This is a genomic window from Streptomyces sp. NPDC048636 (genome assembly GCF_040650655.1).
GTDB lineage: Bacteria > Actinomycetota > Actinomycetes > Streptomycetales > Streptomycetaceae > Streptomyces.
On sequence record NZ_JBEZHR010000006.1, the window covers coordinates 283686 to 341356 of the forward strand.

Here is a 57671-nt window from a genome sequence, read left to right on the forward strand (position 1 = left end):
CGTCAACTACGGCGACTACGCCACCGCCGTCGCCCGCTCCGCGGAAGCCGAGGGACATCTGCTCACCGGCAGCGCGCCCAGCGTCGTCTCCGGCCGGGTGGCGTACACCCTCGGCCTGGAGGGCCCGGCCATCACGGTGGACACCGCCTGCTCCTCCTCCCTGGTCGCCCTGCATCTGGCGGCCCGCGCGCTGCGCGCCGGGGACTGCGCCCTCGCTCTGGTCGGCGGTGTCACGGTGATGTCCACCCCCGGCGCCCTGGTCAGTTTCTCCCGACAGCGTGGACTGGCCCCCGACGGCCGGTGCAAGGCGTTCGCCGACGCCGCCGACGGCATGGGGATGAGCGAGGGCGCGGGCGTACTGCTGGTCGAACGGCTCGCGGACGCGCACCGCAACGGACACCCGGTCCTCGCCGTACTGCGCGGCTCCGCCGTCAACCAGGACGGCGCCAGCAACGGCCTCTCCGCCCCCAACGGGCCGAGCCAGCAGAGGGTGATCCGTGCCGCCCTCGCGGACGCGGGGCTCGCCACGGTGGACATCGACGTCGTCGAGGCCCACGGCACCGGCACCACCCTCGGCGATCCCATCGAGGCCCAGGCCCTCCTGGCCACCTACGGACGGAACCGGCCGGACGACCGGCCCGTGCTGGTCGGTTCGCTGAAGTCCAACATCGGCCATACCCAGGCCCTTTCGGGACTTGCCGGGGTGATGAAAACCGTGCTGGCCCTGAGCCGTGCCACCGTTCCCGCCACCCTCCATGTCGATCGGCCGACCACCCATGTCGACTGGGCGCCGGGCGGTATGGCCCTGGCCACCGACACCACACCCTGGCCGGAAGGGGACCAGCCGCGCCGCGCGGCCGTGTCCTCGTTCGGGCTGAGCGGCACCAACGCCCACGTCATCCTGGAACAGGCTCCGGAGCCACCCATGGACCAGGTTCCGCAGGAGCCGCCCGCGACGATCGAAGACCCTCCCGGTGCCCGTCCCGTGCTGCCCTGGATGCTCTCGGCCCGGTCCGCCGAAGCACTGCGCGCCCAGGCCGGGCGCCTGCACGAACACCTCATCCGCACCGAGGCGTTCGCGGTGGCCGATCTGAGCCTGTCGCTCGCGGCCCGCACCGCACATGACCACCGCGCCGTCCTCGTCGGCGACCGGGACCGGCTGCTGTCCGCCCTCGCGGAGATGGCCGCCGGAGCCCTTCCCCCGGTGAGCGGCATCGCACGCACCGGTGGACCCATCGCCTGGGTGTTCCCCGGGCAGGGCGCGCAATGGGCCGGAATGGCACGGGACCTGCTCGCCGAATCCCCTGCCTTCGCCGACCGCATGCGCGACTGCGCGGCCGCCCTCGCCCCGCATGTGGAGTGGTCGCTGCTGGACGTCGTGTGCTCCGGCACCGGACTCAACCGTGTGGATGTGGTGCAACCCGTCCTGTTCGCCGTGATGGTGTCCCTCGCCGCGCAGTGGCGCGCGTACGGGCTTGCGCCGGACGCCGTCGTCGGCCACAGCCAGGGCGAGATCGCGGCCGCGGTGGTGGCCGGAGCGCTGTCCCTGGCGGACGGTGCGAAGGTCGTGGCCCTGCGCAGCCGCGCCATCGCCTCCCTGGAGGGCGGCGGCGGAATGGCGTCACTCGCGCTGTCCCAGACGGACACCCGGCGCCGTATCTCCGCATGGGGCGACCGTCTCGCGGTGGCCGCCGTCAACGGCCCGGCCTCGGTCGTGGTCTCCGGCGACACCGGCGCACTGGAAGAACTGCTCATCCGGTGTGAGAAGGACGGGGTCCGCGCCCGCCGGATCGATGTGGACTACGCCTCCCACTGCGCGCATATGGAAGCCCTCGACACCATGCTCGTGGCCGCGCTGAACGGTATCGAGCCCAGGACCGGCGACGTCCCGTTGTACTCCACCGTGACCGGCGCCCGGCTGGACACCTCCGCCATGGATGCCCGCTACTGGTACCGCAATCTGCGCGGAGCGGTGGGCTTCGCCACCGCGATCCAGGCCCTGGCCGACGCCGGATTCCACACCTTCGTCGAGATCAGTCCGCACCCCGTGCTGACCACGGCTGTCCAGGAGACCCTGGAGGCGGCGGACACCGACGCGGTCGTCCTGGAAACCCTCCGCCGTGACGAGGGCGGCATGGAGCGCATGCTGACCGCTCTGGGCACGGCATGGGCGCACGGACTGCCCGTGGACTGGTCGCCGCTGTTCACCCGGTACGCGGCCACACGTGTGGACCTGCCGACATACGCCTTCCAGCACCGGTCGTACTGGGCCCTGCCGGACCCGGCGGCAGCGGGCGCCGATGTCACGGCCGCCGGTCTCGGCGCCCTCGGCCACCCCCTCCTGGGCGCGGCCACCGAGCTCGCGGGCAGCGGTGAACTGCTGCTCAGCGGCCGGATCTCAGCGCATTCCCACCCCTGGACCGCCGACCACGCCGTGGCGGACACCGTTCTGCTCCCCGGGGCCGCATACGTGGAACTCGCGATGCGCGCCGGTGACCAGGCAGGCTGCCCCGTCCTGGAGGAACTGACCCTCCAGGCGCCCCTGGTGCTGCCCCCGGCGGGCGGAGTGGCGCTCCAACTGCGCGTCGGTACCCCGGACGACACCGGCCGCAGGACACTGGATGTCTTCTCCCGTCCGGAGGACACACCCGACGCTCCCTGGACCCTCCATGCGACCGGCGCCCTCGCCGAGGGCCCGGCGGACCAGCCCCCCGAGCCCCTGACCGCCTGGCCACCGGCCGGAGCCGAACCGGTCGATGTCGAGGACCTTTACGAGCGGTTCGCCGCGTCCGGCTACGGCTACGGTCCGGCCTTCCGCGGACTGCGTGCCGCATGGCGCCGTGGCGGCGAACTCTTCACCGACGTACGGCTCGACCCGGAACAGCAGCCGCACGCCGCCGCCTTCGGTATCCACCCCGCGCTGCTGGACGCGGCACTCCAGGGGCTGTGGCTCGGGGCGCCGGACGGCAGGGACGGCCCGGACTTCGAACCGGGCACCGCCCGCCTGCCGTTCGCGTGGACCGGTGTGACCCTGCACGCCTCCGGCGCCACCGATCTGCGGGTCCGCCTGGTGTACGACCGCGAGGGGCAGGTGTCGCTCCGTGCGACCGACCCCACCGGCCGACCCGTCGTCACCATCGGCGGACTGACCGTCCGGCCGGTCGACACCGCGACCCTGCGCACCCCCACGACCCCGGCACACGACTCCCTGTTCCGCGTCGAGTGGACCGCCGTGCCCGTGGCCGCCACGGACCGCGAGGACACTTCCCGTTGGGCCGCGCTGGCGCCCACGGGATATCTCCCCGACAGCCATCCCGACCTCGCCGGACTCATCGCCGCCATCCAGCGCGGTGGCCCCGTGCCCGATGTGGTCCTGGTGCCGTGTGTCCCCGACGGGGACGACGCCGAGACCGTCCGGTCCACCGTCCACACGACCAGTGAACTCCTCCAGGGCTGGCTGGCCGACGACCGGCTCACCGACACCCGCCTGGTGTTCATCACCCACGGCGCCGTACGCGCCACCCCGGACGAGCACATCACCGCTCCCGCCGCCTCCGCGGCCCGCGGACTGGTGCGCTCGGCCCAGTCCGAACACCCCGACCGGTTCGTCCTGGCCGACACGGACGACCGCGGGGCCCTGCTCGCCCTGCTGCCGGGCGCCCTCGACCTCGGGGAGCCCCAACTCGCCGTCAGGGCAGGCAGGGTGCTCACCGCCCGTCTGGCCCGTGTTGCGGCGCCGGAGGACGAGCGGCCTCATCCGTTCGACCCCGAGGGCACCGTACTCATCACCGGCGCCACCGGGACCCTCGGCGGCCTCGTGGCCCGCCATCTCGCGGCCCGGCACGGTGTCCGCCATCTGCTCCTGGTGGGCAGGCGCGGTGCCGAGGCACCCGGGGCCGCGGCCCTCCTCGCCGACCTGGAAACCCACGGCGCCCAGGCCCGATTCGTCGCCTGCGACGTCGCCGACCGGGCCGCCGTCATGGCACTGATGGCGGCCGTGCCCGAGCCACACCCCCTGACCGCCGTCGTCCACGCCGCCGGTGTCCTCGACGACGGTCTGGTCACCTCGCTCACCCCCGAGCGGATCGATCGCGTCCTGCGCCCCAAGGTCGACGCGGCGCTGCATCTGCACGAGGCCACCCGCGACCACCCGCTGTCCGCCTTCGTCCTCTTCTCGTCCGCGTCGGGCGTCATCGGCAACCCGGGCCAGGGCAACTACGCGGCGGCCAACGCCTTCCTGGACGCCCTCGCCCAACACCGCCACTCCCTGGGCCTGCCCGCCCAGTCACTGGCCTGGGGCCTGTGGGAACGCCGTGGTGAGATGACCGGCACACTCGGCGCCACCGGTCTGCGGCGGATGACACACGGCGGGGTGGCCGCGCTCAGCGACGACCAGGGCCTCGCGCTCCTCGACGCCGCCCTGCGGCTCGACGAACCGCTCCTGGTCCCCGTACGCATCGACGCCGCCCGGCTGCGGGCCGCGACACCGGCCACCCCCGTACCGCCCCTGCTGCGCGGACTCGTCCCGGCCCGCCACCGGCCGACCGCCTCCGGCGGTGGCGCGGTGGACACCGCGTCGCTGCGCGCCCGGCTGGCGGCGCTGTCCACCGAAGAACGCCTCGAGCACACCGTGGAGTTGGTGCGGACGCACGTGGCCGAAGTCCTGGGTCATGGCGGCACCGAGGCGATCGACCCGGACCGGGCGTTCAAGGACCTCGGGTTCGACTCACTGACCGCCGTCGACCTGCGCAACCGGCTGAAGGCCACCACCGGTCTGCGCCTGCCCGCCACCCTCGTCTTCGACCATCCCACACCGGCCGCCGTCGCGGAGCAGCTCGTCGAACGGCTCGTGCCCGCGGCTCCTCCCACACCACCGGTCGGCCAGGACGACGGCCGTGACCTTCGGCGACGGCTGGCCCCCGCAGGCGACAGCGACGACCCGGGCGCCATCCGGGCCCTGGACGTGGACGGACTGGTCCGGCTGGCGCTGGGCGGTGGCGAGCGTGGCTGAACCGGTGGGAAACGAAAGGACGAACATGACCACGGACCAGGTGGTCGAGGCCCTGCGCGCCTCGCTCCTCGACAACCAGCGGCTGCGCCGGGAGAACCGCAGGCTCGCCGAGGAGCCCCGGGAACCGGTGGCCGTCGTCGGGATGAGCTGCCGCTTCCCGGGCGGGGTACGCACCCCGGAGGAGCTGTGGGAGCTCCTGGTCAAGGAGCGGGACGCGGTCACCGGTTTCCCGGCCGACCGTGGCTGGGATCTCGACGGTGTCTATGACACCGACCCCGACGCACCGGGCACCTCGTACACCCGCGAAGGCGGATTCCTCCATGACGCCTGTGCGTTCGACGCCGCGTTCTTCGGGATCTCGCCCCGCGAGGCCCTCGCCATGGACCCCCAGCAGCGGCTGCTCCTGGAGACCTGCTGGGAGGCGGTCGAACGGGCCGGAATCGACCCGCTGACCCTCAAAGGAAGCCGAACGGGTGTCTACGCGGGCGTCATCTACAGCGAATACGGCTCCCGCCTCACCCGTGTCCCCGATGAACTCGAAGGCTTCCTGGGGACCGGCAGCATCTCCAGCGTCGTCTCCGGACGTGTCGCCTACGCACTGGGCCTGGAGGGGCCCGCGATCACCCTGGACACCGCCTGTTCCTCGTCCCTCGTCGCCATCCACCTGGCCTGCCAGGCGCTCCGCGCGGGCGACACCGATCTGGCGCTGGCCGGTGGCGTGACCGTGATGGCCACCCCGGGCCTGTACGTGGGCTTCAGCCGGCAGCGCGGTCTCGCACCGGACGGGCGCAGCAAGTCCTTCTCCGCCGCCGCCGACGGCGCGGGCTTCGGCGAGGGCGTCGGCATGCTGCTGCTGGAGCGACTGTCCGACGCGCGGCGCCACGGCCATCCCGTCCTCGCGGTGGCCCGGGGCTCGGCCGTCAACCAGGACGGTGCGAGCAACGGTCTGACGGCTCCCAACGGCCCCGCACAGCAACGGGTCATCCGCCAGGCCCTGGACAGCGCCCAGCTGTCGCCCGCCGAGATCGACGCCGTCGAGGCGCACGGGACCGGCACCGTGCTCGGCGATCCGATCGAGGCCCAGGCGCTCCTCGCCACCTACGGCGCGGACCGGTCCGCGGACCATCCGCTGCTGGTGGGCTCGCTCAAGTCCAACCTCACCCACACCCAGGCCGCCGCGGGTGTCGGCGGTGTTATCAAGATGGTCCTGGCGATGCGCCACGGACTGCTGCCCCGCACCCTGCACATCGACCGGCCCACACCACAGGTGGACTGGGACGAGGGCGCCGTACGGCTGCTCACCGGCGCCACACCGTGGCCCGACACCGGCAGACCGCGCCGCGCCGGAGTGTCCTCCTTCGGGGCCAGCGGCACCAATGCCCACCTCGTCCTGGAGGCCGCCCCGGACCAGGAGTCCGAGGACGACATGCCGTCCGAGGAGCACCACGGGCCAGTCGTCTGGCCGTTGTGCGCAAGGGGCCCGGAGGCGCTGCGCGCCCAGGCCGCCGCACTGCACGCACATGTGGCCGCGGACCCGCGGCCCCGCCCCGTCGACATCGGGCTGTCCTTGGTCACCGGCCGGTCCGGGTTCGCCGACCGCGCCGTGGTGGTGGGCACCTCCCAGGCCGAACTGCTCGACGCCCTGGCCGCGGTGGCGAACGGTGAGACACCCGCGGACGGCGCGTGCGGCACCGCCCCGCGCGGCGGCCGCAAAGCGGTGTTCGTCTTTCCCGGGCAGGGATCGCAGTGGGCGGGGATGGCGGTGGAACTGCTGGACTCCGCACCGGTGTTCGCTGCGCGGATGGCGGAGTGCGAGCGTGCGCTGTCGCCTCATGTGGACTGGTCGCCGGTGGCTGTGTTGCGCGGTGTCGAGGGGGCGCCGTCGCTGGACCGGGTGGATGTGGTGCAGCCGGTGCTGTTCGCGGTGATGGTGTCGCTGGCGGAGCTGTGGCGTTCCTACGGTGTCGAGCCGGATGCGGTGGTGGGCCATTCCCAAGGGGAGATCGCGGCGGCGTGTGTGGCCGGGGCACTCACTCTGGCGGACGCGGCGATGGTGGTGGCCCGACGGAGCGGTGCACTGGCCGTGCTCACCGGGCGTGGCGGGATGGCGTCGGTCCAGTTGTCGGCCGCTGAACTGGGTCCGCATCTGGAGCCGTGGGGTGACCGGTTGTCGGTGGCCGCGGTCAACGGGCCGTCGGCCACGGTGCTCGCGGGGGACGCCGAGGCCATCGAAGGCATCGTGCGGCGACTGGCCGGCGAGGAAGTGGCGGCTCGTGTGATGCCCGTCGACTACGCCTCGCACTCCGCGCAGGTCGAGGAGGTCCGGGAGACCCTGCTGACCTCACTGGCGGGTGTCATCCCGGTCCGGTCCGCGGTGCCGTACTTCTCGACCGTCGACGCCACCTGGTGTGACACCAGCACACTGGACGCCGCCTACTGGTACCGCAATCTGCGCGAACCCGTCCGCCTGCACACGGCCGTACGGCGTCTCCTCGACGCGGGCCACCGCACCTTTCTCGAGGTCAGCCCGCATCCCACCCTCACCTGGGGGATCGCCGACACCGCCGCTGAGGCGGGGGCCGAGGACACCGTGGTGATCGGCACCCTGCGCCGTGACCACGGAGGTCCGCGGCGGATGCTGCTGTCCCTCGCCGAGGCGTACACCGCCGGGCTGCCCGTCGACTGGCGACCCGCCTTCGGGAGGAGCGGCGCCCGTCGAGTCGCGCTGCCCACGTACGCCTTCCAGCGGCAGCGGTACTGGCTCGACGCGGATCCGCGGGGCGGCGACCCCGCCGCCACCGGGCAGTTCGCGACCGGACACCCCCTGCTCGGAGCGGCGGTCGAGCTGCCGGACGACGGCGGCACCGTCTTCACCGGCAGGATCTCGGCCACCACCCATCCCTGGCTCGCCGACCACACCGTCCTGGGAGCGGTGCTGCTCCCCGGTGTGGCCTTCGTCGAGATGGCGGCTCACGTGGGACACCGCCTGGACTGCGCGCGGATCGAGGAACTCACCCTCGCCGCACCGCTGGTCCTCCCCGACGACACCACGGAAGACGGTGTCCACCTGCGGCTCACCGTCTCCGTGGCCGACGCGGCCGGCCGCCGTGGCCTGTCCTTCCACTCACGCCCGGTGTCCGCCGCGGTGGGAGACCCCTGGACACCCCACGCGACCGGCCACCTCGTCCCCGGCCACCCAAAGTCGCCCGCGCCGGACACCGTATGGCCCCCGGCCGGGGCCACCGCGCTGAGCGTCGAGGACCTGTACACGGCCCTGGACTCCCAGGGCATCGAGTACGGCCCGGCCTTCCAGGGCCTGCGCTCCGCCTGGCGCAGAGGGGAGGAGATCTTCGCCGAGGCCGCCCTGCCCGACTCCGTAACCGACGCGCGGACGGCCGGGTTCGCCGTCCATCCCGCACTGCTGGACGCCGCACTGCAAGCGGTAGGTCTCCGCACCGCGGCTCCCGGCCAGCGGGCCGAGCACCCTCCGCTGCCGTTCTCCTGGCAGGATGTGGACCTGGCCGCCACGCCCGGTCGCACTCTGCGGGTGACACTGCGCCCCGACGCGGCGGACGCGGTGGCCGTCAGCGTCACCGACGAGGATGGTCAACCCGTCGCGCGTATCGGGTCGTTGACGACGCGTACGGCCTCCTTCGCGGGGACACCGTCCACCGACCGCTTCCTCTACCGGCTGACCTGGTCCCCGATCGCCCCACCCACCGCGGCTTCGCGCCGCTGGATGCTACTCGGGGACCCTGACACACGGCTGCTGCCCGACGGCTTCGCCGCACCCGCCCCGGACAGTACCGATGAGAGGCCCACCGGTTCCGTCGCCGCGCTGCTGCCCTGCCCGCCGACCGGGATGGACGGTCCCGAAGCCGTCCACACCACCGCCGCCGCCGTCCTGGAACGGATCCGGGGCTGGCTCTCGGACACCGTCACCGCCACGGTGCCGCTCGTTGTGCTCACTCGTGGCGCCACCGGCTCCCACCAGGACGAACCGGTGGACCTCGCGGGTGCCGCCGTATGGGGTCTGCTGCGCTCCGCCCAGCTCGAACACCCCGGCCGGTTCGTCCTGCTCGACACGGACGACCCGACGGCGACGGCCGCCGTCCTGCCGGGTGCGCTCGCCACCGGAGAACCCCAACTCGCCCTGCGGAAGGGCATCCTGTCCGCCCCGCGCCTCACCCGGCGACAGCCAGGACCTCCCGCCACCACCACGGAACCAAGAACCACACGGTTCGACCCGGAGGGCACCGTACTGATCACCGGTGCGGGTGGTGTCCTGGCCGGGGCCACCGCCCGGCATCTGGTCGCCCGGCACGGCGTACGCCATCTGCTGCTCATCAGCCGCCGTGGCACCGACGCACCGGCCACCGGCGAGCTGATGGCGGAACTCACCGCGGCGGGTGCCCGCGTCACCGCCACCGCCTGCGATGTGGCGGACCGCCACGCCCTGGCGGCGGTTCTGGCGGACATCCCCGCCCGGCATCCACTGCGCGCCGTCATCCACACCGCGGGCGTCCTCGACGACGGACTGCTGGAGTCCCGGACACCCGAGCGGATGAGCGCCGTACTGCGGCCGAAGACCGACGGAGCCTGGCATCTGCACGAGCTGACCCGCCGGTCGGAGCTGACGGCGTTCGTCGTCTACTCCTCGGCCGCGGGCGTCCTCGGCAGTGCCGGGCAGGCCAGCTATGCCGCCGCCAACGCCTCCCTCGACGCCCTCATGACGGCCCGCCACCGCCAGGGGCTGCCCGCCACCTCCCTGGCCTGGGGTCTGTGGGAGCGGCGCGGCGGACTCACCGCCGAGCTCTCCGGCACCGATCTGCGCCGGATGGCCCGCAGCGGTGTGCACGGCCTGTCCGACGAGGAGGGTCTCGCGCTGTTCGACGCCGCACTCACCACCGACGAGCCCGTCCTGGTACCCGTCCACCTCGATCTCGCCGCCTACCGCGGCAGCGAGGTGCCCCCGCTGCTGCGTTCCCTGGTCCGGACGCCGAGCCGAACCAGGGCGGCGGCGGACACCGGTGCGCTGCGACAGCGGCTCGCGGTGTGCGCGGCGGAGGAACACCCGCGGATCCTTCGCGAACTCGTCCTCACGGAGGCGGCCGAGGTGCTCGGGCACACCGGAGCGGACGCCCTGGACGGCGATGCCGCGTTCCTCTCGATCGGCTTCGACTCGCTGACCGCCGTGGAACTGCGCAACCGGCTCGCCGCCCGCACCGGACTGCGGCTGCGGCCGACGAGTGTCCTCGACAGCGGCACCCCGGCCCGGCTCGCCGCACTGCTGCACACCCAGCTGGCCGCGGACGGCACACCCGGCGACGCGGAGCCCGCTCGGCGGACCGCGGAATCCGTGGCGACGGGGCCGGTGGCCACCCTGTTCCGGCAGGCGTGCGAACTGGGCCGGACCGACGACGGTCTCGCACTGCTCAAGAACGCCTCGGCCCTGCGCCCCGACATCCGCAGCGGAGCCGAGTTGCTGACCGCACGGGCCCGCCCCCGGCTGTTGCGGCTGTGTCCGCACGACACCGCCCCGCAGGTGGTGTGCCTCGGCTCCGTGGTGGCGCTCGGCGGCGCCCACCAGTACGCGCGCTTCGCCTCGCACTTCCGCGACCACTTCGGCGTCAGCGCCCTGGCGGCCCCCGGATTCCTGCCGGGTGAGCCGGTGCCCGCGGATATGGCGGCGCTGCTGGACTTCCAGGCCCGGACCCTGCTGGAGGCGGTGGGGGACCGGCCGCTGGTCCTGACCGGTTCCTCCTCGGGAGGCACGCTGGCACACGGTGTGGCCGCCCGGCTCGAGGAACTCGGCGCCGGACCGGCCGCGGTGGTCCTCATCGACACCTATCTGTCCCACAACGAAGGGATCACCCAGTTCAACGATGTACTGATCGGCGGCATGTTCGCGCGCGAGGACCGGGCCGCGCCCATGGACGACACCCGGCTCACCGCCATGGGCCGCTACTTCCGGATCCTGGACGACTGGACACTTCCCGTCGTCCAGGCACCCACCCTGCTGGTCCGCGCGACCGAACCACTGGGCTGCCCGGACCCCGGAGCGGGGGAGTGGCGCGCGTCCTGGCCCACCGCCCACGCCGTCGTGGATGTGCCCGGCGACCACTTCAGCCTGATGGAACAGCATGTCGCCACCACCGCACGGGCCATCCACGACTGGCTCACCACCGTTCTCGGTCGGCCTGCCGACACCACGGCCCGCGGCTGACCACACCCCGGCCACCACACCGCACCAACCCAGGAGAGGCGCATGACAGCAGAGCCAGCCCCTGAAGCCCATCCGCCGCACGCCCAGCGGATCGCCGTGCTCGGCGCCGGAGTGATGGGAGTGGGCATCACCGCCCTCGCCCTCGGCCACGGACTGCCGGTGCTGCTCATCGAGACCGACCGGGCCAAGCTCGACCGGGCGGGCGACGCCATCGACCACGAACTGCGCATCGCCCAGCTGATGGACACCCTGCCGCCGGACACTCCCACCGGTGGCCTGGAGACCGCGACCGGGACCGCTGCCGTCGCCGGGGTCACCGCCGTCATCGAGGCCATCACCGAGGACACCGCCCTCAAGGCAAAGGCCCTCGCCGAGGTCTCGGCCCGCGTCCGCCCCGGCACCCCGCTGATCTCCAACACCTCGTCGATCCCCATCGACGAGCTCGCGGGCTACGCGGAACGCCCCGAGGACGTCATCGGCACCCACTTCATGAACCCCCCGTACCTCATCCCGACCGTGGAGGTCATCCAGGGGGCCAGGACCAGTACGGCCACCATGGTGGCGGCCGGTGCGCTGCTCAGCGCGCTCGACCGGCGACAGGTGGTCGTCCGGGACGCACCCGGCTTCGTCACCAGCCGTGTGCTGCACCCGATGATCAATGACGCGGCCAGGGTGGTACAGGAGGGCACCGCCACCGCCGAAGCCGTGGACGCGCTCATGGAGGGCTGTCTCGGCCACCCCACCGGCCCGCTGCGCACCGCCGACCTGATCGGCATCGACAACCTCGTCGACTCGCTCCGCGTACTGCACCAGCGCACCGGAGACGACGGATGCCGCCCCTGCGACCTGCTGCTCGGCAAGGTCCGGGACGGGGAACTCGGCCGCAAGTCCGGCCGTGGCTTCTACGACTACCAGGAGGAGAACTGATGGACACCAACACCCAGGGGCATACCACCACCGGGACCACTTCGGCCGTGGACAAGGATGTGCAGAAGGACATCCTGCGCTTCCTGCACACGCGCACCAAGCGCACCTGGAAGCCCGAGACGGACCTCTTCGCCTCGGGTGGCCAGTCCTCCCTGTTCGCCATGGAACTCGTGGTGCACCTGGAGAAGTCCTTCGGCGTCGCGATCCGCGGAAAGGACCTGCGGCTCGACAACTTCCGCACGGTGGTGTCGATGACCGAGCTGGTCCACCGTCTCCAGGCGGGGGCCGGAGGAACCGGTGACTGATCCGCTCTCCTTCGCCACCACCGAAGTCACCGGGCTGATCGCGGACGACGCCGAGGAATGGGACCGCACCGGACTGTTGCCGGTGGACCTGTTGCGCAAGCTGGGCTCCGACGGGCGGCTGTGCGCACAGGTCCCGGTCGGCTACGGGGGGTGGGGGCTCAACAGCGCGTCCAACGGCGCGTACACCGCACATGTCGGAGGTCTGTGCAGCTCCCTGCGGAGCGTGATGACCTCCCAGGGCATGGCCGCCTGGACCGTCGAGCGCTTCGGCACCGCCGAACAGCGCTCCGTCTTCCTGCCGTTGCTGACCGGTGGTGAACTGGCGGCCGTCGGGTTCAGCGAACGCGGCGCCGGAAGTGACCTGGCCGCCATGTCCACCCGGGTCCGGCGCGAGGGCGACACGGTGGTCCTCGACGGCCACAAGGTCTGGGTGACCGCCGCCCACTACGCCGATCTGCTGGTGCTGTTCGGCATGTTCGAGGAGGAGGGGGATCCTGAGGGGCAGGAGGGCGGGGCCGTGGCCGTCGTCGTCCCCTCCGCCACTCGTGGGGTCGGCGTCGAACGTGTCCCCGAACCACTCGGCTGCCGGGCGGCGGGCCACGCCCACATCAGCCTCGACGAGGTGCGGGTGCCGCTGACCCATGTGCTCGGCGGTACGGCACTTCCCCTACCGCTGCTGGTCACCACCGCCCTCGCCTACGGGCGGATGTCGGTGGCCTGGGGGAGTGTGGGCATCCTGCGCGGCTGTCTCACCGCCGCCGCCCGGCATGCCGCCGCGCGCGAGCAGTTCGGTGTTCCGCTCGGGGAGCACCAGCTCGTCGCCCGCCACCTCGCCGAACTCCTCGTCGCAGAACAGACCGCCACCCGCGTCTGCGAGCACGCCGCACGCTGCTGGGACGAGGGGTCACCGGACCAGGTCATGGCCACCGTGCTGGCCAAACACATCAGCGCGGGCAACGCCGCCCGTGGCGCGGCCACCGCCGTGCAGGTCCTCGCCTCCGCCGGAGCCGCCGACTCCCACCTCGTGGCCCGCGCGTACCGGGACGCCAAGCTGATGGAAATCATCGAAGGCAGCAATGAGATCTGCCAGCTCATGCTGGCGCGGCACGTACTCGGCAGCGCCGCGTGAAGGGAACCGGAGTGAACCGCACCCCCGATCCCACTACCGTGGTCAAGTGCCTGGTGTGGGACCTGGACAACACCCTGTGGCAGGGCACCCTCCTCGAGGACGGTGAGGTGGTCCTGCCCGACGCGGTACGGGAGATCATCGCCGAACTCGACGCGCGCGGCGTCCTCCAGTCGATCGCCAGCAAGAACGACCACGACATGGCCTGGGCACGGCTGGAGAAACTAGGGGTCGCCGAGTACTTCGTACTGCCGGAGATCGGCTGGGGCCCCAAGTCGGAGGCCGTCCGGCGGATCGCCGACACCCTGAACTTCGCGCTCACCACCGTCGCCTTCATCGACGACCAGCCCGCCGAGCGCGCCGAAGTCACCCACCACCTGCCCGAGGTGCGCTGCTATCCGGCGGAGTCGGTGGCGGAGTTGCCGGGGCTGCCGGAGTTCAGCCCCGCCCTGCGGACGGTGGACTCCCGGCGGCGGCGCGAGATGTACCGGGCGGGCTTTCGGCGCGAGGCGGCGCGCGCCGAGGCCACCGGCCCGGACGAGGACTTCCTGCGGACACTCGCACTCGATCTGCGCATCGGCCGCGCCACCGACGAGGAGCTGTCCCGCGTCGAAGAACTCACCCTGCGCACCAGCCAGATGAACGCCACCGGAGTGCACTACGGGGACGCGGATCTACGGCGGCTGCTCACCGACGACGCCCACGAGGTGCTGGTGGTCACGCTCACCGACCGCTTCGGACCTCATGGCGCCGTCGGTGTGCTGCTCCTCGAACGCCATCCCGCTGTCTGGCACCTCAAACTCCTCGCCACCTCCTGCCGGGTGGTGTCCTTCGGTGTCGGGGCCACCGTGCTGAACTGGCTCACCGACCAGGCGGCCGGCGCGGACGTCCATCTGGTGGCCGACTTCAAGCCCACCGATCGCAACAGGATGATGGAGATCGCCTACCGGTTCGCCGGGTTCGAGGAGGATCCGTGCGGATGCGCGGACGCCCTCTCGCACACGGCCACCCCCACCGACCTCCAGCGGCTCCATCTGCGCCCCGAGCCACGCCCGGCCTCCGCGACCATACGTGTCACCGCCGTGGCCCTGGCGGCGGGAAGGGGGGAAGCCGTCCCCGGCCGGGTCTGAGCCAGCCGGGAGCCCGGTACGCCTCCGGCCGCGTACCGGGCTCCCGGCCTGTCCGTCCCCGCCCGGAATTCAGCGTTTACGGGCGAGGGTGATGCCGTCGGCCATCGTCAGGAGAGAAAGGTCCACCCGCTCGTCGCCGGAGAGTCTGCCGTTGAGTTCCCGTACGGCCGCGGTATCCGGGTCGTCCGCCCGAGGATCGGCGACCCGGCCGAAGAAGAGCGTATTGTCGATCACCAGCAGCCCGCCGGAGCGGGTCAGTTCGAGCGCCTTCTCGTAGTACACCGGATAGCCGGCCTTGTCGGCGTCGATGAACACGAAGTCGAATGTCCGGGAGCCGCGTTCGGCCAGGAGCGCGTCCAGGGTGTCCACCGCGTCCCCGACCCGTAGGTCGATCCGCCCCGCCACCCCGTCCCGCTTCCAGTACTCGGCCCCGACCGCCGGCCACCGGTCCGTGATGTCGCAGGTCACCACCTGTCCATCGGCGGGTACGGCGCGCGCCATGCACAGCGTGCTGTACCCGGTGAACGTCCCGATCTCCAGCACCCGCCGGGCACCGGTCAGCCGCACCAGGAGGGCGAGCAACTGCCCTTCCTCCGCCATGACTTGCATCGCCGTGCCGCCGGGGAGCTGTGCGGTCTCCTCCCGCAGCTCTCTCAGCACGTCGTCGTCCCGCAGGGACACGTCCCTGACATAGGAAAGAAGCTCCTCCGTCGCGTCTGTCTGCTGAGCCATGGCGACGCAACTCCCTCTCGTTTCGCCGGAATTCGATGACATGCTCCGAGGGTCATTTTATGGTCGGCACACCGGAGTACGGGTGGGAAGAGGTTCCCGGAGGAGTGGCTGCACTGATGTCCGAAACCATCAGGACATCCTTCGACCGCGCGTGGCGGCAGGTCACCCGGCCAGTTTTTTGTGCATCACCACACAAGGGCGGCCGTGCTGGTTGTCGGTGCGACGGTCGATCTCCTGCCAGCCAAGAGACTCCCAGAAGGTGAGGGCCCATGTGGTGTTCTCCAGAACGGCGAGCCGGACGCCGTTGTGGCGCCGCTGCCGGAAGCGGTCTTCCACGATGGCGGCGAGCTGCCGGCCCACGCCCCGGCGGTGCAGTCGGCCGTGCACCATCAGCAGGCCGATCCACGGGAGACCGTCGACGGGGTGGCGATCGAGCAGACAGAGGAGACCGATGAGCTCCCCGTGGGCGTCGCGTGCCAACAGCACCTCGCAGCCGTCGGTGGCGGCTTCCTGGCGCAGGTCGTCCTCGAGCCGGTCGACGGGAACACACTCGGGGTCGTACTCACCCGCGGCCCGGCAGTACTCCGGATTGCTCGCATAGAGGTCGGCCACCTCGGTCATCTCGCTCGGGGAGAACCGGAGCGGGACGAGGGACGGCATCGGTGTGCGGGTCAGGGTGATCAGCTCCCGGATCGCAGGGTCGTCGGCACATCGGTCACCTTCGCCATGAACGCGGCGACGTTCGCCACCATTCGCTCGATCTTCTCCTCCAGGGTGAGCGATTCCTGCGGCCGCGAACCGACGCCCGCGTCCTTCTTCCCCCGCACATACAGCGAGCACGCGAGGTCGCCGCATATGTAGGTGCCGACCGAGTGGCCCTGCTGTCTGGCCTTTCCCGCCTTTGGCGCGACCATCAAGGAGACACCGCCGGTGTGGGAGGTCAGGCACATCGAGCACATGCCGCGCCGCCGCTGCGAAGGCGCGGTGCCGGGGGAGCGCAGCGCGACGGCCCGGGGACGGTCGTCCACCACGGTGACCAGGTAGGCGCGGTCGGGGGCCTGAGGGTCACGCCAGCCGAGGAAGTCCAGATCGTCCCACTGCCGGTCCGCCAGGTCACGCGGCACGGACAGCCGCTTCGCCTCGCCCTTCGTGCAGTTCACGAACGCGGCACGGATCTCTTGCTCAGTCAGGGGTTCCATAACGGCAGGCTATTTTGCCTAAAACCCTTAGGCAACTGCATAATCGGTTCTGTCAGGGCGGAAGGAGCGACATGGCATACGCGGGGCTGAACGCGGAACGGCTGACCCGGGCCGGTGCGGAGCTGGCCGACGAGGTCGGCTTCGACCAGGTGACCGTCTCCGAGCTGGCCAGACGGTTCGACGTCAAGGTCGCGAGCCTCTACTCACATGTGAAGAACTCCCAGGACCTCAAGACCAGGATCGCCCTGCTCGCCCTGGAGGAACTCGCCGACCGGGCCGCCGACGCCCTGGCCGGACGGGCCGCCAAGGACGCCCTGATCGCCCTGGCGAACGTCTACCGCGACTACGCCCGCGAGCACCCCGGCCGCTACGCCGCGGCCCAGCTCAGGCTGGACCCGGAAGCGGCCGCCGCCAGCGCCGGTGGCAGACACGCACAGATGACCCGCGCGATCCTGCGCGGCTATCACCTGACCGAACCGGACCAGACCCATGCGGTCCGGTTGCTGGGCAGTGTCTTCCACGGGTACGTCAGCCTGGAGATGGGCGGAGGGTTCAGCCACAGCGCCCCCGACACCCAGGAAACCTGGACACGGATCCTGGACGCGCTCGACGCACTGCTGCGGAACTGGCCCGAACGGTGACCACGCGGCGTATCGCGGCGCGACGGCGTACCCCGAACCCACGGAACGGCAGGCTGGGATGACGCACACCTCCGAGCACGACTGGATCAGCACACCCATCACCGCGGACATCCTGCGCGGGGCCCTCGACCTGGAACACACCGCGCACGGAGTACTGCCGCACCGGCTGCCCGCCAGGGCCCGCGCCCAGTGCGACGACGCCCAACTCGCCATGGCGGAGGCCCAGCCCGCCGGCGTACGACTGGCCTTCCGGACCCGGGCCACCGCCGTCGAACTGGACACATTGCCCACCAAGCGCGTGTACACGGGCGCCCCGCCACGCCCCGACGGGGTGTACGACCTGCTTGTCGACGGCCGTCTGACCGACCAGGCGAGCGTGACCGGCGGCAACACCCTGACCCTCGACATGGCCTCGGGAGCGGCCACCCGCCGGTCCGGCCCACCCGGCACCCTCCGCTTCACCGGCCTTCCCGACGGTGTGAAAGATGTCGAGATCTGGCTGCCGCACAACGAGACCACCGAACTCGTCGCCCTGCGCACCGACGCCCCCATCGAGCCCACACCCTCCCGGGGGCGCGAAGTGTGGCTGCACCACGGAAGTTCGATCAGCCACGGCTCCGACGCCGCGAGCCCCACCACCACCTGGCCCGCGCTCGCCGCCACCCTCGGCGGTGTGGAACTCATCAATCTGGGCCTGGGCGGCAGCGCCCTGCTCGACCCGTTCACCGCCCGCGCCCTGCGCGACACCCCCGCCGATCTGATCAGCCTCAAGATCGGCATCAATCTGGTCAACACCGACCTGATGCGTCTGCGCGCCTTCACCCCCGCCGTCCATGGCTTCCTCGACACCATCCGTGAGGGCCACCCCACCACCCCGTTGCTGGTGATCTCGCCCATCCTGTGCCCCATCCACGAGGACACCCCGGGCCCCAGCGTCCCCGACCCCGGCGCGCTCAGCACCGGAGAGCTCCGATTCCGGGCCGCGGGTGATCCGGCGGAGCGAGCGAACGGAAAACTGACCCTCGGGGTCATCCGGGACGAGCTGGCCCGGATCGTGAAACAGCGCCGGGCGGAGGAGCCCGGTCTCCACTACCTGGACGGTCGTGAGCTCTACGGCCAGGCGGACTTCGGCGAACTGCCACTGCCCGACCAACTCCACCCCGACGCCACCACCCACCGCCGCATCGGCGAACGCTTCGCCGACCTGGCCTTCGGTACGGGCGGGGCCTTCACCGACCGGGGCACCGGTCACCCCACATGAGCGCCTCCCGCCGTCTGGGACTCGTCGTCCGGATGCGCGAACACCGCGAGGAGACTGGGGTCAGACCCCGCCGCGTGTGGTCCCGCGGGCGCTCGCGACCAGGCCGCAGACGAGCAGAGAGAACGCGACGGTCGAGGTGGCCGCGCGGACGATGTTCCAGCGCACCCACCGTGCCTCGAACTTATCGCGCACCGTCGCCAGGTCGGCGATCCGGTCGGGGTGACCGGCGTCGGCGAGCGCGTCGTTCAGAGGCACGTTGACCCGGAAGGTGATGACCAGCATCACCAGATACAGCACGACCGCGCCAACGATCCACAACAGGGCAGGCCGTCCGTCGCCCCGCAGATGCAGTGCCCCGGCCAGGACGCACAGCAACATTGCCCCGGCGAAGATCAGGGCGAACCAGCCGTTGAGGATGGCCACATTGATGCGCTGCATCGCGTCGATGAAGGTGCGGTCCTCCGCCTGTGCCAGGCCGGGCATCACGGAGCAGGCGTATCCGTAGAACAGGCCCGCGCTCAGCCCGGTGGCGATGGTGGCGGCGATCAGTACGGGGGTCTGGAGGGTGTGGTGGTTCATCATGCCTCCAGCCAAGCGCGGTGCGGCGAGACGAGCCATGGCTGACAAGCTCACCCGCATACGTGAGCGTCCAGGCACACGCCTCCACCGAATATCCCGTCATCATTCACAGGTCTGTCGTGAGACGTGAACGCCCGCTGGTAAATGGCGCCTTGCTCATGATTTCCCGCGAGGCGGAGAGATGTGTCGCACGTGCTTGCATATGGAAACTGCAACAGTTGATTCCGGTATCCCTCGACAACGTGAGTTCGGGCATACCCCTATGTTTCCTGACGCATCATCCTGTCGACACTCCACCGACACGAGGTCGGGTCGGTGGATAACCGACATCATCCCCCATAGCTGTCCACGGACGGGTGTCAGGGGGAACGAGCGCAGTCGAGCGGTGTTTCATCCATTGATTCCCGCTGATTGGTGATTAACCCAGGTCCTGCGCGCCTCGCCGGTTCGGACGGTTTTCCGGGCAGAGCGACGCTGCCGGAGTTCCTGGAGGACATTGGATATCCGCAAAGACTTGCGGCAATAGATGTCTTGCACCAATTATTTGATTCATGAAGTTGTTCAGCCGCAGTTCGTCACCCCGCCGTGCGCTGGCCCACGCCGCTACCGCGACTCAGGCCGGTCCCACGGCCCACGATCCCGTCGTCCGGCCGGACCCCGCCCTCGCGGGTCTGACCGGGGAGTGGATCATCGATCCCGCGCACAGCAGGATCGGGTTCTCCGTCCGGCACGCCATGGTGACCACGGTGCGCGGCTCCTTCGCGGAGTTCGAGAGCCGTCTGTACTTCGACGGCAGCGATCCTGCCCGCTCGCAGGCCGAGGTCGTGATGTCCACCGCCAGCGTCCAGACCGGTGTGGAGCAGCGCGACGCCCACTTGATGGGCCGTGACTTCCTGGACGCCGCCGCCTACCCGCGGATGAGTTTCAGGAGCACCGCGGTACAACTCATCGGCAAGGACGTCTACCGCATGACCGGGGATCTCACCATCAGGGCCACCACCCGTCCCGTGGTCCTGGATCTCACCTACATCGGACAGGTCACCGACCCGTTCGGGTATCAGCGAGTCGGCTTCGACGGCACCACCACGATCAACCGTTCCGAGTGGGGGCTGACCTATAGCGCCCGACTGGCCGAGGGCGGTGCCATGGTGAGCGAGAAGGTCCGCCTCCAGTTCGACATCGCCGCGATCCGCACGCCCCCCGACGAGGCGTGACGGTGCCGGTCTCCGGAAGTACTTCCCGGAGACCGGCACCCGCCGCCGACTCGCTCGGGGCGCGGCTTCAGCGGATCACACGTAGGTGAACCCGCCCGGGACGTTCACCGATCCGCTCGGGGTCGTGACCTGGACGACCTTGTTGCCCAGGGTGCCGGCCGGGGTGATGCCGACCAGCAGGGTCCCGGTGGGGTCGACGGACACCCCGGTCGCCGGGAGGCCACCGATGGTCACCGAGCCACCGGTCAGGCCGGTGCCGATGATCACGAACGCGGTGCCGCCGGCCGTCGTGCCGGAGGCAGGTGTGATGCTGGCCGCGGTCGGGGGCGGCGCGGTGTACGTGAAGCCGCCCGGGACGTTGGCGGCACCGGACGGGGTCACCACGGTGACCGTGGCGTTGCCGGCGACACCCGGCGGGGTGACACCGGTCAGCGAGGTACCCGACGGGTTGACGGTCACGCCGGTGGCGGGCACACCGTTGAACAGGACCACCGCGTTGGCCAGGTTGGTCCCGGTCAGGGTGAACGCGGTGCCACCGGTGACCAGGCCGCTGGTCGGAGCGATCGACGTGGCGGTCGGCGGGGGCGGCGCCACACCGTAGGTGTAGTTCACCGCGTTGCTGGTGCCGTTGGGGGTGGTGACGGTCACCGACACGGTGCCCGCCGCGTGGGGCGGCGCGGTGACCACCAGGGCACGGCCGAAGGGGTCGCGAATCAGGATGGTCGCCGGGGTGCCGCCGAAGGAGACACCGGTGGCGTTGTTCAGCCCCTGGCCCACGATCAGGACGGTGTTGCCCCCTGTCGTCGGACCGGACGTGGGCGTGACCGAGAGCAGCCACGGGGAAGACGGCGGCCAGCCCGGGCCCGGATCACCCGGACCGGGCCACCCCGGGCCGGGCCACCCCGGGCCCGGGTCACCCGGACCGGGCCAGCCACCGGGGCCGGCCTGGCCGGCGCGGCCGCCATCGTTGGCGAGCATCTGCTGGGACATGGATGTCCTCCTGTCGAACTGTCCAGGGTGACGGCGCAGGCCGTTGTGTGCGGCCGAGTACGCGGGCGCGTCGGCTGCCCGTACCGGCGCCGCCACCTGGAGCAGGGGCGATGGGGCCCGGGGTCCGCTGTCGGGTGGGACGGGGAGTTGTCCTTCGCCCCGAGAGGTGAGGTGGTTACTCCTCGCCGAGAACGGAGTCGGGCCGGAGGTGGGGCACGGCCCCTTCCAGGGGGGAACTCGCCGCGGGGCAGGGACCGTCGCCGCTGCACGCCTGCGTGAGGCACAACGGGTGGGTCGACTACCGAGCTCCCCGGGAAGGGATGGGCGACCCACCGGTTGGATGCGTTCAGTAACCCATAGGGGCGAAGGGGCGGCAAGAAGGTTGACGAACAGTCACCCGGTCGGCGTAGCGCGACCCCGGAGAGGGCTGGGCCCCACCGGGGTGGGGTGGTGCCTCCGGTATGGGCGATACGGCCCATTTCGCGAAGAATGCTGACGCTCTGCGCGCAGGCTTGAGATGAGTCAGTGGAAGAGCCACTGACCCACCTCTTTACTGGCTGGTAGTCATGCTCCACTCTGTCGGTGTGCGGCCCGCCCGGCGGACTTGACCGGGTGCGTCCGTATGCCCGTGCGTCGCCTGTGCACGCTCCGATGTGTGTCCGTGGTCCGCCGTGAATCCGTCGTGAAACCGACACCCGTCCCAGAGTGCGACGTGGCCCCGACCCGGGCCGCCCGCTCATCGAGGAAGGCAGGGAGCCCCATGTCCGGTTCGACTCGCATACGTTCCACGCGTACACGTTCCACGCGCATCCGCAGATCAGCCATCTCTCTCGCGATCGCCGCGGGGGTGTGCGCCACCACCCTCACCCCCGCGGCCGCCTCGGCTGCCACCTCCGCCGGTGACCGGACCGCGACCGCCACCGCCACAGCATCCCGGACACTCGGCCCGTTCGCCGAACCCGCCTTCGCCACCACCTGCGAGTGGCACCGCTTCGGCGAGGGCGAGATCCCGCCATGGCGACTGATGTTCCGTGACCCGCTGTGCGTCGAGTACAGCAAACGCGACATCACCTTCGACAACGGCGGCGCCCTGCGCTTCCTGGTCGCCGAACCCTCCCGTTTCGCCCTCGCGATGGTCACCTGCCGCTACTACCAGCAGGACCACTGGAGCGTGCAGACCACCACCGGCTCAACCCCCTGGGTGACCTGGGACGGCCAGTACTGGTGGGACAAGACCAGACAGCGGGCCGGCGCCCGGCTGACTCACTTCCGCATCCACGGCACCAGCGTCGGTATCGGCGACGCCGTCGCCGCGCTGCGCCCCGTCCATCCCGAACTGGCCGACGTCCTCGAGGCATACGGCAGCGAAGCCGGAGAGACGGGCCTGACCACCGACCTCCCGTACGACCTGCGCTGCTCACTGGCCGGATGACCCCATGCCCCCGCACCGCGACCCCTCGAGCGCCCTCTCTCCGCCCACCCGTAGGGCGATCCTCACCGCACTCACCACCACCGCCGCACTCCTGACGGCAGGTCAATTCCCCGCCATCGCTTCCCAGGCGACCGCCGCCGAGGCCATGTCGGCGGGATGGACGGTTCAGACGATGGAGGCGTTCGCCGACACCCTGATCCCCGGTGAACGCCGCTCCGCCGATGACCGGGCCATCGCCGGGGCCGTCACCGGCCCCGGCGCCGTCCAGGCCGGTGTCGTCCAGACGCTCACCTCACCCGAATTGCCCCTGGCCCCTCTGCTGCCGGAGATCGCGGTCCTGCTCAACGCCCGAGCGATCGCCTACGCCACCCTCCACCTGATCCTGCTGCCGCCCACCGCCCCCGCCTTCGTCGGCCTGCCCTTCCGCCACCGCACCACACTGCTGCGCACACTCTTCGACGCCGACGAGCCCGACCGCGCCATCTGGCAGGTGCTCGGCCTGCTGACCGGTCTCGCCTTCGACACCGCCGCCCACCTGGACACCCGCCACGCCTTGGACACCCACCATCCAGGACTGACCTGGCTGGACTTCCCCCGGCCCGACGCGGACGGGCTGTGGCGCTTCCCCCACTACTCCTACGGCACGGCCCTGGCCGCCGAGCACCCGGCCACCACCCCCTCGGGGAGCCCCGCATGAGCACACAGACCACGGATGTACTCGTCGTCGGCAGCGGATTCGGCGGTGCGATCCCCGCCTACTACCTCGCCGCCGGAGGCGCCCGCGTCACCATCCTGGAACGCGGCCCCCGCCTCGCCGCGGCCGACTTCACCCACTCCCTGCGCCTGGGCAGCTACAACCGCATCGTCGATGTCGTACGCGGCCAGGGCATCGCCGTGGTCACCGGCAACTGCGTCGGCGGCGGCAGCGTCGTCTACTTCGCCGCCTCCCTGCGCGCACCCGCGTTCGTCTTCGAACGCCACGGCAGCCTCGGCCGCCGCATCTGGCCCGCCGCCCTCACCCGCGCCACACTCGACCCCTGGTACGACCGCGTCGAACAAGCCCTGCCCGTCACCCGCACCGACTGGCATGACGTCTCCTACGCGGGCGGCGTCCTGGCCGCCGCCTGCCGCCGCACCGGCCACACCTGCAACCCGGTGCCCGTCGCCGTCGACACCGGCCGCTGTACCAACTGCAACTGGATGCTCTCCGGCTGCCGCTTCGACGCCAAACGCTCCATGCTCCTCAACTACCTGCCCGCGGCCGAGGCACACGGCGCCACCATCCACCCCCTGCACGAAGTCCAGACCATCAGCCCCTCACCCCGCTCCGGCTACCGCTACGCCGTCACCTACACCGTCCTCGATCCCGACGACTACACCTGCACCCTCACCACGGGCACCGTCCACGCCAAAGTGGTCGTCCTCGCCGCCGGAGCCGTCGGCACCCCCGTCATCCTCCAGCGCTCCGCCCTCCTCCTCGGCGGTATCCCCGCCGCCGTGGGGCGCTACTTCTCCGGCAACGGCGACCGCGTCAGCGTCGCCGACGTGGACGAGAACAAGGTGCGCACACTGCTCGGCCTGTCCCGCCCGGATGGCGTCCCCTACGAGGGACTGCCGATCGGCCGTCCCATCACCGCGGCCACCTACGACTACCTGGACGCCGAAGCCCCCGAATACAGCCGCTTCACACTCCAGCAGATCTACTTCCCGTCCCTCACCAATGTGCTGGCCCAGGCCGCCGACCCGCCCCACTGGTTCGGCGTCCCGGCCCGTGCCCTGCGTGCCCGCTGGAAGTCGTGGCTCACCCTGCTCGCGATGACCGAAGACGACAACGAGGGCACTTTCTCCGCCGTGCCCCCGCTCACCGGCAGCTTCACCCGGCTGGCCCCCGGCCTCGGCCTTGGCACCATGACGTACCGCCCCACCACCCGGACCCGCGACGGCTGGTCCCGAGCGGACCAGGCGCTGCACGGAATCCTCGGGAAGGACGGGCTGGCCCAGGTGCGGCCCTGGAGCGAAGACGTGGCCGGCACCGTGACCGCACACCCCCTCAGCTCGGTGCGGATGGGCGACGCCCCCGCCACCAGCGCACTCACCGACACCGGTGAACTACGCGGCCATCAGGGCCTGTTCGTCACCGACGGTGCGGCCGTCCCCACCTCCCTGACCGTCAACCCCTCCCTCACCATCGCCGCCCTCGCCGAACGCGCCACCCCCACCATCACCGAGCGGGCGGCCCGGACAGGTGTCACGGTCCGCTACGGAGCGCCCCTGCCCACTCCGTGAAGCCACGTCCTCCGTTAGCGTGCCCACCGTGATGGTGGGCACCGAAGCAACCCGGCTGGTGGTGCTGCGCGGCAACAGCGCCACCGGCAAGTCGTCCGTCGCGGCCGGAATCCGCGAGAAGTTCGGCCGTGGCCTGCCCTGGTGGGCCAGGACAACCTGCGCCGCACTGTGCTGCGCGAGCGCGACCGCCCGGGAGCCGTGAACCTACCTCCATGTGCCCTTCGCCGAGACGCTGGCCCGGCACGCCACCAAACCCCAGGCGGACGAGTACGGCGAGACGGAGATGCGCGACTGGTACCGCGCCCTCGACCTGCTGCCCGGCGGCGCCGAAACCGTCATCGGCGCCCACAGCGCCCTGTCCGAAACCATCGACCGCATCATGCGCGACACCGGTCTGGCCCACCTCCCGGCGCCGGAGCGCTGATTCTCCCCTCACCCCACACCGCCTTGGACACCGAGGGGACACATCCGCGCCACCGCTCCGCAATTCACCGGACGCCGCCACGCAGCACGGTTCTTCGTGGTCCTCCTTCTACGGGCCGCCATGACTCGGTACAGTCCGTGATCCGCGCCGGAACGTCTTCCCCATACAACGGTCCGGCGGCACACACCGCACCAACGCCCAGGAGACCCCATGCCCCGTACGCAGGCTCTCAGGCCGGCGATGACGTGTCTGGTACTCGCCCTCGCCGCCACCCTCAGCACCCCGGTGGCCGCCACCGCCCATGACACCCCGAAGCACCGTACGCCGCGTGCCGAGTGTCCGCAGCTGAGCAAGGACCTGCCGTGGTACGGCGATAACCGCGCCCGACTCCAGCACATGATCGACGAACGCGGAACATGCGGCCAGGACTCCCATCCCGGATCCCCGAAACCCGTGGCGGCGTTCGACTGGGACAACACCATCGTCAAGAACGACATCTCCGACGCCACACTCGCGTGGATGCTCAAGCACGACAAGATCCTCCAGCCCACCAGCTGGCGTGCGACCAACAAGTGGCTGACCGACGCCGCCCACCGGGCGCTCACCCGCGCCTGCGGCACCTCCGTACCCGTGGGCCGGCCACTGCCGACCTCGACGGACACCGACTGCACCGACGAGATCCTCGACGTCTACGCGGACGAGGAGACATCGACCGGGAAGCCCGCCTTCAGCGGGGTGTGGAACCACCGGCGGACCGTCCCCTCATACGCCTGGATCACCCAGCTCTTCGCCGGGCACACCCCCGAGCAGCTCACCGCCTACGCCCGCAAGGCGCGCGCCCAGAACCTCGCCGCGCCCATCGGCACCGAGCAGAAGGTCGGCACCCACAGCTGGGCCGGATATGTGCGCTACTACGAGCAGCAGCTCGACCTCATCCGGACCCTCCGGAAGGCCGGATTCGATGTCTGGGTCGTGTCCGCCTCCGCCGAGCCGATCGTCCGGGCCTGGGCCCCGGGCGCGGGATTCCCGCAGGACCGCGTCGTGGGCATCCGCAACGTCGTCAAGAACGGCCGGCTCACCACCGGTGTGGAGGGGTGCGGCGATGTCGGGAACAACACCGGCGGTGAGGTCCTGACGTACATGGACGGCAAGCGCTGTTGGGTCAACAAGGCCATCTACGGCATCAAGGGTGCCGAGGCCTGGCGGAAGCAGGACCCCGCACACCGCATCGCGTTCGGCGCGGGCGACGCGGAGACCGATGTCACCTTCGTCAATGACGCCACGGCCGGACACCTGGCCATCAACCGCAACAAGACCGAGCTGATGTGCCGGGCCTATGACAACGCCGACCACCGGTGGGTCATCAACCCCATGTTCATCGAGCCGAATCCGCGTCAGGAGACACCGTACCCCTGCGCCACCAAGGGGCATATGAACACCGATGGTGTCGAGGCTCCGCTCCGGCGCCCCGACGGATCCGTCGTCCCGGACCAGCAGGACCGGGTGTTCCCGCACGCCTGATGTGCCGCGCCGTTCGCCCGGCCGGGGACGACCGTGGCAGGGCGAACGGCGTTGTGGGGCGGGCCCGGTCACCGGGCCCGCCCACCTCCCGTTCGGAGGACCGAGCCGGGGCACCCCAGCGGGCACGGGCCGGCCTGGGGCGTCGGAGCGGACCGGGCCCGCCGTCCTCGTACCCTGTTCCCCGTGCCCGCCTCCCGCCTCCACCGCGTCGCCGTTCTCGTGCTCGAGGGCGCGAAGCCGCTCGATGTCGGCATTCCCGCCCAGGTGTTCACCACCCGCGCGAGCATGCCGTACGAGGTGCGGGTCTGCGGCGCCGCGCCCGGCCTCGTCACCGGTGGTGACGGACTGTCGTACCACGTGGCCCACGGCCTCGACGCACTCGAGTGGGCCGACATCGTGTTCGTGCCCGGCTACCGGCACCCGGATCGCGACGATCCGCCACGGGCCGTCGTGAACGGCCTGATCGCCGCCCATGAGCGCGGCGCACGGCTCGCCGCCATCTCGACGGGCGCCTTCGCCCTCGCCGCCACGGGTCTGCTCGACGGCAAGCGCGCCACGACCCACTGGCACTACGCGCGGGCACTCGCCGAGAAGCATCCGCTCACCACCGTCGACGAGAACGTCCTGTTCGTCGACGAGGGCAGTGTCCTCACCTCGGCCGGTGCCGCCTCGGGGATCGACCTGTGCCTGCACATCCTCCGCGCCGACCTCGGGGTGGCCGCGTCGAACCACGCCGCGCGGCGTCTGGTCGCGGCCCCGTACCGCAGCGGAGGGCAGGCACAGTACGTCCCGCGCAGCGTGCCCGAAGCGCTCGGCGAGCGCTTCGCCGCCACCCGCGAGTGGGCGCTGCAACGCCTCGGGGAGCCCCTCACCCTCAGGGCACTCGCCCGGCACGCGGCGGTGTCGCCGCGCACGCTGTCGCGGCGCTTCGTCGATGACACCGGGTACACACCGATGCAGTGGGTCATGCGCGCCCGTATCGACGTGGCCCGTGAACTGCTCGAGCGTTCCGAGCGGAGCGTCGAGCAGATCGCCACCGATGTCGGGCTGGGCACCGGTGCCAATCTGCGGCTGCACTTCCAGCACATCCTGGGCACCACCCCGAGCGAGTACCGGCGCACCTTCACCCAGGGTGAGTAGCCCACCGGCACCTGGCGCGATCCTTTCGAACCGTGGCGCTCACGCCGATGCCACCGGCGGTTACCGCGCGCGACGCTGGTGGCGAACCGAAGGGATCCACTCATGACTCGCATCGCCATCAACGGTTTCGGCCGCATCGGACGCAATGTGCTGCGCGCACTGCTCGAACGCGACAGTGACCTCGAGGTCGTCGCCGTCAACGACCTCACGGAGCCCGCCACCCTCGCCCGGCTGCTCGCCTTCGACACGACGGCCGGCCGGCTCGGCCGCCCGGTGACCGCCGACGGGGACACCCTCGTCGTCGACGGCCGTCGTATCGCGGTGCTCGCCGAGCGGGAACCGGCGAACCTGCCGTGGGCCGAACTCGGTGTGGACCTCGTGCTCGAGGCGACCGGCCGCTTCACCTCGGCCAAGGCCGCCCGCGCGCACCTCGACGCGGGCGCGAAGCGGGTCCTCGTCGGCGCGCCGTCGGACGGCGCCGATGTCACGCTCGCGTACGGGGTCAACAGCGACGCGTACGACCCTGACGTGCACACCATCGTCTCGAACGCCTCGTGCACGACCAACGCGCTCGCGCCGCTGGCCGCCGTCCTCGACGAACTGGCCGGTATCGAGCACGGCTTCATGACGACGGTGCACGCCTACACACAGGAGCAGAACCTCCAGGACGGTCCGCATCGCGACGCCCGCCGCGCCCGCGCCGCCGGCGTCAACATCGTGCCGACCACGACCGGCGCCGCCAAGGCGATCGGCCTGGTGCTGCCGAACCTCGACGGCAAGCTGTCCGGTGACTCGATCCGCGTACCGGTCCCGGTGGGCTCGATCGTCGAGCTCAACACGACCGTCGCCCGCGATGTCACCCGCGAGGATGTGCTGGCCGCGTACCGCGCCGCGGCGGAGGGGCCGCTCGCCGGCATCCTGGAGTACTCGGACGACCCGCTCGTATCGTCCGACATCACGGGCAACCCGGCCTCGTCGATCTTCGACTCGGCCCTCACCCGCGTCGACGGACGCCACATCAAGGTGGTCGCCTGGTACGACAACGAGTGGGGCTTCTCGAACCGTGTGATCGACTCGCTCGAGCTCCTCGCCGCCCGCTGACCGACGTCACGGGCGGAGGCCAGACCTGCGCCACCCCGGTAGGGCACTGCCGGGGTGCGCAAGGCGAGGCGGACGTTGCGCATGTGCGCTAATTGGCCGCAAGGGGGGATCCGGGACGGCTGATGCCTGCGAGGCTGTCTGAATGAGGACCCTTTACAGAAGACTGCTCCGTATGCTTCCCCGGCTCGGGGTACATGTACTCGATCTTGGCGCCGGTACGGCCGTGCTGTCCCGGCGGGCCGAACACGCACGGGTCCCGGTGGGCCGGGAGGCCGATCTGGTGACCCGCGGCGGCGGCCGGTACACGGTCGCGCGGATGCGGAGGGGCATGTGGGTGGTGGCCCGCGGGCGTGGCGATCCGCCCGGGACGTGGCAGAGCGTTCCGCTCGGTGACACCGGTGCCCAGCTCCTCCTCGACCGGGGTGGTTCGGCCGATGAACGCGCGATCCAGCTGGCGGCGGCCACGTATCTGTGCACCCACCATGTGGCTGGGCTGCTGGAGAAGTACGGCGTGAACTGCGTTTTCGACGTCGGGGCCAATGCCGGGCAGTACGCGAAGCGGCTGCGTGGGCTCGGCTACACCGGCAGGATCGTTTCTTTCGAGCCCACCAAGGACGCGTTCGCGAAGCTGCGACAGGCCGCGGAATCCGATCCCGACTGGTGGGTGTACCCCTTCGGCCTCGGACGCGAGGACGCCACCCAGTCCATCCACGTGGACTGGAACACCATGAATTCGCTGCTCCCGCCCAGCGACTACGGCAAGGGCCGCTACCGGCGGTTCGCCAAGACGCGCACCGAGGAGATCGAGATCCGCAGACTGGACGGTGTGCTGGACAAGGCGCTGGCCGGTCTGACCGAGCCCCGGCCCTATCTGAAGATGGACACCCAGGGGTACGACCTGGAGGTGTTCGCGGGTGCCGGGGACCGGATCGGCGACTTCGTGGGGATGCAGTCGGAGGTGGCGGCGCTGCCGCTGTACGAGGGGAGCCCCCGGATGGCCGAAGCCATCGCCGTGTACGAGAACAGCGGGTTCGAGATCACGGGCATGTATCCGGTGACGCGCGAGGCGACCACGGGGCGGGTGGTGGAGTTCGACTGCGTCCTGATGCGCGCGGCCGCCGCCCCGCGCTAGGGATGCGGCGTGGGGGCGGGTAGCCCCGCTCCTGCCAGGTGTTGATGGTCGCGGGCGGCGCGGGCGGGATCACCGGCAGGTGGTGAACGGCGTGTTGTGGCGGTTGCGGACCGGGGCGCCCTGGCGGGCCTGCCCGAGCGTTATGGCCCGTGGCAGACGGCCTATGAACGCTTCGCACGCTGGGAATGGGACGGAACCTGGGCAAGGCTGCTGGAGCATGTTCAGGTCCGCGACGACGCGGTGGCGCGGTGGCGCGGTGGAGTGGACGATCTCGATCGACTCCACCATCAACCGCGGTCACCAGCATGCCGCCGGAGCCCGAAAGGGGGGGCACCGGCGGCGGACGAACTGGAAGATCCGCCACATCAGGCGCCTGGTCAGGCGCTCGGCCGGTCCCGCGGCGGGCTGAGCACCAAGGTCCACCTGGCTGCGGACGGCGGTGCGCGACCATTGGCCTTCACCGTCACCGCAGGCCAGAGCGGTGACGCACCGGCCACACGAACCGACAAGCTCGCCATCGCCTACCAGGCCGCACTCCACCTCGCCGGCATCCTCATCTGGACCCGACGCTGGCCAAAGTTCCGGATGCTGGTGCATCACGGCCGCGGGACGAAGGGCTGTCGGGAGAAGGACTTCGCTGCCTTGCTGGATGCAGCCCATCAGCAGCTGGGCAGGCCCCGTCGTGCTGGTGTGGGACGACTGCACCCACGACGTCGATGCCGCGATGCGCGAACTGAGCGCGACCCGGCAGTGGCTGACCACCTTTCGATTCCCTCCTGCACGCCCGACCGCAACCCCGGCCGACGGCGTGTGGGCCCATCTGAAGAACAGCCTGGGCAGCCTCGCACCGTGCAGCATCGACGAGCTTGCCGCGCCGGCCCGCACTCGCCTCAGACGCATGCAGTACCAGCCCCGCCTTCTCGACAGCTTCATCACCGAGACCGGACTCTCCCAGTTCCGACATGGCGTCAGCCCGCCCGGAAACCTCAGTATCCCTGGCGTGCCTCCCTGGGCGGCGGTGCCCTTTAGCTCTTTTGGTGTGCGATAGGTGAGGCGGCTTTCATGTGTTGGTATGAATAGCCGCAAAGCGGTCATCACAGTCGCGGCGAGCGGCTGCCGCGCGCCATGAAAGAGGTGTCCGATGGGCATCAGCTGTCGGTCGGGGCCGAAGAACAGGCCCGCGAAGGTTGTGCCGCCGTATCGCGATGGCCCTGGCCTGACGCCGGTGCCCGCGCTGGTGGCGGCCAGTCAAACGTTCCCGCGTGGGCGCTCATGGTGGCGGCGGCTCGTTGTGGCGGTGCTGACGCCGCTGCTGGCGTTCACGGCCACTGCCGCACACGCTCAGGGCGTCTGGTTGACCTTGCCGTCGATGCCGACCGCCCGCTTTAGCCCGGCAGGGGCGGCGGCGCCCTGCCCGGCGGGAATGACTAACACCTGTGTGTACGTCATCGGTGGGAGCCTTCGCCTCTTCGGCGATCGGGACACGATGGAGGCGTACAGCCCGGCCATCAACGCCTGGGCAACGTTGCCGTCGATGCCGACCGCCCGCGGGGCTCTGGCGGGCGCGGCGGCACCGTGCCCAGCGTCGGTTCCGACACTGCAGGGCACCTGCGTATACGCCATCGGCGGGTTTAGCGACACCGGCTTCCTGAACACGGTGGAGGCGTACAGCCCGGCCACCAATACGTGGGCGGCCTTGCCGTCGATGCCGACCATCCGCGACTTCCTGGCGGGCGCGGCGGCACCGTGCCCGGCGTCGGTTCCGACATTGCAAGGCACGTGCGTATACGCCATCGGCGGGGCTGACGGTACGCCCGACTACCACGACACGGTGGAGGCGTACAGCCCGGCCACCAATACGTGGGCGACCTTGCCGTCGATGCCGACCGCCCGAGCCTTTTTGACGGGCGCGGCGGCACCGTGCCCAGCGTCGGTTCCGACACTGCAGGGCACCTGCGTATACGCCATCGGCGGGGATGACGGCTCCGACATCGTGAGCACGGTGGAGGCGTACAGCCCGGCCACCGATACGTGGGAGACCTTGCCGTCGATGCCGACCGCCCGCTATAGCCCGGCAGGGGCGGCGGCGCCCTGCCCGGCGGGACTGACAAACACCTGCGTGTACGCCATCGGCGGGGATAGTTACTCGGGCTTTCTGGACACGGCAGAGGCATACGCACCAGCCACCAATACGTGGGTGACCCTGCCGTCGATGCCAACCGCCCGCTCCGGCCCGGCAGGGGCAGCGGCACCCTGCCCCGAGGCGTCGAACGGCCCCTGCGTGTACGTCGTCGGCGGAGAAAAGGCCAGTACTGGCTCGCTCTCGGACTTCGTGAACACAGCGGAGGCATTCGCGATCGAGCGCGCCTCCGATCCGCAGCCCCCTCTCCCCTGCCCCCACGGTCCGCATGGCAAGTGCCCGCCCAAACCTCGACCGCACCCTCGCCACTGACGAGGGGCGGCTCACACCCCTGGTAGGACTCCGTCAGATCTCTCTCGATCTTGGTGTCGTGTGTGTCCTGCTGGGGAGGGGTTGGTGGTAGGTGGTGCGGCTGCCGGTCCAGCACCTCAAGCTGTCTTGGAAGGTGTCGAGGATCTGGTAGAGGGTGAGGCTGGCCCGGGGGCTTTTGGGACCAGGCGTTGTTCGGTGAGGAAGGCGTGGGCGGCGGTCACGAGGGTGACGTGGTGGTGCCAGCCGGGCCAGGAACGGTCTTCGAAGTGGTCGAGGCCCAAGCGGTGTTTGAGTTCGCGGTCACCTACTGTGCTCCCGAACAGGCCGGGCAGGAAGACCTGACAGAGTCCTACCAGGGGTCGGTTGTGCCACGGATCGCCTCGGCGGCCGACCGTGCGAACCCCGCCAAGGTGCGCGGGCAACGCCAGCGGGACTCCGGACCGGGGTCCTCACCCTGCTCGTCGAGGTCGTGCCACGCGTACTCCGCGCCCCCGCCGAGCAGCGACAGCAGCACGGGGAAGCTCCAGCCGCATGTCGAGGTCGCCGTCGTCGCAGGGGTGGCTCCCGTGGCCGCAGCGGAGGTCCGCCGCCGCCGCGTCCGAGGCGACGGCCAGCAGCGCGTCCGCGGTCCGGTCCGCCACCGCGGGATCCGCCGCCCATGTCGCGTGGCCGGACATCAGGACCAGCCCCAGCGTGAAGAACGCTGTCATATCCGGATCCCGGGGCACCGCGGCCCGCGCCCGGCCGAGCCGCTCCAGACACCGCGACAGGGTCTCGTCGGGTTCCCCCCCAGGAAGTACCCCTGCCGTATCGAGTCCCAGTCATCGACCAGCTGTTCCGCATCGGAGATCATGATCCGAACGACGATGGACCGGGCGTACCGGTTCCCCGCGCGCCGGATCCTGCTCACAGAGTGAGGCGATGAACGCACGCGTGAAGCAGGGACAGTGCCCGGACTGCGGTTCGACCGAGGTCTTCCCCATCGACCTCCACCGGAACCAGGGGGGGAGCGATCTGGGTCATGCTCTGGGACACCTACGGGCGCAAGCGCATCGATCTCACCACACTCGCCTGTGCGGACTGCGGATTGATACGCCAGTACGCGGCCGACGACGCGAAGAGCCGCAATCACCTCGCAGGGGCCCTGATCCGACCCGCGGACGACCCCCGCTGAGCAGTCTTCGTCACAGGTCCACGCCGGACACCAGACGCTGGCCCACGGCGTTGTAGACATTGACGGTCGCGTCCGATCTCGACTCCTTCCAGTCCGCGTACGCCTGCGCCAGAGCCCTCGCCGGTGACTCGTCCACGCTCCCGTCCATCGCGTTCCCCGGCTGGGGGCTGTCGGTGAAATCCGTAGCGATATGGACGTCCCCGTCCTTACTGAAGATGATCCCGACAACCGCGGTGACGTGCCGGGCGAGCTTCCTCTGCTCGGGCGTCCCCGTGGTGTCCAGACGGACACGGAACTCACGGGCCAGCTCCAGTGCCTCGTCATGATGGTCGATACGCGGCATGTCGGCCGTGGGAACCTCATCCTCGGCGGATGATCCGAAGGGCATCAGACCCGTCACTCCGAGGGCGAGGGCGAGGGCGATCGTCAACGCCACGAGCCCCGCCAGGGCAGCAGCCGGCCATGTCCGGACTCTGTGCTGAGCCATTCGCGTTCCTTTCCACTCATCGATGCGCGATGCAGCGCGAGTGTAGGAACGCCGCCACGGGGCGCCTGGAGTAGGCACTACTCAGCTGCGGGAGTCCAGCGACCGGGTTGCTTCGGTTGTCCGCACCGTGATGCAGAGACGCTTGTGCTGGGTTCCGCGGTCGGCACCGCGGCTACCCGCGCCAGGCGCGGGGCGCCACCCCCAGCCCCTTCAGCCGTTCGAAGTCGGCCGCGTCGATCTGTTCCAGAACCTTCAACTGGCGGCCGCTGTCCTCGCGGCGCCTGAGGGGTCGTCCGCGGTGGTGACGTGGAAGCGGGCGAGCGCGACCTTGAGGCTGCGGCTCTCCAGGATCATCCGGTAGATGGTCTCCTCCGCCAGGGCGTCCCGAACGGACCGGACCGGGCGGGTGAAGAACAGGGTGACGATCTGCCCCGCGCCCAGGGTTCCGATGATCTCAGGGGTCTGCCAGGTGACCCGGCCCGGCCACACGACCTGGACCACCGACAGCGCGAGCGCGCCCCGGCGACTCCCGCCATGCCTGCCCCGGACGGGCGATCACCACGTCCACAACTCCTGTGAGGGGCAACCATGTTCGCCTCCGCGCGTATCCACCGGGACTAGGCTGCGGCGATGCGGATCCACACCCTCGTCGCCGACGTGCTCATCGCGTTGGTGCAGACCAGCCTTGTGATGTGGGCCGTGTATGTGACGGCCGGATACTGGCCCGTGGTCAACTCCTTCGCCCCGATGCTGGCCGTGTACACGGTCGCGGCCACACGGGGACCTCCGTGTGCACGGCAGGCCACGTCCCCTTCCGCCCGGGGTCGAGCTGTGTGCGTACCGATGTGTCCAGGAGGCCCTGACCAACGTACTGAAGCATGCGCCCGGAGTGAGCACGCAGGTACAACTGCACTATCAGTCACACCAGTTGACGGTCTCCGTCACGAACGGCGGCCAGGACGTGAATCCGGACAAGATGCGGACCGGCAGCGGCCATGGCTTGATCGGCATGCGGGAGCGGGCCAGGCTGTACGGGGGCACGGTCACCATCGGCCCACGGAGCGAGGGGGGATTCGCCGTCCGGCTCATCCTGCCGGTCTCCGTACAGACCTCGCCGAAGAGAGACGGCGCAACGGAATGACCGCCGCATGACCAAGGTGCTTGTCGTCGACGATCAGTTCCTCATCCGGGCCGGGCTGGTGGGGCTGCTCCGTGCGGCCCCGGGGGTGGAGGTCGTGGGGGAGGCCGCTGACGGCGGGGAAGCCGTGGCCCTGGCGGCCCGCACCCGTCCCGATGTCGTGCTGATGGACATCCGGATGCCCGGCATGGGCGGTATCACGGCCACCGGGAGGATCCTCGCCCAGTCGGATGATCCCCTCCGAGGATCCTGGTCCTGACCACGTTCGACCTCGACGAGTAGGTGTACGGGGCACTGCGGGCCGGTGCTTCGGGCTTCCTGCTCAAGGACTCCGGCCCCGAGCGGATACTCGCGGCGGTCGCGGCTGTCGGAGGCGGCGACACGCTCTTCGCGCCCTCCGTCACCAAGCGTCTGGTCGAAGCGTACGCCCAGCACAGCGGTCGGTCATCTGCCGCAGCGCCACCGGACCTGGACGTACTGACGGGCCGCGACACGGAGGTGCTGCGGCTGGCCGCCCGTGGTCTGAGCAATCTGGAGATCGCCGGTCAGCTCTTCATCAGTGAGGCGACGGTCAAGACTCATCTGAACCGGGCGATGACCAAACTCGAGCTGTCGAGCAGGGCACAAGCCGTGGTGCTGGCCTATGAGACGGGGCTGGTGCGGCCGGGCGAAGGAGCCTGCTGAACGCCGACGGACATGCGAAGGTCCCGTCGGCCCCTCACCCTTCTGAAGGGGCGCTTGCGCGACGGTGCTGTCTCCGGACAGGTTGGTTACGCTGCCCGGTATGGACGAATCCATCACGCACCCGTTCCTCGCGAGGCCGGTCACCGGGTGCAATGGTGTTGTCGCCACCCTGCGTGCCCTATCAAGCTCAGACGCCTCCAGCTTCGGGGACTTCCTCGAAGCGCTCTCGGCGGAGACAAGGGAGCGCTACAGTCCACACCCGCTCGACCGGACCGAAGCGGAGCGGATCTGTACTGCTCTCGACGACCCGACCGCCCTGCGTTTCGTACTGGCGGATGCCCGTGACGATCGGGTAGTCGCGTATCTACTGGCCCAGTTCACGATCCCGGAGAGTGAGAAGGCGCGCTACCGGAATCTCGGGTGGACCATCGAGGACGGCGCGGACTGTCGTATCGCCCCTGTCGTCGCCGATCATCTGCAGGGCACCGGCCTCGGAACCGAGCTGCTCAAGGGAGCGCTCGACGTCCTGCGTCAGCGCGGATGCCGGCACGTCATCCTCTTCGGCGGTACCCAGTCCTCCAACACCGGGGCGATCCGCGCCTACGAAAAGGCGGGATTCAAGCCGGCCGGAGTCTTTCGCGAACGAGGGATCGAGAGCGTCGATATGTGGCTCTCCCTGAACTAGAGGGCACCTTGCTGTTCAGGCCGTCACGTCGACGTTCCATTCCAGCGGCAGGGGTGTGTCGCAGAAGACGCAGACGAAGTGTCCGTCCCGCACGATGTTGAGCTGCTGACAGCCGGGGCAGCGACGGAAGATCACCTCGTGGGCGAAGCCGCCCGGGGCAGCGATGCCGGCTCGGTCCAACGCCTTCCCGACAGCCGTCCATGAGCTGATGTCCGGGCAGCAGCCAGTCGACTGGTTGCTGACTTCGTCGACCACCCACCACCCGGATTCCTCGCGGAAGCCCATCTCTCCGGCGCTCAGGACCGCTTCTCCGCCCCCGCATGCCCATGGTGGCCAATCTAGCGGCAGGCTGGATCTCTTCAGAGCTAGGGCGTGTCTGATAATTGATCTTGTGGTGGGTCGGGGTGAGTTGACGGATGCGGCGTGGGGGCGGATAGCCCCGCTCCTGCCAGGTGTTGATGGTCGCGGGCGGCGCGGGCGGGATCACCGGCAGGTGGTGAACGGCGTGTTGTGGCGGTTGCGGACCGGGGCGCCCTGGCGGGACCTGCCCGAGCGTTATGGCCCGTGGCAGACGGCCTATGAACGCTTCGCACGCTGGGAATGGGACGGAACCTGGGCAAGGCTGCTGGAGCATGTTCAGGTCCGCGACGACGCGGTGGCGCGGTGGAGTGGACGATCTCGATCGACTCCACCATCAACCGCGCTCACCAGCATGCCGCCGGAGCCCGAAAGGGGGGCACCGGCGGCGGACGAACTGGAAGATCCGCCACATCAGGCGCCTGGTCAGGCGCTCGGCCGGTCCCGCGGCGGGCTGACCACAAAGGTCCACCTCGCCGCGGACGGCCGCGGTCTGCCCCTGGTCGTCGTCCTCACGCCGGGCAACGTCAACGACTCCACCGTGTTCGAGAGCGTCCTGGGGGCGGTGCGGGTGCCCCGCCAGACCGTGGGCCGACCGCGTCGCAGACCTGAGGCGGTCATCGCGGACAAGGCGTACTCCTCGCGCGCCATCCGGTCCGGCTTGCGCAGACGCGGCATCCGGGCGGTCATTCCTGAACGGGCCGACCAGATCGCGGGCCGCCGGCGACGTGGATCTACCGGCGGTCGCCCGCCGGCCTTCGATCCCGAGCAGTACAAGGCCCGCAACGTCGTCGAGCGCTGTTTCAGCAGACTCGAACAGTTCCGGGCCGTCGCCACCCGCTTCGACAAGCTGGCCGCCCGCTACCTCGCCGGCCTCCGCCTCGCCTCATTCATCCTCTGGCTCCGCGAACAATGATCGTTTGTCAGACAGAACCTAGGACGACGGCGCTTCCCCGCATCCTGGGGGTGACGGATCAGAGGGCCCCGGACCGGTGACGGTCCGGGGCCCTCCGCGTTCCCGGGCCCCCGACCGCCCGCGAGCGTGAACCGCGCCTCATTCCGGGGGGTGTCCTTGCTATGCATCGAGTTGCATAGCAGGATCCCGCATATGGCGCTCGAACACGCGATCCTCGTTTCCCTGCTGGAGAAGGCGGGCTCCGGCTATGAGCTGGCCCGGCGGTTCGAGCGGTCCATCGGCTACTTCTGGACCGCCAGCCACCAGCAGATCTACCGCGTGCTCAAGCGCATGGAGAGCGATGGCTGGATCGAGGCCCGCGATGTGCCACAGCAGGCCCGGCCGGACAAGAAGGAGTACTCCGTCGTCGGGCCCGGCCGGGCGGCCCTGTCCCAGTGGCTGCACGAGCCGATCGAACCCGAGAGCGTACGTCACGACCTCGCCGTGAAGATCCGCGGCGCGGCCTTCGACGACCCGGCCGCGCTGATCAGCGAGGTCGAGCGGCACCGCCGGGCGCACAGCGACCGGCTCACCCGCTATCTGGCCGGTGAACAACGGGACTTCACCGGTCCCGACGCCCCCGCGACGCTCACCGCCGGGGAGTCGCTCCAGCATGTCGTGCTGCGCGGTGGCATCGCCTACGAGCGGATGACGCTCGCCTGGCTGGACGACGTACTCGACACACTCCACCGGCTCCGTCCCGAGCACTGACCCCGGGGCCGCCGGAAGCACCCGCGACCCGGGCCACACCACCCACCGCGACCGCTCCGCCCGAAACGGCTCCAGCCACCCCGCACCACCCACCCCCGTAACCCTCAACCCGGAAAGGCGACCTTCCGTGGCCGACGCACTGCTGTTCAACCCGCGCACCTACGACCCGGCGCACTTCGACCCCGAGACCCGCAGGCTGCTGCGCGCCACCGTCGACTGGTTCGAAGACCGCGGCAAGCGCCAGCTGATCGAGGACTACCGCACCCGCGCCTGGCTGGCCGACTTCCTCGCGTTCTCCGCCAAGGAAGGGCTCTTCGCGACCTTCCTCACCCCGGCCTCGGCCGCCACCTCCAACCAGCCGGACAAGCGCTGGGACACCGCCCGGATTGCCGCACTCAACGAGATCTTCGGCTTCTACGGGCTGGACTACTGGTACGCCTGGCAGGTCACCATCCTCGGACTCGGCCCCGTCTGGCAGAGCGACAACACCACCGCTCGCGACCGGGCGGCCGAACTCCTCTCCCAGGGCGAGGTGTTCGCCTTCGGCCTCTCCGAGAAGGCTCACGGCGCCGACATCTACTCCACCGACATGGTCCTGGAGCCGGACGGCGACGGCGGCTTCCTGGCCAGCGGCTCCAAGTACTACATAGGCAACGGCAACGCGGCGGGGCTCGTCTCCGTCTTCGGCCGGCGCGCCGACGTCGAGGGCCCCGACGGCTATGTGTTCTTCGCCGCCGACAGCCGCCACCCCGCGTACCACCTCGTGAAGAACGTGGTCGACTCCTCGAAGTACGTGAGCGAGTTCCGCCTCGAGAACTACCCCGTCGGCCCCGACGACGTACTGCACACCGGCCGCGCCGCCTTCGACGCCGCCCTCAACACCGTCAACGTCGGCAAGTTCAACCTCTGCACCGCCTCGGTCGGGATTTGCGAGCACGCGATGTACGAGGCCGTCACCCATGCGCACCACCGCATCCTCTACGGCCGTCCCGTCACCGCCTTCCCGCATGTGCGCCGTGAGCTGGCCGACGCCTACGTCCGGCTGGCCGGGATGAAGCTCTTCAGCGACCGGGCCGTCGACTACTTCCGCTCCGCGGGCCCCGACGACCGCCGCTACCTCCTCTTCAACCCGATGACGAAGATGAAGGTGACCACCGAGGGCGAGAAGGTCATCGACCTGATGTGGGATGTCATCGCCGCCAAGGGCTTCGAGAAGGACACCTACTTCTCCCAGGCCGCGTCCGAGATCCGTGGCCTGCCCAAGCTGGAGGGCACCGTCCACGTCAACCTCGCCCTGATCCTGAAGTTCATGGGCAACCACCTGCTGGCCCCGGCCGACTACGAGCCCGTGCCGACCCGGCTGGACGCGGCCGACGACGCGTTCCTCTTCCGGCAGGGACCGGCCCGCGGTCTGGGCTCCATCCGCTTCCACGACTGGCGGGCCGCCTACGACGCGTACGCCCACCTCCCCAACGTCGGCCGGTTCCGGGAGCAGGCGGACGCGCTGTGTGAGTTCGTCAGGACCGCCGCCCCCGGTGAGGAGCAGGGCAAGGACCTGGACTTCCTCCTCGCCGTCGGCCAGCTGTTCGCGCTGGTGGTGTACGGCCAGCTGATCCTGGAGCAGGGGCGGCTGACCGGCGTCGAGGAGAATGTGCTCGACGAGCTGTTCGCGGTCTTCGTACGTGACTTCTCCGCCTACGCCGTCGAACTGCACGGCAAGGACTCCGCCACGGCGGAGCAGCAGCGCTGGGCACTGGGCGCGGTCCGCCGCCCGGTTGTCGACGAGGCCCGCTCGGCCCGCGTCTGGGAGCGTGTCGAGGCACTGGCCGGAGCCTACGAGATGGCTCCCTGATCCCGCGCATGCGGAGTTCATGACCGACGTCGAAGGCGCCCGCACCGGGTTCAACCGGGCAGGCGCCTTCGATCGTGGCCGAGTGCGGACCCCGGCGTCAGACCGGGGGCAGTTTCCCGTGCCCGAAGAGCTTCCGCTCATCGTGCAGGGCGAACGGTGTGGTCCTCAGGTCGGCGATCCGGATTCCGAAGATCTTCAGCTGGAGCATCAGCTCGGTCTTCAGGTCGTAGCCCGCGCTGAGCGCCCACGCCGGGGCCCGGCCGCCGGTGGCCGCCGCGGCGCGTCCGGTGAGGTGCACGGAGAGGTCCCCGCCCACTCCGGCGGTGTCGTACAGGAACACCTGGGCGTGCACGCCGACACGGGCCGTCGCGGTGGCCGCGCCACGGACCCGGGGCGTGCCGCCCTTGGTCCGCTGGTCAGCCTTGTGGAGCGGCCGCCAGCCCGCTTCGCGGTCGTACCGGGCGCCGACGGCGAACGATCCGGTGGTGCGCTGGTCGGCGTCGAGCACGATGCGTCCCCCGGCGGTGAAGCGGTAGGTGAAGGTCACCTCGGTGCTGACCACCACCGGTACCGGGCCCACCCAGAAGACATGACGGCCGGTGACCGCCGCCAGCGGTACCGCGACCTTGCCGGTGTCGGCGGTGCCCGACACCTTTCCGTGCACCTGCCAGCCGTAGCTGTACGAGCCGCCGAGGCCGACGGCCGCGCGCTCCGGCAGCAGGCCGCCGGAGCGCCGGTCGTACTGGAAGATCAGCTCGGGCCGGAAGGTGATGTCCCCGGCCAGCCGGGCGGGCGATGTGCCGGTCGCCTTCACCCCCTTGGGCAGGGGTACGTCGACGCCCAGCCGCAAGGCGCCCATGTCCTTCGCCGCGGTGGAGGGCAGCGGGCCGCGCGGGGTGGTGGCGGCCGCGCGGTGGCCGAGCTGGGTGCGCGCACCGCCGCTGCCGGGGGCCGACGGTGTCGGGGACGCGGTGGCCCCGGCGGGGGTGTTCGCCCCGTCGGACGGCGCGGGGCCCGGCCCCTGCGACGGCGCCGTGGAACCGCCACCGCCACCGCCATCGTCCTCCGCGCCGGAGCCGGAGCCACTCTCGGACGGCTTCCGTACGGTGACACCGGAGGAGAGCGGCCTGACGCCGAGTTCACCACTGTCCAGCGCCGTGCGCTGGTTCACCTTCTGATCGCCCAGCAGCTCCGAGAGCGTTGCGGGCGCGGTGGTCACCCGCGCCTCGCCGTCCCGGGAGCCGGTGACGGTCCGCACCTTGAACAGCGCGCCCGCCGGGGCCTTCCGGCTCGGCGCCGCGGCGATGACATCGCCCGAGCGTACGGACTTGCCGACGGGTGTCTTGAGCACCGCCCGCTTGCCGGGGGCGTCGTACGAGGACAGTTTCACGGCGACCGAGCGGCCCGAACCGCTGGGCGTGCCCGAGGGTTTGGCGACGACGGCACCCCCTCCCGGCCCGGGGGCCGCCTCATCGGCGCCCGACACGGTGTCCGGACTCGGGGAGCCGGTGGCACGCGTCCCGGACGCAGAGACGCCGGTGTCCGGGGACTCGGTGAGCAGCGCGTAGCCGCCGAGGGAAACGGGGACCAGCACGCCGAGCGCGGCGGCGGGCACCACGATATGGCGCCAGGAAACAGCCATGGGAATCCTTGGGGGTGACCGAAGAGGGGACCGGCAAGGCCGCGGACCACACCCCGACGGATCCCGACAACAGCGCGGAACTTATCCAGGATCGAACATCTGTAGGGGTTCGGGCGGCTTCCTCGTAGCATGGCGGCGAATGATCACGTTCGCCATGGAGAAAGACACCGAGTCGGGAGGGGACGGGTGGAGGGTTCCACAACGGTGCCGGAGGCCGTCGCCGCGCTGCACGCCCGGATCGGCCCGCTCACCGACGAGGTCATCGCCTCTCTCAGGGGTCAGCTCCTCTCCTACACGGCGCTTCCGGCGGACGGCATCCGGCCGCGGGTGATGACGGCGATACGCAACGGACTGGCGGCGGTGCAGGGTTGGTCCGAAGAGGAGTCGCACTCACTGTGGAGCACAGGGCGGGGGCGGGGCCGCTCGTACGACCTGCCCGTCGGGTATATCGACGAGGTCGCCGCCCTGGCCCGGGTGCTGCCGGTGGAGGACATCATCTCGGCGTACCGCATCGGGTCGGACGTCGTGTGGCGGCGTTTCGGTGAGGAGATGGCGGCCCGCCACGCCACCGCGGAGGAATTGCTGCCGATCGCCGAGACGCTGCGGGCCTGGGCGAACGCCACCACACTGCGCATCGTCCGCAGCTGTCACACCACGGCCCGGCGGGACGCGCCGACCACCCGCCGGACCGCGGCGCGGGTGCGTGCCCTGCTGCTGGGGGAGACCCACTGGGACGACCCGGCCGACACCGGCAACCCGGATGGCCGGGACGGCCCTGACTCGGACGACACCACCTGTGACCGAAGCGCCCTGCGCCTCCCCTTCCGCGCACGGCTGCCCCGCACCGGCCCGGGGAACTCCACCCCGGCGACGGATCCGGCGGTCTCGGCGGATTCGGCGGACGCGGTCCTGGCCCGCGCCGCCGATCTGCTGCGCCCCTGGCTCGCGCACGACGCGACCGGCAGTCCCCTGGTCACGACCGTCGACGGGGACGCGGCCGGGCTGCTGACCGTACGCCCCGACGGGCTCTGCCGCGGCCTGGTGGTGGGCCTCGGCTCCCCGGCGGCCCGCTCCGCACTCGCCACCGAATTCACCCGCGCCACCCAGGCGCTGCGCGCCGCCGTCGACTCCGGTTTCGTCGGGGTCTTCAGCCGTGAGGAGCTGGGGCTGCGGGCCACGGTCGTGGCGATGCCCGCCATTGGCGATCAGCTCGTACGGCTCCGCCTGGAGCCGCTGACCGAACGAGGCGAGGACGGCGCACAGTTGCGGGAGGCGGCCGCCGCCTACCTCCGCCAGGGCATGCGCCTGGAGACCGCCGCCCGCAGTCTCTATGTGCACCCCAACACGCTGCGCAACCGGCTCCGGCGCTTCGAGGAGCTCACCGGAACCAATCTGCGCGACCCGGCGGACCTGGCCGAGGTCTGGTGGGCCCTGGCCCACCGCCGTATCCACGGCTCGACGGACTGAGACGCGGCCTGCGCAGCCGTGCGCGCCCGTTCGCTCACGCGCCGCCCTGATGGAGGGAGTTCAGGGTGGCAAGTTCGTCCTCCGACAGCCGCAGTGCGCCGGCCGCCACATTCGCGGCCAGATGCTCCGGACTGCCGGTTCCGGGGATGGCCAGTACGTGTGGTCCCTGGTGCAGCGTCCAGGCCAGCTTCACCTGGGCCGCGCTCGCGCCGTGTGCCGCTGCGACGGCGAGAACGGCATCGTGTTCGGTGCCACGTGTTCCCGCTGTGCGCCCGGTGCCGGCGATCGCGTAAAAGGGCACGAAGGCGACGCCCTGTTCACCGCAGGTGCGCACGAACGCGTCGTACTCGGGGTGAACGCCGATGCCGTACTGGTTCTGGACACAGACGACCGGCGCGACGGCTTGGGCCTCGGCGAGATGTGCGGGGGTGACGTTGGAGATGCCCAGGTGGCGGATGAGCCCGGCGTCGCGCAGCTCGGCCAGTGCGCCGAAGCGTTCGGCGATCGAGTCGGTGCCGACGATACGCAGGTTCACCACGTCGAGGTGGTCCCGTCCGAGCTGACGCAGGTTCTCCTCGACCTGGCCGCGTAGTTGCTCAGGGGTGGCGTGTGGCAGCCAATGGCCCGACGGGGCGCGGCTCGGCCCGACCTTGGTCGTGATCACGAGGTCGTCGGGGTAGGGAGCCAGTGCCTGATTGATCAGTTCGTTGGCGGAGCGGAGCGGTGAGAAGTAGAACGCCGCGGTGTCGAGGTGATTCACCCCGAGCTCAACGGCCTGGCGCAGCACGGCGATCGCCCGGTTTCGGTCACGGGGGACGGCGTCCGCCGCGAATGCCTCGCCGCTCTGCGCCAGGCGCATCGCGCCGAACCCGACCCGGTTGATCTCCAGGTCGCCCAGCTGCCAGGTGCCCGCCGACGTGGCGGTGACTGTCGTTGTGGTCATGGCCGGGATGATCTCCGGGCCGTAGACTGCCAGACTATTGATTAAGGTATGTGTGAATCCTCGAGGTGGTCTGTGCAGACGGAGCTGGCTTTCACCGTGAGTGATCTGGCGCAGATGCGGTTCGCGGTCTCGCCGATGTGGGAGGTCGGGCCGAGCTGCCGATTGCTGCGCTCCGGTGCGGTGCATCCGGTTCATCAGCCCTGGGCGCAACAGGTGCGGCCACGGCTGGCGGCCGCCCGGATCGACCGGGGCTGGCTCGCCGAGCTGATCCCGCCCGTGGGGTATGTTCCGGACTTCATCAACCCGGCACCCGCGGGACCGGCCCCTTCCCTGGAGGAGGAGCTGGTCAGGATCCGGACCACGCCCGCTGCCCAGGTGCGTCAGGAACTCGACCGGCTGAGACACGAACAGGGCCGCCTGGGACCCCGGGCACAAGCCCTCCACACCGAGCCGCAGCCCCGTCTGGCACGGCTCACGGAGGAGATCGAGACCTACTGGGAGCTGGCGCTCGCTCCCTACTGGGCACGGATCCGGGCGGTACTCGAGGCCGATGTCTTCCACCGTGCCCGCCAGGTGGCCGAGCACGGCGCGGGTCGGCTCTTCAACGAACTGCATCCCTCGATCAGCTGGGACGACAGCGCGCTCCGGCTGACCCGCCGCCAGCAGCCCCTCTCCCGTACGACAGCGGGCGCGGGGCTGCTGCTGATCCCCTCGGTCTTCACCGGACCGGTGCCGTTCACCCGGGTGACACCGCCGGAGCCGCCGCAACTGGCCTATCCGGCACGCGGCACGGGCTCGCTGTGGGAGCCCCGCACCACGACCAGAACCGAAGCCCTCGCCGCCGTCCTCGGCCGCTCCCGGACCCTGCTGCTGTCCGAACTGGAAACCCCGGCCTCCACCACCGAACTCGCCCACCGCACCGGGCTCTCCCCGGCCGGGGTGTCCCAATTCCTCACCGCGCTGCGCAACGCGGGCCTGGTCAGCGCCCACCGGGCGGGCCGTTGTGTACTGTACGCCCGGACCTCAGCGGCCGAGTCCCTCCTGACCGCCTGCTACTAGGGAACATCATGGAGTGCGTGAATTCGGTCCACTTCCTGTGCGCACCCCGCCGCTGGCGGATAGCGTCATGCTCACCGTGAAGGGGGAGTGAACATGGCAGAACGTGCGGTTCCAGCCCGCGTGATGGTCGCAGAGCGCCTCGCCGCGGAGGCGGGATTCGAGAAGAGTTGCATCCCCGAAGTGGGCAGGTTGCTCAGCCTGACCGCCGCTGCGAAGCCCCATGGGGTCATCGCTGAGAGCGGCACCGGCTCGGGAGTGGGCACCGCCTGGCTGCACAGCGGACTTGGCACTGGTGCACGCCTGGTTACCGTGGAGCGTGACGCGGAGCTGGCCCGTCGAGCTGCCGGTGTCTTTGCGGACGACAAGCGCGTCGACGTGCTCACCGGGGACTGGCGGCTGCTCGAGGAGCACGCTCCCTTTGATGTCTTCTTCTGCGATGGCGGAGGCAAGCGTGACGACCCGCAGAGGGTCGTCGAACTGCTCGCCCCCGGTGGCCTTCTCGTCCTGGACGACTTCACCCCATCGCCCTATTGGCCGCCTCGTTTCGGCGGTGAGGTGGATGAGCTCCGCCTGTTCTACCTGACTCATCCGGCCCTGGAGGCCACCGAGGTACTTACCACACCGGCCAGTTCGGCGATTGTTGCCTCGCGCCGCCTCCAGGGCCTCGAGGGAGACCCTGGGTAGCTGGTGGCGACGTGTGACCGCTGAGCCTCAGAGAGGCTTGAGGCGGGCCTTGAGCAGGCAGAACTCATTGCCTTCGGGATCGCTCAGGACATGCCACTGCTCTTCCCCTGTCTGGCCGATGTCGGCCGGGCGCGCACCGAGCTTCAGAAGGCGCTCGAGCTCGGCGTCCTGATCGCGGTCGGTGGCGTTGACATCGATGTGCAGCCGGGCCTTGCCCGGCTCCGGCTCATCCCTGCGACTGAGGATGATCGTCGGCTGCGGACCGCCGAACCCCTCGCGCGGCCCGATCTCCAGTGTGCCGTCGTCCTCGCGATCGAGTACGACGAAGTCCAGGACCTCGCACCAGAACCGTGCCAGCACCTCGGGGTCGCGGCAACCGAGCACGAGCTCACTGATACGACATGCCATTGACGAAACCCCACTCTCAGCCCGGGAACCGCCGGGGAAGCCATACGCGAACGTCACGGGCCCCAGCAGCGAAAACAACCCCGCGAGCGTACCGGACGAGGTGCACACGGGCGATATGTTTTCAGGGGGCGTCGCCCCGTGTCCGGGCCGTCTCGTCGACCCGTTCGCGGACCCAGGCCAGAAAGGCTTGGACTTCCGCGGTGGGCAGGGGGTCCGCGGAGGCGCGGGGGCGTTCGAAGCTGTGTACCGCGGCTTCGACGAGCGGCCGGAATGCCCCCTCGGCCGCGGCGATGTCCCGCGCCGCGCCGCGTTTGGCCACCCAGCGTCCCGTACGGCAGAACACCACCGCACGGCAGCCGTTGAGCACACGGTTGTCCGCGAGGTGGCCCTCGCCGCCACCGTGCTCAACGACCGAAGCCCGGACCGCGGCGAGCACGTCCCGGCGTTCCGGCGCGGCGATCACCTCCCGCGCGGGGCGGCCGAAGAGCGAAAGGCCGTTCTGATGGGCGATGGCGCGGTCGATGACGTACCAGAAGTCCGGGGACCGGGCCGGATCGAAACTGGCCTTGTTCGGAAGCAGCGGGCCCGTGTTGAGGTCCAGCAGGTAGCCCGCCTCCCCGGAGGGGTGGTCGGCGAAATCCTCGGCGTAGACGACCAGTTCCAGCCCGGCCGCGGGGCAACGCAGCTGAGGATGGACGAGGGCGTCGGCCAGCTCACGCAGCGCCGCCCCGGACAGCGACGGCTCCACCACGATCGTCAGATCGATGTCGCTGCGTCCGTGCCGGTAGTCCTTGAGCGCGAGAGATCCGACGGCGAGGACACCGACGAGGTGAGGCCCGCAGACGGCGCGGGTGCGTCGGAGAAGTTCACGCAGGTAGGGCTGTAGTTCTGTGGGCAGGGAGTGCGGTGGTTCGGGTGTGGGGATCACCTGACCAGTATCAACGGTGGACCTGGACGTGGCGTGGCAGGCGGACCACCCGGCTTCGGCGGCTCACCGCGGCAGACCTCGCAGGTCGCCTGTCTCGACCGCCCGTTCCAAGGCGTCGTGTGCGGCCCGGGCCTCGGCCTGCCGCTGCGCTTCCGGGGCCCCTCGTCACCTGCCTGGGGCAAGGCGGCTCCGGTGCGCTCTTCACCCGGGCTGGGCGGTGGCCCACCAGCCGAGCCGCATTTCTCCGCACACCGCTTGGAAAAGCGGAATGTCCAACCCCCTCAAGGGACGGGGTCGACGTGATGCCGATATCGCTTCCTCCGTTGCCTGAGTCCAGCGGAAACCAGGAGATACCCCACACTTGGCGGTGTGCTGCGCGGCGAGCGCGACGCCATCCCGCTGGAGTGAGCAACTTTCCCTGCTCCAAAGGCATGAGCGTGGAATCTGACGCTCCGATATGCGTGTGTATGCTCGGGTCTCCGGGAAACCGGTGTGGCGTGTGCCGCCCGGGCGGAGGCGCGGTTCGGAGAGTGTTGGACTTGGTAGCGGATTGCGAAACCGCATTTGTATGGCACGACCTGGCTTTCCGAGTCCATGCCGAGTCCCCCGGAGTGGTCGATTACCTCAGCAGCCAGCATCGCCTCGCTCGCACCGATGCCCATGCCCACGCTGCCGGGACCCGGTTCGACATCGAGGCCGTGAGCTCTCCGTCACGGCTCGCGGAACTGGCCGGACTACCGACGACCGAGCGCCGGGAGTCATACGCGGGATGGTGGTACGACTGCCACCGGAGCGAGGACGGAACGTTCGTCATCGTCTCGGCGGAGGGGCACGAGTTCCCGCACGCCCTGGTCACCACCGACTTCCGTACGTGGGAGATCGTCGCCGCCCGGGAACACGAGCTGGGGCTCGTCGTCACCCGCACCATTCGGGAGTTGGTGCGCGAACACTTCGTCGACCGTGGCGCGCTCATGCTGCATGGTGCGGCGGCCGTCCTGCCCAATGGCACCGGGCTTGTCCTCGCAGGGCTCTCCGGGGCAGGCAAGACCTCCACCGCGGTCCAAATCGCCCGCGCCGGTGGCTACTGCGTGGCCACCGACCGATCTCTGCTGCTGTCCGACGACAGGGGATGGACGGTGGTCGGGCTGCCCATGTCCACCCGGCTCACCCGCGAGGCGGCGCTCGGCCTCGGTATCGCGCCCGATGAGCGGGACAACCTGATCAGACATGGCGAGGCGGCGGTGCGCAGGCCGGACCCCAGGGGCAAGCTGTCCCTCAGCAATGAGGAGATACACCGCTTGGCCGGGGTCGAGTTCACCGCGTCCAGCCGGATCGACCAGCTTGTGGTGCTCGAGAACACCGGCACGCCCCGGCCCCTGTCCAGGCCGTTGGCCGCCGCCGAAGCCGTGACCGCGCTGGCCGAACACTTTCTCGTTCCCGACACGGTCTACCGCGGCCGGTGGCTGTCCGCCGACCCAAGTCCCGAGTCGGCTGGCGACCTGATGGGTCGGCTCCGCGCCCTGGCCGCCGCCGTGCCCGCCCGTCATGGTGCGTGGACACCGGCGACCTACGGGAAGGACACCTTGACGGCTTGGCTGACCTCATCCGCCGATGACACCGCAGAAAACACTGGAGCCCGTTCGTGACCTCCCCTCAGATCCGCTACAGCGCCCGCGCCCTGCTGCTGGACGAGAACGGCGAACTGTTGCTCTTCTCCAGTGTCGACGAGGGCGGCACCTTCTGGTACCCGGTGGGCGGTGGCATCAAGGACGGTGAGTCCCCCGAGGACGCCCTCCGCCGCGAGGTCGAGGAGGAGACCGGCCTCACGGAACTCACGATCGGTCCCCAGATCTGGTACCGGGAGGCCGTGGCCTCCTGGGGAGGCAAGACCTACGACTGCCGCGAGCGCATCTACCTCTGCCACGTACCTCATTTCACCATCGACACCAGTGGCTTCACCGAGGGTGAGATCGATACGGTTTCCGGCCACCGCTGGTGGACGCTGGACGAACTGGACGCCACCGCGGACCGGTTGGTGCCCGCCGACCTGGCGCCGCGGCTGCGCGCCGTCCTCACCGATGGCGCCCCCGCCGAGCCCGAGGCCGTCGGTAGCTGAGGGGACCCCGGTCGCCGCGGCCTTCGCGGCGCCGTGACGTATTTCACGCGTAAGAACGCCCGGTAGTGCGGCGGGTATTCAGCATCACTTCCGCCATCGGTTTACCGCGTAGATATCTGACAAAGTCGCGTCCGTTTTCGCCACCGCTCTGATGTCCGTCGCACATCTCCGGTTCCGGACTTGGATAAAGCTTTAGCTGAATGTGCATGACAGAGCTTTCTTGCCAATGGCCGAATAACTCCGCGCGGCGCTTTCTGGTTGTGCGCCCCCGCCGCCCGCCCCCGGCGCCGGACTCGGCACCCGTACCCGGCACCCGTACCCGGCACCCGTACCCGGCGCCCTGCCCCCGAACTCGCCCGCGGCTTCGCGGCAACGTGCCCGCGCGCACGCCCCACCTGCGGCTATTCCCGTGTGCTCCGTCGCGACGACGCCTGGGCCGGGAGCTGCCGACAAGCTCTCGGCAAGGCTTTCGCCAAGCTCCGACAAGCATTTTGCAAGGTCATTCGCGCACACGGGAACGATTGATCCCTCTTTCAATAAAGGCCGCGTGCGCCCGGATTGAGGTTCGAGCGGCCGGTAGATTCTGGGTAAATCCCTAGAAGGCGAACGGTCATCCCCACAATGTGTTTGCTTCAGGTGGATAAACATTGTTAGAACCGGGCCAGCCTTTGTGTCGATCCCCGGCTGCGTGCGATGCCTCAACGCGCCGAGAGCGAGGGTGCATTGGCCGTCTGGTAAACGTCCGGAGGGAAACCTTTGAGTAGCAACGCGATCAGGATCGCGCTGGTCGGCGTCGGTTCCTGCGCCTCCAGTTTTGTGCAGTCCGTGGCTCTGGACCGGGAACGGCCGGGCCCCGCCAACGGGGTGATGCACGAGTACATCGGTGGGCACCGTCTCGGCGACGTGGAGTTCGTCGCGGCCTTCGACGTCGACGGTCTGAAGGTGGGCCGGGACCTGTCCGAAGCCGTGTACGCCGGGCGCACCGCCGCGGTCCGCCACGTGGACGTGCCGCACCTGGGAGTCACCGTCCAGGCGGGCCCGCTGCTCGACGGCCTCGATGGCGCGCTGAGCGATGCTGTCAGTGCCCACCCCGACGTCGCCGACGCGTCCCCGGCGTCCCTGGGCGCCGCACTGGCCGCCGCCCGGCCCGATGTCGTCGTCTGTCTGCTGCCCACCGGCTCCACCGAGGCCGTCGCCACCTATGCCAGGGCCGCGGCCGAGGCGGGGGCGGGCTTCGTCAACGCCACCCCCGAGCCGGTCGCCAACGACGCCGAGCTGGCCGCCCTGTTCGCCGAGCGCGGTGCCGTGCTCCTCGGTGACGATCTGCGCAGCCACCTCGGAGCCACGACGCTGCACACCGCCCTGATCGAGCTCTTCCAGAGCCGCGGTGTCGAGGTCAAGGACAACTACCAGCTGAACGTGGGCGGTAACACCGACTTCCTGAATCTCTCTGATCCGGCCAGGTCCCGTTCGAAGCAGGTCTCCAAGCGCAAGGCCCTCGCCAACGCCGGTATCGACTCCCGTGAGGTCGCCGCGGGCCCCAACGGCTTCGTCAAACACCTCGGCGACCGCAAGGTGTGCTTCCTGCGCATCGAGGGGGAGAGCATCATCGGCGCCCCCGTGCACATGGAGATACGCCTGGAGGTCGAGGACAGCCCCAACGCCGCCGCCGTGCTGGCCAACGCCGTCCGTGCCGCGCACAGCGCCGCTCGTCAGGGCATGGTGGGTGTCCTCGACCCGGTCTGCGCCTTCCTCTTCAAGAGTCCCCAGTCGGGTGCCAAGGAGTCCGAGGCGCTGCACGACTTCCAGGGGTTCGTGCGCAAGGCGGCGGAGCACCACGCCCTTCAGGTGGTCGACCGCAGTGAATGACACCGCCAGATGGCTGCCTGAACATGACAACGCTGTCACCCGGATCCTCGCCCAGGAATACGGCCTCGGCACCCACCAGGTGTGGTCCCTCGACCGGGAGAGCGTCAACAAGATCTGGCGTGTCGATTCACCACACGGCCAGTACGCGTTGAAGCGGCTCGGGCGGGATGTGGCCCCGCCGTGGCTTGCCTTCGAGAGCGCGGTGCTGCCCAGGCTCACCGCCGCCGGGATCCCGGTCGCGCCACCGCTGCCGACGGCCACCGGCACCAGCTCGGCCGTCCACGAGGGCTCCGTGTGGCAACTGCGGCCCTGGCGGAAGGGCCGCCCCTTCGACTCCGCCCGGCCGGGCGATATCGAACAGGCCGGCGCCTTCCTGTCGGCGCTGCACCGCATACCGGTCGAGGGGCTGCCCGCGGACGGCCACAGCTCCACCCAGAACCTGGAGTTCTGGCTCGCCACCGAGCGGCCCCCGGACGCGGTGCTGGACGAAGTGGAGGAGATAGCCGCCCCGCACGTCAGCGCCGCCGTGCGCACCGATGCCCGGCGCGCCTTCTCCGCGGTGCTGGACCTGGCCCGGACCGAGCTCGCCGGGTACGACGGCCTTCCCGAGGTCCTCACCCACGGCGAGATCGGCGGCTCCAACCTGCTGTACGCCGACAGCGGGGAGCTGGTCTGCGTCCTCGACTGGGACGCGCTGCAACTGCGGCCCCGCGTGTACGACGTCGCCCGGGCACTGCTGTTCCTGCCCCGGCGAGCCCGCGGCGGCTGCCAGATCCTGCCCGACCGGGCCCGGGCGGTGCTCGCCGCCTCGACGGCGCACCAGCCGCTCTCCCCGTACGAACTCGAGGCGCTGGTACCTCTTCTGGAGCTGAACTTCATCCCGTCGCCCGACTACCTCCGGCAGGTCACGCGCCATGCGCCGGGCTTCCTCGAGTGGTATCTGGGCTGGCGTGCCGAGGGCGCCACCTCGGTCCGCGGCGTCCTCTCGGACATCGTCGTCACGGCTCCGCGGGGGACTGGGCGATGACACGGTATGTGTGCCGCACCCCGGGCCATGCGGTGACACTCGACGTGAGTCCCGACACCGCCGCGTACGTCCGTGCGCTGCTCGCCCCCTACATCCAGCTCGCTCCCGCGCCCGAGGGGACGGAACCCCGCTGGCGGATCGGCGTCGCGGACCCGAAGCGGCCGATGGGTCAGGAGGTGGTCATCCCCAGCGCCACCGAACCCCTCACCCGGCTCTGGTACGACGGCACGGCCCGTGAGCTGCTGTTCGACCCGGCGATGCCGCATGACTTCCTGCGGCACAACTTCGTCCGCTTCGTCCGCATCCTGCTGCGGCTGATGCACACGACGGACCCGGAGGTCTTCCTGCACGCCGGAATGGTCGCCCAGGGCGAGTGCGGTGCGCTCCTGCTCGGGGAGAAACGGGCGGGGAAGACCTCCACCGTCCTCTCCGCCCTGCGGTCCGGGCACCGCTTCGTCGGCAACGACGACGTCTCCGTCCGCGCGGACGGCCGCGGCTGGGCCGGGCGCGGCTGGCCCCGGCGGGTGTCCGTGCGCGGCGACACCTTCGCCGCCGTCGGGCTGCCGGGGGACACCCACCGGGTGCTCCACCCGTCGGAGGTGCGCGACGTGGCGGGCGGCCCGCCGTTGCTGGCCGAGGCGCGGGTGCGGGTTCTGGTCTTCCCGCGGTTCCACCCCGAGCCCGGTGTCGTGCCCCTCGGGCCGGACGAGGCGCTGGACCGTTTGGCGGCCAACGAGCTGCCCACCGCGGTGAAGCACGTCGACTTCCTGTTGCCCTTCTTCGACTCCGTCCCGCCATCCGTCCGGCGCGGCCTCCTCGCCCGTATCGCGGCGGACATGCCCGCCTTCGAACTGCGGCAGGAGTTCTCCGCCCTGCGAGACGGGACCCGCGCACTGACCGGGCTGCTGGCCGGACACACCTCCGCACCTCCCGAAAGGCAGGGATCGTGAGGACGCCCCTGGGGGAATCCGCCGTGGCCGTTCCCAACGGGGGTGTAAGGCCGTGCCGTTGACCGGCAGCAGGGTGTGGGTGGTCGGCCCGTCGGGCGCGGGCAAGAGCACGGTCGCCCGCGCTCTCGCCGAGGCCCATGGCGTCCCCCACTACGAGCTGGACGCCATGTTCTGGGCGCCGGGCTGGCAGCGGCGCCCCGAGCACGAGTTCCTCGCCGACGTCGCCGCCCTGGACCGTTCCGGCCACTGGATCGCCGACGGCCAGTACGGCGCGGCCCATCCGGTGCTGGAGGTGCTCGCGGACACCGTCGTCTGGGTCGACCCGGGCCGCTCCGTCACCACCGCCCGGCTGCTGCGCCGCACCCTGCGGCGGCTGCGCACACGGGAGGAGCTGTGGAACGGCAACCGCGAGCGACCCGGCAACGCCGTCGGGCTCCTGCTCTGGGCCCACCGGGAGTTCCCCGTGGTCCGGCGTACCAACACCGCTCTGTTCACCCGTATGCGGGCCCGTTCCGTCCCCTGCCTGCGGCTGCGGACCGCGCACGACATCCAGGACCTACTCAGGAAGGAACGGGTATGACGCGACTCGCGCTCCTCGGGGGAGAGCCCCTGCTGACCCCGGCCGAGCGGCCCAGGTGGCCGCACATCACCGAGGGGGACATCGAGGCGGTGACCGCGCTGCTGCGGCGCGGCGAGATCACCTACAACGGCAGTGAGGGTGAGGTCCAGGCCCTGGAGAACGGCTACCGGCAGCGCCTCGGCGCCGCCCACGCCCTCGCGGTCAGCTCCGGCACCTCCGCCCTGCACTCGGCCTTCTTCGGTCTCGACCTGCGCCCCGGCGACGAGGTCATCGCCCCGGCCTACACCTTCCTCGCCACCGCCATGCCGGTGTTCGCCTGCAACGGCGTTCCGGTGCTTGCCGATGTGGACCCCGATACCGGCATCCTGGACCCTGATGGGCTGGCGGCCCACCTCACACCTCGCACCAGGGCCATCGTGGTCACCCACCTGATGGGCTTCCCCGCCGATATGGAGCGCGTCACCGCCTTCGCGCGCGAGCACGGCCTCGCGGTCGTGGAGGACTGCTCCCAGGCCCACGGCGCGGAGTGCTCGGGCCGCCCCGTCGGCCGCCACGGCGACGTCGCCGCCTTCAGCCTCCAGGCCAAGAAGCAGGTCACGGCAGGTGAGGGCGGCATTCTGGTCACCGACGACCGCAGGGTCTACGAGCGTGCGGTGATGCTCGGCCACTGCATCGACCGTGGTGAGGAGGACGTCACCAGCGAGGAGTACCGCGCCTACGGCCGGACGGGCTTCGGCCTCAACTACCGTATCCACCCGGTCGGTGCGGCCCTCGCCCGGGGCGCCCTCTCCCGCCTCGACACCGTGCTGGACGGCCGGGAGAAGAACTACGACAGGCTCGGCAACCTTCTGCGGGACATCCCGGGCATCGCCCCGCCGGTGCGGCAGAAGCATGTGGACCGCGTCGCCCACTACGTCAGCTACCAGCCCCTCTACATCGCCGAGGAGCTCGGTGGGCTGCCCGTCGATGTGTTCACGGCCGCCGCCAGGGCGGAGGGCGTCCCGCTGACCAGGCCCACCTCGCCACCGCTGCACCGCGAGGCCGCCTTCCGCAGCCCGTCCTGGCACCCCGGTACGTACCACCCCGGGGACAACACCTACCGCCGCTACCGGGGCGATGAGTTCCCGGGTGTCGACGCCTATCTCTCCCGTGCGCTGCGGCTGCCCGTGTACTCCGACGAGCGGCCCGACCTGATGGACGCCTGGGCCGAAGGAATCGGCAAGGTCGTGGACAACGCGGCGGAACTACGCGACCAACACGCCGCCGGCGCCCTCACCGCGCGAGGCCCCGCCCCGACCGGGCAGCCCTAGGACCCGGCACCCCACGGCCCCGGAACGGCGCCCCGCGCCCCACCGCATCACCGCTTCTGCACCGCCCCGACATGGAGGAAGTCCTTATGTCCGTCGAGAACAGCTCCCGCTCCATGCTCGCGCGCGGTCTCTGCGTCCTTCGCTCCTTCCGGCCGGGCGAGCAGGAGCTGCCGTTCTCCGAGATCGCCCGGCGGGCCGAGATGCCCAAGGCCACGGCCCACCGCATCATCGCCGAACTGGTCAGGGAAGGCATGCTGGAGCGTGGCGAGAAGGGACTCCGGCTCGGCATGGGCCTGTTCATGCTGGGCGCCCGGGTCCCCCGCCAGCTGATGCTCCGTAACATCGCCCTTCCCCACGCGAAGCAGCTGCACCGCATCACCCACGGCAGCGCGTTCGTGTACATCGCCGACCCCACCGGGTCGGACACCGCCCTGGTGGACGCCGTACGGCGGACCCACGGATCCGACCATGGACTCGGCGGGGAGGAGAACCGGGCCTCCGACCGGGCAGCGACCAGGATCTTCCACGCCTTCGGTGCCGAGGACGACACGGTGGCGCGCGGCGGAGCGCGCACCCGGGAGGGCGAGACGGCCCGGGTACAGCACCAGGGCTTCGCGGCCGTCCGCATCGCGACCGGCGCGGTCGGTGTGGCCGCCCCGGTGCTGACGGGGTCCGGTGCGGCCGCCGGGGCACTGGCCGTCGCGGGGCCGCAGGACCGGCTCGACGTGGGGATGGTCGCCGCGCATCTGAAGGCCGCGTGCGCCGCCGTTTCCCGCGCCATGCAGCGCAACCCCGAGCTGGCGACCGCGTCATGACGGTGTACCGGCCGTCCGCCCGTGTTCCGGCTGCCGGAACACGCGTTGAACCGGGCCCCGGTGCTTGACAGTCTGACCCGGTCCACGGAGCGCCGGGCCGCAGGGCCGTCGGGCGGCCCGGGCAACGGCCGCGAAGGGGCTCGCGGTGTCCGCCCCGTCCGCAGACGCCCTCCCGGGTTGTTCCACCACCCCCCTACCCCTCTTGTGCGGCGCGTGAGAGCGCGCGGCCGCCGCAGACAAGGAGCCCGCCGCCGGCGCACGCCGGAGCAGGACAGGAAGAGATGGCCATGCTGTCGATCGAACGAGACTCCCGCACCGTCGAGGACCTTCCCTACGAACTCGTCGAGCGCAAGGGTGTGGGCCACCCCGACACCATGTGCGACGCCATGGCGGAGCGGATGTCCCGCTACTACTCCCAGTACTGCCTGAAGGAGTTCGGCGGCGTCGCCCACCACTGGTTCGACAAGGTCACGCTGTACGGCGGTGGCGCGGACGTCGACTTCGGCCGGGGCGAGATCACCTCCCCGTACCGCGTCAAGGTGTTCGGCAAGGGCGCCTACCGCGTCGGCTCCGCCGAGATACCGGTGCGGGACATCATGTTCCGGGCCGCCGCCGATGTCCTGTCCGAGGTCACCACCGGCTTCCACCCCAAACGTCATCTGGTGATCGAGCTGGGTGTGGTCGACCACCAGGGCTCGGGCCGCGGTGTCTCCCGCTACCAGCCCTCCTCCCCGGCGGACTTGGTGCCGCTGCACTCCGGCGGACTCGTTTCCAACGACACCAACCTGCTGCACGGCTACGCTCCGCTGTCGCGTCTGGAGACCGCGGTGCTCGGCCTGGAGAACCTCATCAACGGCGCCGACTTCAAGAAGCGCCACGCCGACACCGGCTGGGACGTCAAGGTCTTCGGCAGCCGCCGCGAGGACGCGTTCAGCCTCGTCGTCAACATGCCCTTCCTCGCGGCCGGGATCGAGTCGATGGACCAGTACTGGGCGCGCAAG

The 57671-nt window shown here is 70.5% G+C and carries 48 protein-coding genes and 6 pseudogenes (2 of these 54 cut by a window edge); 40 read left to right on the forward strand and 14 right to left on the reverse strand.

Going from position 1 to position 57671, the window contains the following annotated elements:
* The 6 genes in view from AB0C66_RS19025 to AB0C66_RS19050 are tightly spaced (at most 42 nt apart) and all read left to right on the forward strand, a layout consistent with a single transcriptional unit that may run on beyond the window.
* On the forward strand, positions 1-5011 hold the 3' portion of the coding sequence (locus AB0C66_RS19025) for a type I polyketide synthase (protein ID WP_362439414.1). 5147 nt of this gene lie to the left of the window's left edge; the window shows 5011 of its 10158 coding nt (coding positions 5148-10158); the start codon falls outside the window, past its left edge; the stop codon is at positions 5009-5011.
* Between the two features lie 25 nt (positions 5012-5036).
* Complete coding sequence (locus AB0C66_RS19030; protein ID WP_362439417.1) at positions 5037-11237, forward strand: type I polyketide synthase; 6201 nt, start codon at positions 5037-5039, stop codon at positions 11235-11237.
* Positions 11238-11279: 42 nt separating this feature from the next.
* Positions 11280-12164, forward strand: coding sequence for a 3-hydroxyacyl-CoA dehydrogenase family protein (locus AB0C66_RS19035; protein WP_362439421.1), 885 nt, complete (start codon positions 11280-11282; stop codon positions 12162-12164).
* On the forward strand, positions 12164-12469 hold the full coding sequence (locus tag AB0C66_RS19040) for an acyl carrier protein (RefSeq protein WP_362439424.1): 306 nt from the start codon (positions 12164-12166) through the stop codon (positions 12467-12469). The genes AB0C66_RS19035 and AB0C66_RS19040 overlap by 1 nt, the downstream gene beginning before the upstream one ends.
* Positions 12462-13598, forward strand: coding sequence for an acyl-CoA dehydrogenase family protein (locus tag AB0C66_RS19045; RefSeq protein ID WP_362439427.1), 1137 nt, complete (start codon positions 12462-12464; stop codon positions 13596-13598). The genes AB0C66_RS19040 and AB0C66_RS19045 overlap by 8 nt, the downstream gene beginning before the upstream one ends.
* A gap of 11 nt (positions 13599-13609) precedes the next feature.
* Positions 13610-14725, forward strand: a complete 1116-nt coding sequence (locus tag AB0C66_RS19050) for an HAD-IIIC family phosphatase (protein ID WP_362439430.1) — start codon at positions 13610-13612, stop codon at positions 14723-14725.
* 69 nt (positions 14726-14794) lie between these two features.
* Here AB0C66_RS19050 and AB0C66_RS19055 read toward each other — a convergent pair whose 3' ends face one another.
* The 3 genes from AB0C66_RS19055 to AB0C66_RS19065 all read right to left on the reverse strand — a co-directional run bounded on the left by AB0C66_RS19055 (position 14795) and on the right by AB0C66_RS19065 (position 16656).
* A complete protein-coding gene (locus AB0C66_RS19055; RefSeq protein WP_362439433.1) occupies positions 14795-15457 on the reverse strand; it encodes a class I SAM-dependent methyltransferase in 663 nt (220 codons plus the stop codon).
* Positions 15458-15619: 162 nt separating this feature from the next.
* Entirely contained in the window at positions 15620-16117 is a 498-nt protein-coding gene (locus AB0C66_RS19060; protein ID WP_362439436.1) for a GNAT family N-acetyltransferase, read from the reverse strand.
* Positions 16118-16137: 20 nt separating this feature from the next.
* Positions 16138-16656: an FBP domain-containing protein gene (locus tag AB0C66_RS19065; protein ID WP_362439439.1), complete on the reverse strand. Its 519-nt coding sequence runs from the start codon at positions 16654-16656 to the stop codon at positions 16138-16140.
* Between the two features lie 71 nt (positions 16657-16727).
* Here AB0C66_RS19065 and AB0C66_RS19070 point away from each other — a divergent pair, with 71 nt between their 5' ends.
* Both AB0C66_RS19070 and AB0C66_RS19075 read left to right on the forward strand, forming a co-directional pair.
* On the forward strand, positions 16728-17297 hold the full coding sequence (locus AB0C66_RS19070; RefSeq protein ID WP_362439442.1) for a WHG domain-containing protein: 570 nt from the start codon (positions 16728-16730) through the stop codon (positions 17295-17297).
* Positions 17298-17355: 58 nt separating this feature from the next.
* Positions 17356-18558, forward strand: a complete 1203-nt coding sequence (locus AB0C66_RS19075; RefSeq protein ID WP_362439444.1) for a GDSL-type esterase/lipase family protein — start codon at positions 17356-17358, stop codon at positions 18556-18558.
* A gap of 60 nt (positions 18559-18618) precedes the next feature.
* On the opposite strand, the gene AB0C66_RS19080 is transcribed toward AB0C66_RS19075, so the two are convergent.
* On the reverse strand, positions 18619-19140 hold the full coding sequence (locus AB0C66_RS19080; RefSeq protein ID WP_362439447.1) for an anthrone oxygenase family protein: 522 nt from the start codon (positions 19138-19140) through the stop codon (positions 18619-18621).
* A gap of 548 nt (positions 19141-19688) precedes the next feature.
* Between AB0C66_RS19080 and AB0C66_RS19085 the strand changes: the two genes are divergently transcribed.
* Complete coding sequence (locus AB0C66_RS19085; RefSeq protein ID WP_362439450.1) at positions 19689-20351, forward strand: YceI family protein; 663 nt, start codon at positions 19689-19691, stop codon at positions 20349-20351.
* Positions 20352-20426: 75 nt separating this feature from the next.
* On the opposite strand, the gene AB0C66_RS19090 is transcribed toward AB0C66_RS19085, so the two are convergent.
* Positions 20427-21341, reverse strand: a complete 915-nt coding sequence (locus AB0C66_RS19090; protein ID WP_362439452.1) for an IPT/TIG domain-containing protein — start codon at positions 21339-21341, stop codon at positions 20427-20429.
* A gap of 847 nt (positions 21342-22188) precedes the next feature.
* Here AB0C66_RS19090 and AB0C66_RS19095 point away from each other — a divergent pair.
* From AB0C66_RS19095 to AB0C66_RS19150, 12 genes and pseudogenes are all read left to right on the forward strand, one after another.
* Entirely contained in the window at positions 22189-22773 is a 585-nt protein-coding gene (locus tag AB0C66_RS19095) for a hypothetical protein (protein ID WP_362439455.1), read from the forward strand.
* Between the two features lie 4 nt (positions 22774-22777).
* On the forward strand, positions 22778-23470 hold the full coding sequence (locus AB0C66_RS19100; RefSeq protein WP_362439458.1) for a DUF5987 family protein: 693 nt from the start codon (positions 22778-22780) through the stop codon (positions 23468-23470).
* Positions 23467-25059 (forward strand): GMC family oxidoreductase, encoded by a 1593-nt coding sequence (locus AB0C66_RS19105; RefSeq protein WP_362439461.1) that lies wholly within the window; start codon positions 23467-23469, stop codon positions 25057-25059. The genes AB0C66_RS19100 and AB0C66_RS19105 overlap by 4 nt, the downstream gene beginning before the upstream one ends.
* A 31-nt stretch (positions 25060-25090) precedes the next feature.
* Positions 25091-25483 (forward strand): annotated as a pseudogene (locus AB0C66_RS19110) (kinase).
* Positions 25484-25723: 240 nt separating this feature from the next.
* A complete protein-coding gene (locus tag AB0C66_RS19115) occupies positions 25724-27004 on the forward strand; it encodes a haloacid dehalogenase-like hydrolase (RefSeq protein ID WP_362439464.1) in 1281 nt (426 codons plus the stop codon).
* A gap of 183 nt (positions 27005-27187) precedes the next feature.
* Positions 27188-28144, forward strand: coding sequence for a helix-turn-helix domain-containing protein (locus tag AB0C66_RS19120; RefSeq protein ID WP_362439467.1), 957 nt, complete (start codon positions 27188-27190; stop codon positions 28142-28144).
* Between the two features lie 102 nt (positions 28145-28246).
* Positions 28247-29245 carry a type I glyceraldehyde-3-phosphate dehydrogenase gene (gene gap, locus AB0C66_RS19125; RefSeq protein ID WP_362439470.1) on the forward strand — a complete coding sequence of 333 codons (999 nt, stop codon included), beginning with the start codon at positions 28247-28249 and terminating at the stop codon, positions 29243-29245.
* Between the two features lie 142 nt (positions 29246-29387).
* Positions 29388-30377 (forward strand): FkbM family methyltransferase, encoded by a 990-nt coding sequence (locus tag AB0C66_RS19130; protein WP_362439473.1) that lies wholly within the window; start codon positions 29388-29390, stop codon positions 30375-30377.
* Positions 30378-30408: 31 nt separating this feature from the next.
* Positions 30409-30851, forward strand: a pseudogene (locus tag AB0C66_RS19135) (IS5 family transposase); the annotation flags it as partial.
* A 175-nt stretch (positions 30852-31026) separates the two neighbouring features.
* Complete coding sequence (locus AB0C66_RS19140; protein ID WP_362439476.1) at positions 31027-31425, forward strand: hypothetical protein; 399 nt, start codon at positions 31027-31029, stop codon at positions 31423-31425.
* A 375-nt stretch (positions 31426-31800) separates the two neighbouring features.
* Positions 31801-32043, forward strand: a pseudogene (locus tag AB0C66_RS19145) (kelch repeat-containing protein); the annotation flags it as partial.
* Between the two features lie 39 nt (positions 32044-32082).
* The gene (locus tag AB0C66_RS19150) at positions 32083-32829 is read left to right on the forward strand and encodes a kelch repeat-containing protein (RefSeq protein ID WP_362439970.1); all 747 of its coding nucleotides are present in this window, start codon (positions 32083-32085) and stop codon (positions 32827-32829) included.
* Between the two features lie 116 nt (positions 32830-32945).
* On the opposite strand, the pseudogene AB0C66_RS19155 reads toward AB0C66_RS19150, so the two are convergent.
* Both AB0C66_RS19155 and AB0C66_RS19160 read right to left on the reverse strand, forming a co-directional pair.
* Positions 32946-33128: pseudogene (locus tag AB0C66_RS19155) on the reverse strand (IS701 family transposase); the annotation flags it as partial.
* A gap of 150 nt (positions 33129-33278) precedes the next feature.
* A complete protein-coding gene (locus tag AB0C66_RS19160; protein WP_362439479.1) occupies positions 33279-33539 on the reverse strand; it encodes a hypothetical protein in 261 nt (86 codons plus the stop codon).
* Positions 33540-33850: 311 nt separating this feature from the next.
* On the opposite strand from AB0C66_RS19160, the gene AB0C66_RS19165 reads away from it, so the two are divergent.
* Positions 33851-34003 carry a hypothetical protein gene (locus AB0C66_RS19165; RefSeq protein WP_362439482.1) on the forward strand — a complete coding sequence of 51 codons (153 nt, stop codon included), beginning with the start codon at positions 33851-33853 and terminating at the stop codon, positions 34001-34003.
* 10 nt (positions 34004-34013) lie between these two features.
* Here AB0C66_RS19165 and AB0C66_RS19170 read toward each other — a convergent pair whose 3' ends face one another.
* Complete coding sequence (locus tag AB0C66_RS19170) at positions 34014-34490, reverse strand: hypothetical protein (protein ID WP_362439485.1); 477 nt, start codon at positions 34488-34490, stop codon at positions 34014-34016.
* Between the two features lie 252 nt (positions 34491-34742).
* Positions 34743-34991, reverse strand: coding sequence for a hypothetical protein (locus tag AB0C66_RS19175; RefSeq protein WP_362439488.1), 249 nt, complete (start codon positions 34989-34991; stop codon positions 34743-34745).
* Positions 34992-35274: 283 nt separating this feature from the next.
* On the opposite strand from AB0C66_RS19175, the pseudogene AB0C66_RS19180 reads away from it, so the two are divergent.
* The 3 genes and pseudogenes from AB0C66_RS19180 to AB0C66_RS19190 form a co-directional block, all read left to right on the forward strand.
* Positions 35275-35631: pseudogene (locus tag AB0C66_RS19180) on the forward strand (ATP-binding protein); the annotation flags it as partial.
* 7 nt (positions 35632-35638) lie between these two features.
* Positions 35639-36312 (forward strand): annotated as a pseudogene (locus AB0C66_RS19185) (response regulator transcription factor).
* 100 nt (positions 36313-36412) lie between these two features.
* Positions 36413-36997: a GNAT family N-acetyltransferase gene (locus tag AB0C66_RS19190; protein WP_362439491.1), complete on the forward strand. Its 585-nt coding sequence runs from the start codon at positions 36413-36415 to the stop codon at positions 36995-36997.
* Between the two features lie 15 nt (positions 36998-37012).
* Here AB0C66_RS19190 and AB0C66_RS19195 read toward each other — a convergent pair whose 3' ends face one another.
* A complete protein-coding gene (locus tag AB0C66_RS19195) occupies positions 37013-37252 on the reverse strand; it encodes a hypothetical protein (RefSeq protein ID WP_362439995.1) in 240 nt (79 codons plus the stop codon).
* Here AB0C66_RS19195 and AB0C66_RS19200 point away from each other — a divergent pair.
* From AB0C66_RS19200 to AB0C66_RS19210, 3 genes are all read left to right on the forward strand, one after another.
* Positions 37206-38270: an IS5 family transposase gene (locus AB0C66_RS19200; protein ID WP_362439494.1), complete on the forward strand. Its 1065-nt coding sequence runs from the start codon at positions 37206-37208 to the stop codon at positions 38268-38270. The genes AB0C66_RS19195 and AB0C66_RS19200 overlap by 47 nt on opposite strands.
* Positions 38271-38462: 192 nt before the next feature.
* On the forward strand, positions 38463-39020 hold the full coding sequence (locus AB0C66_RS19205) for a PadR family transcriptional regulator (protein ID WP_362439497.1): 558 nt from the start codon (positions 38463-38465) through the stop codon (positions 39018-39020).
* Between the two features lie 127 nt (positions 39021-39147).
* Positions 39148-40872 carry an acyl-CoA dehydrogenase family protein gene (locus AB0C66_RS19210; protein WP_362439500.1) on the forward strand — a complete coding sequence of 575 codons (1725 nt, stop codon included), beginning with the start codon at positions 39148-39150 and terminating at the stop codon, positions 40870-40872.
* Between the two features lie 97 nt (positions 40873-40969).
* On the opposite strand, the gene AB0C66_RS19215 is transcribed toward AB0C66_RS19210, so the two are convergent.
* Positions 40970-42514 carry a hypothetical protein gene (locus AB0C66_RS19215; RefSeq protein WP_362439503.1) on the reverse strand — a complete coding sequence of 515 codons (1545 nt, stop codon included), beginning with the start codon at positions 42512-42514 and terminating at the stop codon, positions 40970-40972.
* Positions 42515-42700: 186 nt separating this feature from the next.
* Between AB0C66_RS19215 and AB0C66_RS19220 the strand changes: the two genes are divergently transcribed.
* Positions 42701-43981, forward strand: coding sequence for a helix-turn-helix domain-containing protein (locus AB0C66_RS19220; protein ID WP_362439506.1), 1281 nt, complete (start codon positions 42701-42703; stop codon positions 43979-43981).
* Positions 43982-44015: 34 nt separating this feature from the next.
* Here AB0C66_RS19220 and AB0C66_RS19225 read toward each other — a convergent pair whose 3' ends face one another.
* Entirely contained in the window at positions 44016-44924 is a 909-nt protein-coding gene (locus AB0C66_RS19225) for an oxidoreductase (RefSeq protein ID WP_362439509.1), read from the reverse strand.
* Positions 44925-44972: 48 nt separating this feature from the next.
* Between AB0C66_RS19225 and AB0C66_RS19230 the strand changes: the two genes are divergently transcribed.
* Together AB0C66_RS19230 and AB0C66_RS19235 are read left to right on the forward strand one after the other, a co-directional pair.
* The gene (locus AB0C66_RS19230) at positions 44973-45983 is read left to right on the forward strand and encodes a DUF5937 family protein (RefSeq protein WP_362439512.1); all 1011 of its coding nucleotides are present in this window, start codon (positions 44973-44975) and stop codon (positions 45981-45983) included.
* An 87-nt stretch (positions 45984-46070) separates the two neighbouring features.
* Positions 46071-46667, forward strand: a complete 597-nt coding sequence (locus AB0C66_RS19235; protein WP_362439515.1) for a class I SAM-dependent methyltransferase — start codon at positions 46071-46073, stop codon at positions 46665-46667.
* Positions 46668-46694: 27 nt separating this feature from the next.
* Here the strand turns inward: AB0C66_RS19235 and AB0C66_RS19240 are convergent, their stop codons facing one another.
* On the reverse strand, positions 46695-47075 hold the full coding sequence (locus tag AB0C66_RS19240; protein ID WP_362439973.1) for a VOC family protein: 381 nt from the start codon (positions 47073-47075) through the stop codon (positions 46695-46697).
* Between the two features lie 121 nt (positions 47076-47196).
* Positions 47197-48003: a translation initiation factor 2 gene (locus AB0C66_RS19245; RefSeq protein ID WP_362439518.1), complete on the reverse strand. Its 807-nt coding sequence runs from the start codon at positions 48001-48003 to the stop codon at positions 47197-47199.
* Between the two features lie 698 nt (positions 48004-48701).
* Here AB0C66_RS19245 and AB0C66_RS19250 point away from each other — a divergent pair.
* From AB0C66_RS19250 to AB0C66_RS19290, 9 genes are all read left to right on the forward strand, one after another.
* Positions 48702-49649, forward strand: a complete 948-nt coding sequence (locus AB0C66_RS19250; protein ID WP_362439521.1) for a hypothetical protein — start codon at positions 48702-48704, stop codon at positions 49647-49649.
* Positions 49646-50119: an NUDIX domain-containing protein gene (locus AB0C66_RS19255; RefSeq protein ID WP_362439524.1), complete on the forward strand. Its 474-nt coding sequence runs from the start codon at positions 49646-49648 to the stop codon at positions 50117-50119. Before AB0C66_RS19250 ends, AB0C66_RS19255 begins: the two co-directional genes overlap by 4 nt.
* A 756-nt stretch (positions 50120-50875) precedes the next feature.
* Positions 50876-51988, forward strand: a complete 1113-nt coding sequence (locus tag AB0C66_RS19260) for an inositol-3-phosphate synthase (protein ID WP_362439527.1) — start codon at positions 50876-50878, stop codon at positions 51986-51988.
* A complete protein-coding gene (locus AB0C66_RS19265; RefSeq protein WP_362439530.1) occupies positions 51981-53015 on the forward strand; it encodes a phosphotransferase in 1035 nt (344 codons plus the stop codon). Before AB0C66_RS19260 ends, AB0C66_RS19265 begins: the two co-directional genes overlap by 8 nt.
* The gene (locus tag AB0C66_RS19270) at positions 53012-53965 is read left to right on the forward strand and encodes a hypothetical protein (RefSeq protein ID WP_362439532.1); all 954 of its coding nucleotides are present in this window, start codon (positions 53012-53014) and stop codon (positions 53963-53965) included. Before AB0C66_RS19265 ends, AB0C66_RS19270 begins: the two co-directional genes overlap by 4 nt.
* Positions 53966-54017: 52 nt before the next feature.
* Complete coding sequence (locus AB0C66_RS19275) at positions 54018-54545, forward strand: adenylate kinase (RefSeq protein ID WP_362439535.1); 528 nt, start codon at positions 54018-54020, stop codon at positions 54543-54545.
* A complete protein-coding gene (locus tag AB0C66_RS19280; RefSeq protein WP_362439538.1) occupies positions 54542-55855 on the forward strand; it encodes a DegT/DnrJ/EryC1/StrS family aminotransferase in 1314 nt (437 codons plus the stop codon). Before AB0C66_RS19275 ends, AB0C66_RS19280 begins: the two co-directional genes overlap by 4 nt.
* Before the next feature lie 86 nt (positions 55856-55941).
* The gene (locus AB0C66_RS19285; protein ID WP_362439541.1) at positions 55942-56670 is read left to right on the forward strand and encodes a helix-turn-helix domain-containing protein; all 729 of its coding nucleotides are present in this window, start codon (positions 55942-55944) and stop codon (positions 56668-56670) included.
* Between the two features lie 287 nt (positions 56671-56957).
* Positions 56958-57671: the 5' portion of a methionine adenosyltransferase gene (locus AB0C66_RS19290; RefSeq protein WP_362439543.1), read on the forward strand. The gene runs 477 nt beyond the window's last position; 714 of the gene's 1191 nt are visible here — the first part of the coding sequence; its start codon is at positions 56958-56960; the stop codon falls past the right edge of the window.

Excerpts from the sequence above, each read along its gene's own strand:
- AB0C66_RS19070 (WP_362439442.1), top strand. The coding sequence starts at position 16,728 with ATGGCATACGCGGGGCTGAACGCGGAACGGCTGACCCGGGCCGGTGCG.
- AB0C66_RS19205 (WP_362439497.1), top strand. The coding sequence starts at position 38,463 with ATGGCGCTCGAACACGCGATCCTCGTTTCCCTGCTGGAGAAGGCGGGC.
- AB0C66_RS19075 (WP_362439444.1), top strand. The coding sequence starts at position 17,356 with ATGACGCACACCTCCGAGCACGACTGGATCAGCACACCCATCACCGCG.
- AB0C66_RS19030 (WP_362439417.1), top strand. The coding sequence starts at position 5,037 with ATGACCACGGACCAGGTGGTCGAGGCCCTGCGCGCCTCGCTCCTCGAC.
- AB0C66_RS19230 (WP_362439512.1), top strand. The coding sequence starts at position 44,973 with ATGTGTGAATCCTCGAGGTGGTCTGTGCAGACGGAGCTGGCTTTCACC.
- AB0C66_RS19085 (WP_362439450.1), top strand. The coding sequence starts at position 19,689 with ATGAAGTTGTTCAGCCGCAGTTCGTCACCCCGCCGTGCGCTGGCCCAC.
- gap (WP_362439470.1), top strand. The coding sequence starts at position 28,247 with ATGACTCGCATCGCCATCAACGGTTTCGGCCGCATCGGACGCAATGTG.
- AB0C66_RS19035 (WP_362439421.1), top strand. The coding sequence starts at position 11,280 with ATGACAGCAGAGCCAGCCCCTGAAGCCCATCCGCCGCACGCCCAGCGG.
- AB0C66_RS19080 (WP_362439447.1), bottom strand. The coding sequence starts at position 19,140 with ATGATGAACCACCACACCCTCCAGACCCCCGTACTGATCGCCGCCACC.
- AB0C66_RS19130 (WP_362439473.1), top strand. The coding sequence starts at position 29,388 with ATGAGGACCCTTTACAGAAGACTGCTCCGTATGCTTCCCCGGCTCGGG.
- AB0C66_RS19055 (WP_362439433.1), bottom strand. The coding sequence starts at position 15,457 with ATGGCTCAGCAGACAGACGCGACGGAGGAGCTTCTTTCCTATGTCAGG.
- AB0C66_RS19060 (WP_362439436.1), bottom strand. The coding sequence starts at position 16,117 with ATGCCGTCCCTCGTCCCGCTCCGGTTCTCCCCGAGCGAGATGACCGAG.
- AB0C66_RS19200 (WP_362439494.1), top strand. The coding sequence starts at position 37,206 with ATGTCCGGGCAGCAGCCAGTCGACTGGTTGCTGACTTCGTCGACCACC.
- AB0C66_RS19190 (WP_362439491.1), top strand. The coding sequence starts at position 36,413 with ATGGACGAATCCATCACGCACCCGTTCCTCGCGAGGCCGGTCACCGGG.
- AB0C66_RS19240 (WP_362439973.1), bottom strand. The coding sequence starts at position 47,075 with ATGGCATGTCGTATCAGTGAGCTCGTGCTCGGTTGCCGCGACCCCGAG.
- AB0C66_RS19090 (WP_362439452.1), bottom strand. The coding sequence starts at position 21,341 with ATGTCCCAGCAGATGCTCGCCAACGATGGCGGCCGCGCCGGCCAGGCC.
- AB0C66_RS19165 (WP_362439482.1), top strand. The coding sequence starts at position 33,851 with ATGCTCTGGGACACCTACGGGCGCAAGCGCATCGATCTCACCACACTC.
- AB0C66_RS19100 (WP_362439458.1), top strand. The coding sequence starts at position 22,778 with ATGCCCCCGCACCGCGACCCCTCGAGCGCCCTCTCTCCGCCCACCCGT.
- AB0C66_RS19160 (WP_362439479.1), bottom strand. The coding sequence starts at position 33,539 with ATGACAGCGTTCTTCACGCTGGGGCTGGTCCTGATGTCCGGCCACGCG.
- AB0C66_RS19105 (WP_362439461.1), top strand. The coding sequence starts at position 23,467 with ATGAGCACACAGACCACGGATGTACTCGTCGTCGGCAGCGGATTCGGC.
- AB0C66_RS19225 (WP_362439509.1), bottom strand. The coding sequence starts at position 44,924 with ATGACCACAACGACAGTCACCGCCACGTCGGCGGGCACCTGGCAGCTG.
- AB0C66_RS19040 (WP_362439424.1), top strand. The coding sequence starts at position 12,164 with ATGGACACCAACACCCAGGGGCATACCACCACCGGGACCACTTCGGCC.
- AB0C66_RS19115 (WP_362439464.1), top strand. The coding sequence starts at position 25,724 with ATGACGTGTCTGGTACTCGCCCTCGCCGCCACCCTCAGCACCCCGGTG.
- AB0C66_RS19270 (WP_362439532.1), top strand. The coding sequence starts at position 53,012 with ATGACACGGTATGTGTGCCGCACCCCGGGCCATGCGGTGACACTCGAC.
- AB0C66_RS19150 (WP_362439970.1), top strand. The coding sequence starts at position 32,083 with ATGCCGACCATCCGCGACTTCCTGGCGGGCGCGGCGGCACCGTGCCCG.
- AB0C66_RS19215 (WP_362439503.1), bottom strand. The coding sequence starts at position 42,514 with ATGGCTGTTTCCTGGCGCCATATCGTGGTGCCCGCCGCCGCGCTCGGC.
- AB0C66_RS19140 (WP_362439476.1), top strand. The coding sequence starts at position 31,027 with ATGCAGCCCATCAGCAGCTGGGCAGGCCCCGTCGTGCTGGTGTGGGAC.
- AB0C66_RS19285 (WP_362439541.1), top strand. The coding sequence starts at position 55,942 with ATGTCCGTCGAGAACAGCTCCCGCTCCATGCTCGCGCGCGGTCTCTGC.
- AB0C66_RS19170 (WP_362439485.1), bottom strand. The coding sequence starts at position 34,490 with ATGGCTCAGCACAGAGTCCGGACATGGCCGGCTGCTGCCCTGGCGGGG.
- AB0C66_RS19065 (WP_362439439.1), bottom strand. The coding sequence starts at position 16,656 with ATGGAACCCCTGACTGAGCAAGAGATCCGTGCCGCGTTCGTGAACTGC.
- AB0C66_RS19280 (WP_362439538.1), top strand. The coding sequence starts at position 54,542 with ATGACGCGACTCGCGCTCCTCGGGGGAGAGCCCCTGCTGACCCCGGCC.